Genomic DNA, 56,361 nt, shown 5'->3' with positions numbered 1-56,361 from the left:
CAATATCATCGCATACCAGATACGCCAGTCCTTTAAGCCGGGAGAAATCACCCCGGAAGAAGCGAACCAAGTCGGCTATGAAACAGCGATGCGATGGACAAAGGGAAAACACGCTTTCATCGTTGCGACCCACATCGACAAATCCCACATTCACAATCATATCATTTATAATTCGACCTCGCTGGATGCCACACGGAAATTCAAAAACTTCTTTCTTTCCGGTCTGGCGGTGCAAAGACTCAGTGATATGGTTTGCCTGGAACACGGGCTGTCCATTATTACACCGAAGCCGTATCGGGAGCGCCAGAAAAGAACTGTTTATCCCAAGAAGCGTACCCAGCGTGACGAATTATGTGATGCGATTGATGCGGTGCTGAAGCAGAAACCAAAGAGCTTTGATGGCTTTGTTCAGGCTCTGGCTGACATGGGATTTGAGTTCAAGGATGGAAAGCAGCCTGCGTTCAAGGGCGAGAATCAGAAGCGTTTCATTCGGCTGCGTTCCCTGGGCGAAGGATATAGCAAAGAGGAAATTCAAGCGGTTATCTCCGGCAAGAACCTGCACAAATCAAAAGGCGGCTCTGCCAAGGCTCCTGCCCCGAAGCAGTTCCAGATGCTGATTGATATTCAGGCAAAGATGGCCGAGGGCAAGACGGTCGGTTATGAAAAGTGGGCGAAGAAGTTCAACCGAAAAGAAGCTGCCCGAACGGTAATCCTACTGAAAGAAAAAGGCTTGGGCAACTACGACGATCTGACTGCTCATATTGAAAATCTGTCTGCCCGGTTCGATGCGCTTTCTGATTCTATCAAGGTCGCAGAGAAACGTATGGTTGAGGTTCAGGCGTTGCAGCAGCACATCAAAAATTATCGCAACACAAGGCAAATTTATATCGAGTACCGCAAGTCTGGATATAGCAAAAAATTCTTTGAAGAACACCGTCAGGAAATCACAATTCATAAAGCGGCGAAGCAAGCCTTTGATGAATTGCAGATTACAAAGCTCCCGTCCATGCAATCATTGTATGAGGAGTTTCATCAGCTGGCAGTCCAGAAAAAGCAGGACTACGCTGAGTACCGTCAGATCAGAAAAGAGAAAGAAGAACTGCTGATTGCCAAACGGACGGTTGAAACGATTTTGAATATCGACAGGCAGAAAGAGCAGGAAAAAGAGAAAGAGAAAGAGGAAAAGAAGAACTTCCGTTAAAGCAAAAAGCCACGGTCTGCACTCCCCAAAGGGTGCGGATCGTGGCTGCTTTTTTGCTTTTCGATTTCGGTGCTTTCAACCATGGGCAAATTTTTATTCTACTGTTCTTTGAGAAACGATTGAAAATCGTGTAGCCATCATCGGCAGATGATGTTCAAAGGGGATTGGGGATGCTTCCCCAACAAGCAAATTTGCGAAGATTGCACCGAAGGGAAAATCGAGAAAATGAGTGAACCTGTACAGGTTTACACTGCTTGCCAATTTGTGAGATTATGAATTTAGTATCGAGAATAGGGTACACCTAAATTTTGCAATGCTGCAACCCTATCATCGTTGCATGGATGAGTTGAGTATATTGCACTGAGAAAACCATCATGCGGAACATCTGAGATATGTTGGTCTAATACCGTCGCTAATTCAAGACCAAAACCAATTTTATAAGCAAATTCATCAGCCAGATACTCATTTTGTCTCATAGACCACATCAGAAAAAGCATACAGAACTTTACCCATAACCAAGAAAGTGCTGTTGATATTCCTGCGAAAACTGCGGTAATTATACCCATTACACCACTACGAGAGCATATTGCGAACAGCCCCATGATTGCAGAAAAAATCCAGTAGGATATTTTGATTAACAGGAGGCACCCGGATATAAATATATTGCCCCCGCCAATCAATAATTGGATAACAGTATGTCCGTATGAGAGATGTCCGATCTCATGGGCGAGAATTCCAAGTATCATATCATCGGAGAGTAAAAGCAATCCGTCAGTTATGCATAGTGTTTGCCTACCTAGAGCAAATGCATTTGGAGCAGGATCATGGATAATCTTCACTTTCACTTTTTTAGGACAGTATGATGTGTTCTCTTTTGCTTTATCTAAAACATATTGAACCAGCGGGACAACTCGAAGTTTTATATCTACTCTTTTTATATCGCTTGCTCCTGCGAAGGCAGCCAGGCACATTTCGCCTAATGGGGATAAGCTGATAGCTACTGTGAAAAAGTAAATACAAATCAGTTCAACAATGCTTCCTGACGAACCGAACACAGCAACAATCAGCAGAATATTAAGAGTAAAGAACAGAAGAGTTCCTAAGTTTGAGAAGCGAACAATTCTGCCTACACGATGCCAAATATCCATAATGCACCCCCCTTTTATCGTGTTGTTGGTTTGAGCTTGCATTGTTTAATTACTCAAATGTAAAGAAATCTTTGTTTCGCTCTTTGAACAGAGCAAAGACAGTCTCTAACACAAATTCGTTTTCAACACCAACATATTCTTCTGTTTCATCGTCAATTTCTTTCAGCTGCAAAATAACAACTTGCCCATCCGAATCTCCAATAGGAAGCAGGACAACATATTCGTTCTGGCGATACGGTATTAAGTCAAGAAATTCAAATTCAACTTCGTTCCCATTCTCATCATTCAAAGTTATAATGTTGTCTTCATCCATGTCGTCGTTCCTTTTCTTAATATAAATAATTATCGTTGATAATGATGCCTAATAGTTCAAAGAGATTATCCTTTTTGGAAAGAATGCATTTTTTCATGGCTTGTTTAATTTGTTCCGTTGAAATGCTATCAGGCAACATTTCCCTTGGGACACCATGACCGAATTGCCGAAAATACTGTTCTTCGATTTCATAATACTCATTATCAATTTTCGGTTCAGGTGTATTAAGGAAGCTATTCATAAAATCTGCAACGCTCTTGTTTTTGTCCATTGTATGCACCTACCTTTCTCTGCTCAAGACCCTAACATGATTATCTGGTCTAATAGAATCAATCATTGAAGAAAAAATACCAAACGCTGTAGGAAAGAAATTTGCTAATAGCTCTAATTTGCCTTGGTCTCCCATAGACGCTTCAAAAAAGTGGGCAAAGGCTTCTGCTTGTAGATTGCCCGGTCTCGTCCAATAGTTCCTTGAGTGACCATAATTTCCGTGCAATTGACCATTTGTTGTCGCATCAATTAAGTCCGAGAAGGAGTGAGCTGAATCCTGCCTAATACGGGTCAGAAAAGCAGTTTGCTTTTCCACTGGAAGATTGTTATATAAGCTCAGGATTCTTTGTCCGTCCTCAACCAGTGCCTCAGCAAATTCTGGAGTATTGGATAGATTGCTCCGATAGTTGCACGAAGCATGGTCGATCATGTGAGCAAGCTCGTGGAAATAAGTTGTTCCTGCACCTCTTGGATTTGTCATATCAGAAGCTGCATTGTAGTAGACTCCTCGTGAATGCCCTATATAATTTCCCGGTGAGTAATGTGCTGTCTGATCCGGTGGATATTCAGAATCTTGTATCATCAGTTTACCAGCGAAATGGTCAAACACTTCTCTGACATTCTGCTCTGCATTTTCATGGCGTTGTGATATAACAGCGATATATCCGTCTGGTGTGCTACCTTGGGTTAGCACGCCAAGGCAATACTGATAAGACGAATTACCAACATTAGGTGTTTGCAGACCCTGGAGGAAAGAATTTCGTGCAGAAGGAGTGTCCAAATTAACATTATCATATTCTTGTACACTTTTGGCAAGTGAAGCAACGTATTTTTCGGCCTGAAGCATAATCTGTAAAATATCATTCAGGGCTTTGTTGCAATCTTTTACGATAGTTCCCAGCTCATCGTACTTCTTGTCATTCCATCCAATTCCCAATTGCTGATATTTCATCTTCACAGAACTTCTTGTAGTTTCGATAGAAGAAATGGAGGTCCGCATATTTTTCAGTATTGTCAGTAATTGAGTTGCATCAGCATTTACGTTGCTCAAACACTCACCTCCTCATTTGTTAATCATTTCGAGTGTAGCTACCTGTTACTAAAACCGGGATATATGTATCAAGCGATTGAGCTGCAAGTGTTCGATGTCGCCCATCACTCTGAAATACATAATAAGAACCTACCTGCGCAACCTGGACAGGATTATTGTAATAGCTACGAATGGTATCATCTAACACTGGGTTTTGTGAAAGCTCATCCAAAGACATTCCTGACTCAGTATTTTGACGAACATCTTGGATGTGCGAAGCTCGCCTTAGAATGTTTTCTCTCGACCATCCCTCTCGACCATTCCGTGTCCAAAATCCTTCCGGGTTCCCAAGTTCTCGGTCACTGAGATAAACTCCTTCAATATCCCTTGCTCTAACGTATACGAGTTCTGGATTTTCATTTCGAGAAAAGGTATAGTTCCCGTTCTCCCAATAATCTCGATATTCTTCATAGTGATTTCCACGGGAAAAATATCGTTCAGCTGATAGTCTGTCTTGAACAAATGCAAGATTAGAACCAAAGGTATTTGACTCAAAGGTGGTTGTATCTGCACTTGATGGTGTAACAGCAAAACTACTGGTCTGAGGTGTGCTTGCAGATATTCCATTTGTAGATCCTAGTTGAACACTTTCGTATTCACTAAGGCTCTTGGCGAGTAAAGCCACATATTTTTCTGCTTGAAGCATAATTACCAATATGTCATTGAGAGCCTTGTTGCAGTCTCTTACAACCACGCCCAACTCGTTGTATTTTTTATCTTGCCATCCAGCACCTAACTGTTCATATTTCATCTTTACAGATTTTTTGGTAGTTTCGATGGAGGAAATGGAATCCTGCATTTTTTTCAGCATTGCGAATAGCTGAACGGAGTCAGCATTTACCATACTCATTTCATCACCTCCTGGCAGCGGATTTTGTGAAGTGCAAAGCGGCGATGTGTCAGGAAAGTCTGACACATCACTGCTTCGGCAAGATTTAATTTAGAGAGGAAAGAAATTGTTCCAACTCAGCAGCGGTCGGTGCAATGTACGGTTTCATCTGGTAAGTATCCTTAACACCGTCTGTGAAGTATACGCTCCTTTCTTTTTTCGTTTTGTTGGTTCATTTTCGCCAGTGTGTTCGTGTCGTTTGCTGTGACGAGAACGCAACATAGACACAAAGAAAACACAAGGGCGAGCTTGCTCGTTTATATACCCTTGTGTTTTCGACTGGATATGTTAAGGTAACAAACAGTAAATGACACGTTACAGACTGCAAAATGTACCAACTGAAAAAAGAAAGAATACCGTTGTGTGCTTTATTTCTCGATCAGCTTTTCAAACATGAGGAAAGGTTTTTATAAAAAAAGAGTAGTTACCGTTTTTTGGTAACTACTCTTTTCCTTTTTTAAGGTTTAAAGTCCTGGAAGTTTAGGTGTTTTGGGTATTGGTGGTGTAGGTAGCTGCAAGCTTTCCAATTTTTGTTGAATTGCTTTAAATTCAGGGGTTTCTTGGTGTTGATTTTGAACCATTTTTTGCTCTATTCTCTCCAAAGTCGGTTGAATTTCTTTCCCTGATACTTTACGATTTAATTCTCTTTCTAAGGTCTCTTTCGGACTAATGGAAGGCGTTTCTAAACTTGAATAGAAGTTTCACTCCTTCTCTATTATAAAGCCTTATATCGCTAAATAAGCCCGTTTTATGAAGGGTTTCTAAGCTGAAATGAACGGGTTTACACCCGGCCTTGACCTCCGCCCGCTGTCCCGCTGAATGGGTGGACAAGGCGGCCAATCCCTCAAAGTGCTTGGACGCTCTCTTTCTGATTTTGGAGCGTTTCTTTTCTAAAAATTGAAATGGGCGGGAAGCCATTTTAGGGCTTTCCCGCCTTGATTACTTTTTAGCAAAGACGGGCGTGACTGTCAACGGCGGCGCATGAAATGCGCCGTTCATCTTGACCGTTGACTGGCTCGGCTGGCTTTGCTATCTTCCTGACAAATGGGAATGTCTAAGATAGTAAAGACGTCCCACATGCAACTCTTTCTTTTATTGCGGAAACCGTATCTTTAATTGTGAATGTAGTTGTGTCTATGACATTTGATTCATATATCCCCAAACCGGAAAATTGCTCCCACATTGTTTCCACTAATTCAATATTTGTTTTTCTATCTAATTTTGAGCGTTCCACAGCTCGCTTCATAGTTTCTTTTTTACTCGCTCTTAATACAATATAGTGTACCTCGTAATCTTCTTGGGCAAGAGCTTTCCATGGCTCCAAAAACCATGGCCCGACAATCCCATCTACAATTACATCATATCCGCCACGAGCATATCGCTTTGCAGCTTCTAAAAAGGCTTCAATGACAACCAGATTTTGCTTGTTGGATTCTGGCAAATGTGGTGGTATTGCGCCTTTGCTTAAGTAATGAAAAAAGTCATCGGTGTGCATATGCACTGATTTATCCATATCTGATTCCTTTGCGACAATTGACGCAGTTGTTGTTTTTCCTGTCCCCGGTGAGCCTGTAATCACAATAATTCTTCCTTGATTCATCTGTATTTTCCCTCACAATTTGAATTTATCACTTTGTTCCTGCCTGCTCAATCATCTTCTTCGCAAACTGGTTTTCCCTGACCCTGATTGCCCACCAAGTAAAAAAGCGGTTGGCGATTCAACCGCTTTTTTACTTGAACCAATTCTTCTAAATTATCATTTAAGCGATTCTCAAACTGTTTGTCAGTAAAATTGACTATATTTGCCATATTAAGCCACTTTCTCTTTATTCAAAACTTGTTTTGAGTAACGATTCATTGACCGCCAATACTCATGAACGGCTTGTAATTCTTCTAAAGAATAATCAAAAAGATTTACACGTTTTGCAAGCTTTAATTGGTTTAATAAATTGACTTCCAATAATTGAGAGTCATTTTTATTTAATTCATGGTTCAAAACATAGTTTAATTATTTCCTCCCGTTAAATAATAGATAACTATTAAAAATAGACAATACTTGCTCATAAGTAACGGTACTTAAATTGTTTACTTTGGCGTGTTTCATTGCTTGATGAAACTGATTTTTAGTAAACAGTTGACGATATTCTCGATTGACCCATTTTGAAACAAAGTACGTATATAGCTTCCAATATTTATCTGGAACATCTGTGGTATGGCGGGTAAGTTTTATTAAGACACTGTTTACTTTTGGTTTAGGATGAAAGCATTCCGCTGGCAGCTTAAGCAATTGCTGAATCGAGACTTGAGTGTGCAAGAGCAACCCTAGTGTTCGGTGAATATCCAAGGTACGCTTGTAGAATCCTTCTTCAACAATCAGATAGATGTCAGACGCATGGCTTTCAAAAACCACTTTTTTAATAATTTGTGTGCTTAAATGGTAAGGAATACTCCCAACAATTTTATACCTCTGTTTGTTAGGGAATTGAAACTGTAGAATATCTTGGTGAATTAAAGTGACACGAGTATTCAGTTTTAATTTTTCTGACGATAAGTTGAATAGATGACTGTCTAATTCAATAGACGTTACCTGTTTACTTATTTTAGCCAGTTTCGTCGTTAAATGCCCTTTACCTGTTCCAATTTCGTAAACGGTATCGGTTTCTTTTAAATTCAATTGTTTTATTATTTGGTTGAGTACTTTTTCACTCGTTAAAAAGTTTTGAGAATATTTTATATTTTTGTTCATGTAATATCCCTTTTTATTTGCTGTGAATATTCGCTCATTTTTCTTCCTCAATAAAAACTCTACCAGCTAACCAACATTCGTCTAATTCATTTGGGAATAATTCAAGCTGGCGAATCATATAATGTGTACTTGGAATGTAATCAAAATAAAACAATAGTGCTAGATATAAACTCCATGGAATTGGGCGTGTCCGATTTTCGTAGGCACTATAAGTTTGTCGTGAAATACCAACAGCCGAAGCAATTTCTTCTTGTGATGCACCAACTTTTCCTCTGAGTGCGGGTAACTCAATCGCCAATTGAGTGGCCAAGTTCTCTTTCTCATCTTTACTAAAATTCCAAAACTGCTTATAAGCATCTCGCCCTACAAATTGAATCAATAAATCTCCTCCTGGGTATACTCTTTCGTAGAGTACATTACTCCACGAAAAAACACCGCCAAACACTGAAAACTCAGCATTATTTGACGGTGTTGACAATTTATTTGACGGCTAATAAATCAGAAAGCCGTTGCATATTTTCTCTTTTTAAATCCATGGATGGGTGTACATAGCGATTCATTGTAATATTCACGCTGGCATGACCCAATATTTCGCTGAGACTTTTTACATCGAATCCAAGCTCTATGCACCTTGTAGCAAATGTATGACGTAACGAGTGATAATTTGCGGAGGTGATTCCGCTGTTTTTCAATACCTTCTTAAAATGATTTTGCATGGTTCTTGGTTCTAATGGATTCTGATCGCTATTGGTTAGGATGTAGCCAGTAGAAGAAGCTTTGTGTGCTGTAAGAATAGTCATTAAGCCATGGGGTACTGGAATAGTACGGATGGAGCAAGCACTTTTTGGTGTGGTAACAACAATCCTTGTCTTGTATTCACTGTTGGTTCTATCTTGGATTCTCTGGAGCGTTTGATGCACGTGGATTGTGTAATCTGAGAATGAAACATCTTCCCATCGTAACGCACAAATTTCACCTACTCTGAGACCAGTGAATAAACATACTAATATACCAATATTGCAGGAATCAAGATTAGAATACAAGTATTGGCATAATTTTTCCTGTTCAGCACGACTCAAAACTCTCATTTCCTTCGTTTGACGTTTTATCTGTATAGATCGTGCGTCACAAGAAATGGCTTTCCCGTTTCGGGTGGCAAATTGTAAGACATTTCGAATTAGAGATAAAATATCTGAAACAGTTTTAGAGGAAAGTCCATTCTCCTTTAATCCACCAGAAACAAGGAAAAAATTACACTGCGTTTCAATAAACTCGTGTGTTATATCACGCAATTGTTTGCTTCCGAACACAGGAAGTATATACGAGCTGAGAAGATTCCTATATTTGTTGCTTGTAGATTCCTTCACTTTAGGACATATAGCTTGAAACCATTCCATAGCAACCTGTTCAAATTGATCTGAGCTAATTTCTGGATCGACAGTGACAGAATTACTCGTGCACGAACTTTGACTGATAAGTTTTGCCTTGACTTCTCGATATGACTTTGCATAAACATAACCGTAATTGGCTTTGCCTGTAGAAGATCGGGACTTAATGTATCTTCCTTCCCATCTGCCGTCTTTCCTTTTGTAAATATTTTCTCCTTTTCGTGCCATAAGGTACACCTCCTTCAATATGACTATAATTCTGACGGCAAATTGTGACTTTGGAACTTTCTAAGATGGATTTTTGTGCAAAACCTCGTGTTTTATGTCCCTAACATATTGACAAACAGTGCGACAATTTGTAAAATAAAGATATAAACTAAAAAAAACAGAGAAGAATGCGATTCGTGGAGTAATGTACTCTACGAATTTTTTATTTTAAAGAACCTCAAGATAGCTCATATTGTCGTCTTGGGGTTCTTTTCATTCTATCATTTAATGCAATCTGCCTATAAAATTTTATCATATTGCATTTATAAATGCAACTTGCACCCGATGTTGGTTGTTGAGATTTTTGGTACATTTTATAATGTATAGCAGAATCATACACAGCATGGAGGTGATTGAAACGCAACCGGAAATTGATTACGTTAAGATTGGTCAGCGCATTAGAGCTGCCCGACTGGAAAAGGGTTATAGTCAGGCTGATTTGGGTGCGTTGGTTGGTTGCTCGAACAATCATATGAGCCATGTTGAAGTTGGACAGACGAAAGTTTCTTTGGCAATGCTTCTAAAACTGGCATTCGTCTTGGAAAAGAACTTTGACTATTTTTTACTGGATACCCCATATGCAAAATGCGACAGCATCATTGATAATGAGATTGCTGCAAAACTGAAAAAGTGTAATGTAACAACATTGATAACCGTAGGAAAGTTGATTGATGTCTTGATTGACCAGCAAGAGATGATAAAAAAAGCGGAGCTTGATTGATATAATGAAAAAGAAGCCCATTGACGGTACAGAGTGAACTGCTATGGGGTTCTTTTTTGCAGCACAATATACTGATTCTTTAAGAAGCAAAAAGTCCACCAGTCATGATGCACTACGCATCGTACTGGTGGACTTTTTCTGTAAAGATATAAAAATAGATATTCATATATCGCCATAACCAATGTCGTTATCGTAGGCATGAAGATCTTCTTTCAGGAAATCTGCTTTACGAATATACATCGAATTTACCAGCTCTCCTTTTTCGTGGAGCAGGCTGAATTTGTAGTCTAATAATGCTGCCGGTACATAGAGCATTTTAGCCGTTTCAAAAAATGTGTGTTCCGAAAGGCATTCCAGGACTTTCCCATCTTCTAACAGAAGCTCCGCCGCAAAGAAGTTTGCTTCATTTTCTTCGATTGATCTATCATCAAAAACTTCCATTTCTTGAAAGCCGTGCATCATAGCGATTTTTGTATGCAGGACAGCGTGTCCTAATTCATGTGCGACTAATATACGCTCCAGGATACCGTTCACATTGTGATCTATCACGATATTCTTTTGTCTGGACTGGTAATAGAAGAAGCCCTTCAATTTCTTCTGTAAATCGTAATAGTGGATTTTGATACCTAACAGCTGACATAGCTCGTAAGGGTCTCTGGTGTGATATTTTCGCACAAGCTTATCGACAGTTTCAATGATATGCTCTGCCGTTTTCATTTGCTTCACCTCCGAATCGCACACAGAAAACATATTCTGTGCTTGAGGATTTTACTCTTTATCTTTATGCTTTCTGTATTTCTTCGGAGTGTACTTTTCCCGTGCTGTTTTCTTAGAGTCCATATAAACTGACATAATCGCCTGGAAGAATACATCTTTTGCGTCCTCGTCCAATTCTCCACCGGCAAACAGAGAATTTACACGACCCAACACTTCCTGAGCTTCTTTTGCTCCTTTTGAACCGAAGTTTTCCTTTGCCTCTAAAATAAACATATCCTGATCTATATGGCTCTGGCTATCCGTTTCAGATTCGTCCAAAAGATAGGACACAGAGATATGCAGTGCTTCAGCAAGTTTTCTGATGTTGCTTTTTCTGGGGAGTGTTCCGAGCTGCTCATAGGTGTAAAGGGATCTTTCGGAAATGCCGGTCATCTGGGCAAGCTCCGTTTGAGATAGGTTCATAGCCAAACGAGCTTCTTTAATTTTTTCTCCAAATGTCATGGTAGTATCCTTCCTTTCAAAAAATATTTATTCGTAACTTCCGATTATTTGTTGACAAACTTCTGGAAAATGCTATAATAAGAATCATAACAGAAGTTTTAATTCCACTTAATTATATATCGGAACTTTTATAAAGTCAAGAACTTCCGATTTCACTTCTGTTATTTTAATCAAATATCGGAAGTTATAGTCATTCTTGTCCCATGGTATTTGTTTCCCTTTAGCCAAGTGACAGGAGTTAGAAAGGAATTCTTATTTTATGGATTAGGCTGAAAGGAGATTCTGAATGAGCAGATATAATACACAGGTATTAAGCAGTATTCGAATGCTTTGCCGGATGCAGAACATTGACGAGAAGGTTCTGTATGAAAGAGCAAAGCTGATTTTATCCATATATCGAGAGGTGTGCTGGTCTACCATTGATCGTGCGAATGATGTATGTGATACCCTTATTTGTACTTACGGTGACAGCTTAGATGGTGCATTGATTTATCTGGAGAACTTTGCTCCGGATGAAGCGAGAGAACGATTTGAAGAACGCATTCGCAGCTTATTTGAGACAAAGTGGATCATTGAACTGGTAGATATGGCTATGTTGAAAATCAGAGAATATCCAGATAAAGGCGCTCTGTACTGTGAGATTATCTCAAAGGCATATCTCAACCGCTTCAAGTACAGGGAATCAGAAATGCTGGAGGTTTTGAATATGGAACGCAGCACCTACTATGACCGAAAGAAAGAAGCGATACTGTTATTTGGTCTGTCACTTTGGGGAACAGCCATTCCTAAATTGAAAGATTTCCTGGAAAGTGCCCGGGAGGAAGAAGCATTGTGTTATTGTGAATGCTAAGACAGGATTTTAGTCCGACTAAAATCCGATGAAAATACGACGGTTCCCCTACTGAAAGTCCGACTTGTCCAGTGTTAAAATGGCTATGCTGGGAGATAGCGGCATAAAATTGAATAGAGAGAGTTACGCCTCGTGCCTGTAATGGGTACGGGGCTTTTTTTATACCTGCCTATTTTCCCCCATAATTAACACAAAGGCATGAACGAGAGCTTGGAGTAATTTACTCCGGCTCTTTTTTTATGCCTGCAAGGAGGACAGGCAGATGGCAAAGGGTATTGAGAATCGGGCACGATCTCCTCCCGCTGTTTTTGATTTTGCAACTTCACAAATTCAAAAACACGGAGGAACGAAAATGTATTACGACTTGGTTGAAAGCGGAAAAAGAATTAAAGCCTTGAGAAAGGAACATGGGCTTACACAGGAACAGCTTGCGGAGCAGTTAGGTGTTGCCGCAAACACCATTGCACGAATTGAAACCGGCAACAGAGGTATCTCTATTGATTTGGCAATCGAACTGGTTGTGCGCTTTGAGACAACCCTTGATTACATATTTTTAGGTCGTGAATAACCTCAAAACTATACCTACGAGGCAATAAAAACTTGCATGAGGAACAGGTACAATTTAGATACAGCCAAAGAAAATCGGCTGCTTGATCCTTGAAAACTGAATACACAGTCATCGAATACGTTCCTGTTGCCGGTGCGAGAGCATCAGCCACATCAGCGGTACGCCGAGACGTATCGGATAGAGAAACAGAACGACTTTCTTCTATAAATTAAGCGCTTGTCTCTCTCCCGATGCCAGCGATCAATACTGGCTTGTAAATATTGGGTTGCTCCCAATACGGCCATGAAAGCAACAGGATTAAAGATACTTCTCTACGGAGCTGGCGGAGAACCCGGCAGAGGTTAGATTCCTATGGAACTGATTCGCAATCAGTCGTTCGGTGATTCCCTGAGGGCGTAAGCCCTCTTTCCCAGGGGTGCGTGGCAAATATGGGACACATAGACTTTTGGACTGACTGCCTGATTCCTTTCTGGCAGTCAGTTATTACATAGCCAACGAAAGGAGGTCATGGCACATGATGAAAGAAAATTGGGTATATTGCCGTGGTGATATTTATTGCGCCAAGCTGGACCCGGTAGTTGGGTCGGAACAAGGCGGCATCCGTCCGGTTATCGTCATTCAGAACGATACCGGTAATAAACACGCTCCCACATTGATTGTGGCAACGGTCACCACCAGAATCCATAAGAAAGCGAATATGCCGACGCACTTTGTTATTTACGACAATCCTGCATTCAAAGAAGCGTCCGTTGTTCAGCTGGAACAGATTCGTACCATTGATAAAAGCAGGATTGATAATTACTTAGGTAAGGTAACGCCCCGTGAAATGGTAGCGATTGAGAAAGCCTTATCTGTCAGCCTGGCAATGGAACAGCTGAAAAAGCGTTCCCCAAAACATAAAGCAAAGAGAGCGAAGGAGTGAACATAAATGTTTGAAGAAAGAATCGCTGCCATGAATCAGCGCACCGAAGAAGCGATGGCTGCTAACGCAGTTCAGTTTGATAAGAGAACCTATACGGTTGATGAGATTCAGGATATTCTGGGCATCAGCAGAACCAGCGCATACAACCTTGTGAAAAAGAAAGTTTTCCATAGCGTCCGCATCGGTGGCAGTATCAGAATCTCCAAAAAGAGTTTTGATGAGTGGTTGGATCATCAAATGTAAGATTTGTCAAGGGCGTCGTACAACCCGGCGACAAACTTCAAAACATATTGAGAGTTCGATAAAATGTAGCCATGACAAGAAACACATGGCTACATTTTTTACATAGGAGGTTGTACGATGGCGGAAATGAGAAAACGCACGAGTATGTCTGTTCTGGAAATGGGCAGGATGCTCGGTCTTGGTAAAACGGAGTCATACTGGCTCATTAAGAAGAATTACTTCAAAACCATTCTTGTCGGCAACACCATGAGGGTGATGATCGACAGCTTTGAAGAATGGTATGCCAATCAGTTCAAATACCAGAAGGTCGATGGAACCCCTCCCGGCGAGGAATTGAAGAAAACTACATATTCAATGGAGGAGCTTGGACAGCGCCTTGGGCTGAAAGAAGCGACTGCTTACGAACTGGTTGCCAAAGGGCATTTTGATGTGGTCGATGTCCTGGGCAAGCGCAGAGTGACAAAGGAGAGCTTTGAAAGATGGTATGCTTCTCAAACCGATTACCGCACGGTAGAGGATCAGGAACTGGATGCAGATATTATGGCATCCACCTACGGTCTGCCGGAAATGGCAAGAATGCTTGGGGTACATCGTCAGACCATTTACTATATCGTTGCCAATGAAGATTTTGAGCTTATCAAGGTTGGCAGGTATAAGCGAGCTACCAAAGAGAGCTTTGAAAAATGGTATCACAATCAGACCCGCTACCAGTTAGCGGAAGATAGACAGGAAAGGAGCTGATTACATGGCATCTATCGTTAAGAGAAAAAAGAAGTATTCTGTGGTTTATACATACACCGATGAGAACGGCAACAAGCGTCAGAAGTGGGAAACCTTTGAAACGAATGCCGAAGCAAAGAAAAGGAAGTTGCAGGTTGAATATGAGCAGGAGTCCGGAACCTTTATTCCCCCTTCTGCTAAAACCGTCAATGATCTTTTGGATGAGTATATGTCAATCTATGGTGTGAACACCTGGGCGATGTCTACCTATGAAAGCAGAAAGAGCCTGATTGCAAACTATATTCGTCCCCTCATCGGTGATATGAAGCTGGAGGATGTCACGCCGAGAATCATGGACAAGTATTACCGAGATTTGCTTTCTGTCAAAGCGGTTTCTTCTAAGTATGTAAAAGCCCGTACAGAATATCTGACTCCGCATACTGTCCGAGAGGTTCACAAGACATTGCGAAATGCTTTCAATCAAGCGGTCAAGTGGGAATTGATGACCAGAAACCCTGTGGAGCACGCTACGCTGCCGAAAGAAGAACACAAGACCAGGGATATCTGGACAGCAGAAGTGCTCCAGAAGGCTCTGGAAGCCTGTGACGATGATATTCTTCGTCTGGCTATTAACCTTGCCTTCTCCTGTTCCCTGCGAATGGGCGAGCTTCTGGGGCTTACCTGGGACTGTATTGACATTTCCCCCACCAGTATTGAACTTGGTCAGGCAAGCATCTTCGTTGAAAAGGAGTTGCAGAGAGTAAATCGTGAAGCGATGGCAGATCTGGACGGTAAGGACATCATGTTCAAGTTCCCACCGACCTTCGCCAGTACGCATACCGCATTGGTTCTCAAAACTCCTAAGACCAAAACAAGTGTCCGCAAGGTGTTCTTACCGAAAACCGTAGCGGAAATGTTGGTACAGCGAAAGGCTGACATCGAAGAACTGAAAGACCTTTTCGGTGACGAGTTCGTAGACTTCAATCTGGTTTTCTGTTCTTCCAATGGCAAGCCGATTGAGGGGCAGGTTATCAACCGTGCTTTCAATAAGCTGATTGAGGAGAAGGGACTGCCGAAAGTGGTTTTCCATAGTCTCCGACATTCCAGTATCACTTACAAGCTGAAGCTGAACGGCGGCGATATGAAATCCGTTCAAGGCGATTCCGGTCATGCACAGGTCAAGATGGTAGCGGATGTTTACTCCCATATCATCGACGATGACCGCAGACTGAACGCTGAAAGAATGGAAGCTGCGTTCTACTCAGGCAGACAGGCAACGCCTGAGCCGGTTCAACCAGCCGCAACGGAAAGCTCCGCTGATGATAAAGAACTTCTTCTGAAGCTTCTGCAAAATCCGGAAATGGCAGCACTCCTGAAGTCGCTGGCAAAAACATTATAGTAACTGCAAGGGCAGATCCTTTTACATAGCTACAATAGCTGTAAAAGGGTCTGCCCTTATTTTTTTGTTATGGAGGTCAACGAGTATGGATAGAATCTTTATGGACGAGTATTACGAGCATCTGAGAGCTGACAATATCGAGGCATTTTCCAAGGAAAGGAACGACGAATATGTTGGCAGAGCTGAGGAATACAAAGCAGCAAAGTCGGCATTGCTTGAAGGATTGGGACTTGAGCATTTGTTTGACCATAGCCATGAACTGACTCCGAAAGAGAAAGAAATATGGATGCTGTTCGATAGGGTTGATGTAGCAGAGCTTCTTGCAAGGGATGCTTTTGCCAAGGGTGCTTATATGCTCGGCGCTGAGGATAGAGAGATTATGCTGAAATAAAAAAAGACCTGCTTCGGCGGGTCTAAATTACATAGAATCATTGAGTCTGAAAAACCTTTGAAATTCTTAATAATTCTGGTTGAAAAATTCATTTTGAAATGATATATAAAACAGACTGAAATCTGTGTCTAAGGACACCCGCACCCTCACACGAGAATGAATAGGATTTCCTATCATTTCGCATCACGAGAAGTTACATAGTGACATTTACTTGCACTTGCAACGTCCACCAAAAATCGAAAGACTTGCTAATTTCGAGCCAATCGGACGGTGTAAAATCCCTCTGAATTAGCTATCACAGCGTAGTATCAGATGGGATTTGAAATGCTGAAAAACCTTGTATTTCCAAGCATTTTTAAGCATTAGATGCCACTTCCCGATGTCGTATCGGGTCTACTCCTAAGCGGTAGGTCGGAGGTTCGAATCCCCTCGGGCGCGCCAAATAAAAAGCCCGTCCGCCAATTGGCGGACGGGCTTTTCGTTTATCATTTTTGTACCGGCTGGCATTTGGGGCAGAAATAGACGTTTCCGCCGAGAAATGCTTTGCGCACGACCGGCGCGCCGCAGACTGGGCAGAACCCCGGATAATTTTTGGCGGACATTTTCGTATGATAGCAGCCCGGTTCACCAAACAGGCCGCGTTCGGTGTCGCGGCCGCCTGCTTCGGTCATCTCGCGCAGCACCTGCCGCACGCAGGAAAATAACCGGTCGCGGTCGGTTCTATCGAGCGCGCCGACATGGCTTTGCGGGTTGAGCCGCGCCGCGAACAGGATATCCTGTAAAACCCCGTTCCCAAGGCCCGGAATGCGCTGTTCGGCCGCGAGCAGCGCTTTGACGCTGAGGGTTGGCTTGGCCGCCTGCCAGATGCCCGCGAAGTAATCCGCGTCAAACGCTGCGGTGAGCGGGGAGGGTTTTTCCTTTGCGGCGAGATAATAAGGATTGTCGTTTTCCCCTTCGCGAAAAGCCCACAGGCCGCCGTACATCGAAACGGTGCCGTAAAAACCAAAGCCGTCTGAAAATTCGACCAGCAGCTGATGTTTGGCCGGACGGCGCTCACCGGGAGAAAGCATTCGCAGGTTGACCCCGTCGCCAAAGAGCAGCCGCATCTGCTCCAGGGCAAGCTCCACCTGTCCGGCCAGTGAAACCGTGCTGGTGACGGATCTGCCTTCGAGCAGGGCGGGATAATCCGCCGGGTCGCCGTTAAAAAAAGCGAACCGGTGCGGCGAGGCGCTCGCCCAAACCCTGACGATGGTTTTGCCGGTAAAGGTCTGTGCGAGCTGCTTTGCCAGACGGCGGCTCTCCGGAATTTCAAGCATGGTTCCCACCTCCATGAAAAATATATCACCATTTACCTGACAACAGCCTGTCATATTTCCCATGGTAGGGGAAAGCCGGAAGCTTGTCAAGGCACTTTCCCATGGAGCGCCGCATAAAATGGCCAGGGAAAGATTGCCTTTGAAGGAGATATGGATTTTTTATGATAACCATCAGCCTATGTATGATCGTAAAGAATGAGGAGGCGGTGCTTGGGCGGTGCCTGGAAAGCGTCGGGACGGCGGCAGATGAGATAATCGTCGTGGATACCGGCAGCACCGACCGGACCAGGGAGATTGCCAAAGCGCATGGCGCACGGATCTACGACTTCGAATGGATCGACGATTTTGCCGCGGCGCGCAATTTCGCCTTTGAGAAGGCGGGCATGCAGTACTGCATGTGGCTTGATGCGGACGATTTGCTTCTCCCTGGTGACCGCGACGCGCTGCTTCGCCTCAAGCAAACCCTTGACCCTGCGGTGGATGTGGTGATGCTGCGTTACAATACCGCTTTTGGCCAGGACGGGGAACCGACCTTTTCCTATTACCGGGAACGGATTTTGAAAAATCATGCGGACTTTCGTTGGGAAGGCGCGGTGCATGAGGCGATCGCTCCGCGCGGCAGGGTCGAATACGCTGAAATCGCGGTGACCCATAAAAAAGAGCGCGCGGGTGATCCGCTGCGCAACCTGCGCATCTACGAATCGATGCTTGCCAGGGGAAGATCGCTCGTCCCGCGTGAACGGTTCTACTACGCACGGGAGCTTTACTATAACGCCCGGTATGACGACGCGGTGCGGGAGCTGGAAGCCTTCCTCAGGCAGCCGGAGGGCTGGATCGAAAACCAGCTGGAGGCCTGCCGGTGTATCGCATGGTGCAAAAGCGCTCTGGGGGACGCGGACGGCGCGCTGCGGGCGCTGCTTGGCGCAATGGCTTACGCCGCGCCGCGCGCCGAACTCTGCTGCGAAATCGGCCGGTGCTTTTTCGAGCGGGGGGATTATCCCACAGCCGTCTTTTGGTATGAGCTCGCGCTCACGCGGGAACGGGACGACCGCACGGGCGGCTTTGTCAGCCCCGACTGTTACGGATACCTGCCGTGTATCCAGCTCTGCATCTGTTATGACCGTCTCGGGGACCGGGAAAAGGCAAAGGCGTATAACGAACGCGCTGGAAGCTATAAGCCGGATGACCCTTCGGTTCTTTATAACCGCGCCTACTTTGCAAAAAACTGAACCGCGCCATCAGAAAAAGAGGCCGCTGCTTTTTGCAGCGGCCTCTTTTTCTATTGCAGCACAAAATGTCCCGGCGAAATTTCCCGCAGGCCGCCGCCGTCCGGCGGCTGGCGGTCCGGCAGCGGCTTTATCGCGGAGCATCCGCAGGCGGACGCCGCGAGCAGCGCCATGGTGTAAGGGTGGCGCGGGTTGCCGCAGAGTTCGGCCGCGGGAGCCGCTTCGACCAGCCTTCCGTGCCAAAGTACGCCGATGCGGTCGCAGAGATGCCGCACCATCGAAAGGTCGTGCGAGATGAAAAGGCAGGCGAGTTTTCGTCTCCGGCGCAGTTCCATGAGCAGGTTTGCGATCTGCGCGGCCGCGGAAACATCGAGCGAGGCGACCGGCTCATCCGCCACGAGCAGCAGCGGATCGCAGGCCAAGGCCCGCGCGATGCAGACCCGTTGCTGCTGTCCTCCGGAAAGCTCGCCAGGATAGCGGGCAAGAAATCCCTCATCCAGCCCCACCTGCATGAGCAGGCCCGAAACCCGCGCGCGCAAGGCCGCGCCGGACGCGGCCTTTGCAATGCGCAGCGGTTCCGCAACGATCTCGAATACAGGCATGCGCGGATTCATTGCGGCGGCAGGGTCCTGGAAGATCATTCCGGCGGCCTGCCGCAGCCTTTTTTGGTCCGCGGCTGAGACCACAGGATGCCCCTGAAAGAGAAGCTCTCCCGCGTCTGGGCGGCGAAGCCCGAGAAAACACCGCCCAAGGGTGGATTTGCCCGCGCCGGATTCCCCCACAAGCCCGAAAACCTCGCCCGGCACAATCGCAAGAGAAACGTCGTCGAGCGCGCGGATTTTCCCGCCGCGCCCAAGCGGAAAGTCCTGGGTCAGCCCCCGGGCTTCCAGGATCGGCTCACTCACCCGCTTCACCCCCCGTGACTCCCGCATGGCAATGCAGCCGTATCGGAGCCGAAATTTCTGGCGCGCGCGGATCGCAAAGCCAGCTCGCCGCGTAATGTTCGCCGCCAAGGTGGAAAAGCGGGGGCTCCTCCTCGTAGTCGATCGCGAGCGCGTAGGGATTGCGCGGCGCGAAGGGGTCCCCCCTGGGCGGCTCGCGCAGATCAGGTGGCGCGCCGGGGATGCAGCGCAGCTGACCGCAGTTTTTTGCGAAGGCGGGTAGCGCGGACATCAGTCCCCAGGTGTAGGGATGGCGCGGATCTCCGAAAACTTCGGCCGCCGTACCGGTTTCCACCACCCGGCCCGCGTACATGACCGCTGTCCGATGGGCGAGCCGCGCCGCGGCCAAAAGGTCGTGGGTCACGAGCAGGATGGCCGCGCCGGTCTCCTTTTGCAGGGTTTTCAGGAGGGAAAGGATCTGCGCCTGCACGGTCGCGTCAAGCGCGGTGGTCGGTTCGTCCGCAAGCAGCAGCCGCGGCCTGCAGCAGAGGGCCATTGCGATGACCGCCCGCTGCCGCTGCCCGCCCGAGAGCTGATGCGGATACTGGCGCAGGCGCTCCCGCGGCGCATCAATCCCGGCCATCCGAAGCAGGCTTTCGGCGCGTTCGGCCGCCGCCTTGCGGCTTATGCGCTCATGCAGGCGGATGGTTTCGCAAATCTGCATTCCGATGGTGCGGGTCGGGTCCAGGCTGGTCGCGGGGTCCTGCAGAATCATCGCAATCTGGCCGCCGCGCAGCCCGCGCATCTCTTTTGCAGCAAGCGCGAGCAGATCCCGCCCGTCAAAACGGATGCTTCCGCCGGTGATGTGTCCCTTTGCGGGCAAAATACGCAGGATGCTTTTGCAGAGGGCGGATTTGCCCGCGCCGGATTCGCCCACAACGGCGAGCGTTTCTCCCGCCGCAAGGCGCAGCGAAACGCCCCGCACCGCATGGATGGGGGACGAATCGGTTTCAAATTCGATTTGCAGATCTTCGATTTCGAGCAGGGCGGACATCTCAAAACCCCTTTCGCCAGGCTGGTTTCATTTTTCAAAAATCCAGCTTGCCACATTCCAGAAGATGCCCACCCCGTGATGGCCGAGCACTGTGTCCGGCGTGATCCCCTGAAGGCGGCTGTCGCAGGCGTAAATTGCGTCGACATAAGCGATGAAGGTGTAGGCGGGGTCGGCCGCCAGCACTTCCTGGAATTCGTTGTAGAACGCTTTGCGCTTTGCATCGTCGTCTGTTTCACGCGCCTCGGTCAGCAGCCGGTCAACTTCGCCGTTGGAATAGGCGCTGAAGTTGGAACCTTTTTGAGTGCCGAACACCTTGTAGGTGTGGTCGTCCGGATCGAACGGGCTGCCCCATCCGATGAGATAGGCCTCCTGGTTCGCCCAGTCGGTCTGGGCGTTCACCGCCACGGTTACATCCGCTCCGATCTCCCGCAGCTGTTGCGCGCAGATCTTCGCCATATCGATGCGCACCTGGTCGCCTTCGCCGCAGTTGATTGCAAAGGCGAGGCGGATGCCGTTCTTTTCATAGATCCCGTCCGCGCCGGTTTCCCAGCCCGCTTGTTCGAGCTGTTCCTTTGCTTTTGTGGGATTGTAATCGTATTTTTCAATGCCCGGATTCAGATACGGACCGGCCTGCAGCGGCGAATAGGCGATCTGCCCGTAGCCCATGAGGACGCTGTCGATGATCGGCTGGCGGTCAATGGCGTAGCTGAGCGCGGCGGGCAGTTCCCGGTGATCCCGGAAAAGCGGGTTTGCGAAATTATAGAGGATGCCGCGGTAGTCGGCGGTTTTCATATCGTAGACGGTGAATTGATCATTGCCGTCGAATTGGGCCTTGTCATGCGGGACGATCTGCGCGAGGTCAAGCTCGCCGGACAGTAGTTGGAGCGCCCGGGCCTTGGTGTCCGGCACGATCTTAAAAATGATGGTGTCAATCTGCGGCTGCCCGCCGAAGTAATCCGGATTCTTTTCGAGCGTGATGCTCTGTCCCATGTCCCATGCGGTGAGCTTGTAGGGCCCGGTGCCGACCGGCGCCTGGTTGAACGGGTCGGTGATAAGGTCCCTGCCTTCGAGCAGGTGGGCCGGCAGGATGCCGATGGTCAGATAATCGAGCATCGCGACGTTCGGCGCTGTGAGCGAGATCTTTACCGTCCGGTCATCCGGCGTTTCGATCGAAGCGATTTCCTCATAGTTCGAGGCGATCTCCGAGGCATTCTGCGGGTCCATAATCGCTTCCAGAGTAAACTTTACATCGGCGGAGGTGAGCGGCTCGCCGTCGTGCCATTTGACCCCATCGCGCAGATGGAAAGTGTAGGTGCTGGAACTTTCGTCATAGTCCCAGCTTTCGGCCAGCGCGGGCACAATCTGATTATCCTGGCCGTGCGCGGTGAGCCCGGAGAAGAGAAGCAGGTTGATTTCACCGTGTTCATAGAGCGCGGGATTGATGGCGGTATAGTCGCCGCTGCCGTAGAGGAGGGTGGATGGCGCGGGCGCAGAAGCACCGGGATTTGAGGCCGCGGGGGCGGCGGAGCTGCCGGAAGCGGCCGGTGCGCAGCAGCCGCTCAGGATGAGCAGGCAGCCAAGGAGCAGGGCGAGCGGTTTATAGAGACGTTTCATTGAAGCGTACTTCCTTTCAAAATGTCAGTCGGGGGTGAGGTTGCTGCATCCGCGGCCCATTTCGCGGCGGATATGGTTGCCAAGGTCGGTGATGCAGACGAGCGTAACCACGAGGAAGATACCGGGGATCAGGATGAGCCACCACTGGTTCGAGAGAAGCGCCTGATCCGCCTGGGAGAGAAGGCTGCCCCACGAAACCGCTTCAGGTGGCAGGCCGATACCGAGAAACGACAGGGTTGATTCGGTGCCAATGGCGGAACCGATGGCGGTGACCGCCATGAACATGATCGACGGGATGAAATTTGGAACGAGATGCCGCCGCAGGACATGCCAGAAGCTGCCGTTCATGGCGCGCGCCGCGAGGATGTAGTCGCTCTGCGAGAGCTGGCGCACTTCGCTGCGCACCACCTTGGCCATATTCATCCAGCTGGTCGCGCCGATGACACAGGCGATCCGGACGGGGTTTGCCTGGCCCGCAATCGCCTGCAGAAAAATGACCAGCAGGATGGACGGCACGCTCAGCAGCAGTTCACAGGCCCGCATAAGCAGCGCGTCAAGTTTTTCGCCCGCAAGGCCGCTCACGCTTCCGTAGACGACTGCCAGTCCGGTTGCGATGGCGGCGGCCAGCAGCCCTACCGTCAGCGAAACCCGGCCTCCGTGCCAGATCATCGCGAACAGGTCGCGTCCGAGCAGGTCGGTGCCAAAGGGGAAGCCGGCGCAGGGCGCATGTCCCGCGTTCACAAGGTCAAGGTAGCCCGGGTCACCCGCGCGAAGCAGATCCGCAAAGACACAGCCGGACAGGATAAACCCGAGAAGCACTGCCGAAAGCCATGGGAAGCTTTTTTTGCGCGTGGGAGCGGCGGAAACCAAAACGGGCTGGCGCCATCCGGCGCCTACCACACGGAAAAGATCGTCCCTCATGCGTCAGCGTCCCCTTCCCGCACCATGCGCGCGTCGATCCGCTCGCTGAGCGCCTGCGCAAGCATCCCGGACGCGATCACCACCGCGCCGGTCATGAGGCTCAGGAGCATCAAAAGGTTATAGTCGTGATATTTTGCGCTTTCAAAGCAGAGGGTGCCAAGGCCCGGATAGGAAAAGACCTTTTCGACCACATAGGTCCCGCCCAGAATATGCGGCACCGAAACCGCCATGATGCTGAAGAGCGACGGCAGGATACCCCGCAGGCAGTGCGCCCAGACAATCCGCCGGTTGGTGAGCCCGCGCGCTTTGCAGAGCAGAACATAGCTTTTGCGCGCCTCGTCGAGCAGTTTGTTGCGCACCAGATAGGCGTAGTACCACAGATGCCCGAGTACCATGACGACAAGCGGCAGCACAAGATGCCGCAGCCGGCTGAAAAGATCATCCGGCTGTCCCATTGCGTAAGCGCCGCTCGAGGGCAGCAGCCTGAGGTTTACGCTGAAGATGAGAATCAGCACCAGCGCGATCCAAAAGGACGGGATGCAGCCGGTGATGGTTCCCACCTTGCAGATGATCCGGTCGGCAAGGGAATCCTCCCGCAGGCAGCAGAACACGCCGAGCGGCACCGCCAGCGCGAAGGTCAGCAGATAGGAGAGCCCGCCCAACAGCAGCGTGTTCGGCAGAAAACCCGCGATGACCGGCGCTGCCGGCTGCTTATATTTGAGCGAGATGCCGAACTCCCCATGCAGCGCGGCCGAAAGCCAACGTCCATACTGAACAGGCAGCGGCGCGTCGAGCCCCAGCCGTGTCCGGGCCGCGACCTGCTCGGAGAGGCTCATCCGCTCGACGCTCTCGCCGTAAAAGCTCTTGAGCGGGTCGCCGGGCGCGAGCCGGGAAAGAAAGAAGGTGAAGGCCGAAAGCGCCAGCAGCGCGAACAAAAAAACGGCAAGCCGCCTGCAAAGACGAAAAATGGTGCGGCGCATCGAGGGCCCCTCCTTTCCTGTGTGTTTTTGCGCATAAAAAAACACGGAAACTTCCGCGCGTCCATTCACGGACGCGCATGAAATCTTCGTGATTCCAAATATTCCAATATAGTACAGTCATGGTCGTGCGGATGGGAAAAACGAAAGCGGCAGGCATCCGATGCACAGGGACGCGCTTCTGCGCGTTTGCGGCACGCCTTCCTGGCCTGCCGCAGCCGGCCTTTTCAAAGGGATGGCCGCCGGTTTTTAGTATACCGGGCACGGACGGATTTGTCAACCGCGGGATGCAGCCAGGCAGGTTGCCCAAACCTTTTGGCGGACACAGTTTGTTTACAAATTTCGGTTGCTGTTGCGGTGCTGATTGTGTATAATAACTATTTAATGCAATGAAGAAAGTACTGCAAAACGCAGAAGGAGGTTTTATCCTTGGCCAGAAAGGATATGGACGCGCGCTTTGCCCATGAGAGCATCCCAAAACTGATTTTGTCGCTCTCCGCTCCGGCAATCGCCGCGCAGCTCATCAACGCACTCTATAATATGGTCGACCGCATGTACATCAGCCGCATGCCGGGCGACGGCACCATCGCCCTCACCGGCGTGGGCGTCACTTTCCCAATCATCATTATCGTTTCCGCGTTCGCGGCGCTCATCGGGTTCGGCGGCGCGCCGCTCGCATCGATCAAGATGGGGGAAGGCAACAAGGACAAGGCGGAGGAGATGATGGGCAACTGCTTTTTCATGCTTTGCCTGGCTGCGGTCGTGCTTACAGGCGTACTGCTGGTCGTCAAGGACCCGCTGCTCATCCTGTTCGGCGCAAGCCCCGACACGCTGCCGTATGCTTCCAGCTATCTGGGCATTTACCTGATCGGCACCATCAGCGTGCAGATCGCGCTCGGTATGAACCAGTTCATCTCGGCGCAGGGTTTCGCAAACACCTCGATGGCAACCGTCTGTATCGGTGCGGCGCTCAACATCATCCTCGACCCGATCTTCATCTTTGTGTTCGGCATGGGTGTGCGCGGCGCGGCGCTCGCCACGATTCTGTCGCAGACCGTTTCGGCGATCTGGGTCATCCGGTTCATCACCTCGAAACGTTCAAACCTGCGCCTTAAGAAAAAATATCTGCGTATCAACCCGCAGATCGCGGGGAGTGCGATCGCGCTGGGGATGTCGCCGTTTATCATGCAGAGTACCGAAAGCCTCATCCAGATTGCCTTCAACAAGTCGCTCGCCGCATACGGCGGCGACCTCTATGTGGGCGCGATGGTCATCATGAGCAGTATCATGCAGTTTTTCATGATGCCGGTGCAGGGCTTTGCACAGGGTACTCAGCCGATCATCAGCTATAACTACGGATCGGGCGATCATGAACGGGTCAAATCCGCCATCAAGTTTATGACCATCTTCTGCGTGGGATTTTCGGTTGTGCTTTGGACAGTCTGCATTTTTTTCCCGCAGTGGCCGATTGCGATTTTCACAGGCGAACCCGAACTCGCCGCGCTGACCGCATCCTGTATGCGGATCTTCTTCCTCGGCATGCTGATTTTCGGGTTCCAGCTCGCTTTCCAGCAGGTGTTCATCGCGCTTGGACAGGCAAAGGTTTCGATCTTTATCGCAGTGCTTCGCAAGCTGATTCTGCTTATACCGCTTGTGCTGCTGCTGCCGCAGTTTATTGAACCGAAGACCCTCGGCGTCATCATCGCAGAGCCGGTTTCGGACATTCTGGCCGCCTGTACCTGTATCGTGCTGTTCATCGCCAAATACCATCAGCTTTTGAACCACGGTCCCGCGCCCGAAGGCCCAAGAGAGCCGCAGGGCCCTGAACTGCCATAAAAAACCGCATAAAAAGAGGACCGCGAAGCGGTCCTCTTTTCTTATGGCGTGGCTTTGATCAGGGCAGTCCATGCGGACATGCGTTTTCGGCCCTGAAAGGAAACGCCTATATTCTCGTAGGTGGACTCATCGAGCTGCCGGAGCGTTTCGGTACCGCTGAAGATGCCGTCGTCCGAAACATAACTGGAAACAATGCACTCTCCGACGATCTCAAAAGTCCCGCGCAGGGTTCCGAGCGCGGGATTCACCGATTCCCACGCCAGGGTTCCCGCGCGTCCGGTTTCGCGGATGATGTAATCGTTTGTGAAGCGTACCGGCTTCGGAAAAGCCACCTCCAGGTAGCCGCCGAGCGTCCAGCCGTCTTCGTCCCGCCGGACCTGTACCTTCCCGGCCAGCGGGAATGCCGTCCCGTTTTCGTCATAGTAGGTACCGGTCGCGCTCCAGTGAAGCGGCCGGAAAAAATAGGTGTGTTCCATCGATGGCCTCCTTCCTTTTTACCATTCTATCATCTCAGGTGAGGCCTGTCCACGCGGGAAGTTCGGTAAAAAATGCCGCTAGGGGTTACCCGGCGGCATTTTTTCTAAGCTTGTTTCGGAGGCTGGGTGTCAATCTGTTTTTCCCGGCCTTTTTCGATGAGGTTGTGGTGAATGTTGAGCATCGTCTGGGAGGCCAGATCGAAGTCCTTGACTTCCTCATACTGATCGACCAGCGGGCTCGCAACCAGATCGCCGTAGGCGTCGGATTCCTTGCGATAGACAAGCTTCAGAAGGATCGGGGTAATCACGGTGGTCGCAACCACCATGATGATGACCGGGCCGAAGAATGCCTCCTTCATCATGCCGGAGGCAATCCCCTTCGACGCGACAATCAAGGCGACCTCTCCGCGGGAGATCATGCCTACGCCGATGCGCACGCAGTCATCTCTGCTGTAATGACAGAGCTTCGCGCCGAAACCGCAGCCCAGCACTTTGGTGAGCACGGCGATCGCCATCAGCAGCACCGAGAAAAGAACAATCGAACCGGACATCTGAGGCAGTACGACCTTGGTGCCGATGCTTGCGAAGAATACCGGCGAAAGCAGCATATAGGAAACGGTTTCAAATTTCGAGGCGATAAAGGTGACGCGGGTGGTGTTGGAAAGGATGAGCCCCGCGATATACGCGCCGGTGATATCCGCCACGCCGAAGACCGCCTCCGCGACATACGCGAAGAAAAGGCAGAAAGCGAACGAGATGATGACATAGCGGCGTTTGTCTCCGTAGGGATTGGTAGTCCACTTCTGGACGAGCTTGTGAAACAGGACGCCTGCCACAAGGCTCGCCGCAAAGAAGAGCAAAATCTTCAGACAGACAACGCCCAGGTTAATCGATTTGTCCGCCACGCTGGTGATAAGCGTGAGCGCGACGATGCCGAGGATATCATCGATGAGAGCCGCGCCGAGGATAGCGTTGCCCGAACGGGTGGAGAGCTTGCCCATCTCCTTGAGCGTTTCGACCGAGATGCTCACTGAGGTGGCGGTCAGGATGACGCCGATGAACAGGTTCTGCAAAAAGGCGTCGGGCCCGGCGTTGAAGAAATGTGCGAGCAGAAAGCCTCCGGCGAGCGGCACAAGCACACCGCACAGGGCGATGACAAAGGACGCCTTGCCGGATTTTTTGAGCTCGCGGATATCGGTTTCCAGACCGGCGGTGAACATCAGCACGATTACGCCGATTTCCGCCACCTGATCGAGAAACTCCGTTTCATGCAGGACCCCGAGAAAGGCGGGTCCAAGGATGAGTCCGGCGATGAGCGCCCCGACTACCTGGGGCATCGAAAACCGTTTGGTTAAAAGGCCAAGCAGCTTGGTGGACACCAGGATGAGTCCGATGTCAAATAAGAAGTGATAGGACTCCACAAAAATTACCTCCTTTTAGAAATGTCTTTTCCTTTTCATTTTCCAACTGAAAAGTATAGACTCATTTCTTTCAGGAAGCAAGAGGTGATTTGTTAAAATATACAAATAAAAGCGCGATTATTTTGTGAAATAATACATTGAATCCTGCATTTTCTGCAAGAAAATGTAAAAAATAGATCCAGGGAAGCGCTAAAAAGGACGGACGCCGCAGCGTCCGTTCCGGTTAAACGCGCGATTTGATCCGCGCGTATTTTTCCTTCGTGGCGATTCCGCCGCGGATATGACGTTCCGATTTGTTGCGCTCCAACACTTCCTTGACCTCGGCGTAGATCATGGGATTGATCTTTTTCAGCCGGTCGGTTACATCCTTGTGTACCGTGGATTTGCTGATATGGAATTCTTTTGCGGTGGCGCGGACCGTGGTGTTATTGTCAATGATATAATGCGCGAATGTGATGGCGCGTTCTTCCGGCAATCCTTTCAAGATGAAGCCTCCCCTGCATTTGTGTCTGCTTCATCTATATGCAGGCGTCCGGCTGTTCAGAACGCAGAGAATCAAGTTGCGCGCGGCTTTTGAAAGCCGCGCGCGGATCACTTTTTAAAATTTATAGCCAAGCTCGGTGGAAATTGCCGTCCGGGTCGCCAGGATTTCGGCGGAAAGCTCCTCAACCCGCGCGTCGGTCATCCGGGCGAGCGGAGCCGAGATGCTCAGCGCGGCCCGCCCGCGGCCGGTGTAGTCGAGGATCGCGGCGCCGATGCAGCGCACGCCGAGCTCGTTTTCCTCGTTGTCAAGCGCGTAGCCGCAGCGCCGGATGGTGTCGAGCTCCCGGAAGAGCGAACCCAAATCCACAATGGTGTGTTCGGTGTAGGGCTTCACGTCGCTCTTCTCCCAGATGCGGATGACCTCGTCGTCGGTCATGGTGGCCATGATGCTTTTGCCCACCGCGGTACAGTACATCGGGCGGCGCATGCCGATACGGGAGAACATGCGGATGGAGGACTGCTTGCTTTCCGCCTTGTGGATATAGACGATGTCGGCGCCCTCGCGCACCACGAGGTGGATGGCTTCCTGGGTGTGATTCCTGAGCTGCTCGATGTGGGGTTTGGCGATTTCGAGCACATCGATGTTGTCCACAACCCGGCCGGACAGCTCAAACAGTTTGAGCGTCAGCCGGTAACGGTTTGAGCTTTCGTCCTTGCGCACATAGCCGAGCGAGATGAGCGCGGAAAGCAGGCGGTGGACCGTGCTTTTATGCAAACCGGACGCGGTGGAGAGCTCCATGAGGAGCATGCCGTCCGGATTGAGGGAGAGCCGTTCGATGAGATCGAAGGCGCGGTCGAGGGATTGCACCGGGCTTTGATTTTCCATGGCGGTCCTTTCTGCCTGCGGGAAGGGGATCAATCCGAGGCGGTTTCATAATGTGGTACTCAGTTTCATGGTTTATCTTTAATTGTATCCATAACGCAAAAAAAAGCAAGGTTTTTTGGCGAAATTTTTAGCAGGAATTTTTTAAAAAACCCTTGCATTGCGGGACAGAATCGGTATAATAAAAGTATCGACCGCAATGCGGAACTGAGTTTCGTATTGTGAAACTAGCGACGTAATGATTTTATGAGGTGAAGAGTAATGAACGAAATCCTGAAGAAGCTTTCCCAGATCGGTATCGTTCCTGTCATCAAGATCGACGATGTCGAAAAAGCGGTTCCGCTTGCCAAAGCCCTCAAAGAGGGCGGCCTGCCCTGCGCCGAGGTCACTTTCCGCACCGCGCAGGGTGAGGAAGCAATCCGCCGCATCGCGAAGGAAGTCCCGGACGTCCTCGTCGGCGCCGGCACCGTCCTAACCACCGAGCAGGTTGATCGCGCGATCGCCGCCGGTGCGAAATTCATCGTTTCCCCGGGCCTCAACCCGAAGGTTGTCGCCTACTGCATCGAGAAGGGCATCCCGGTAACCCCCGGCTGCGCCAATCCTTCCGATATTGAAGCCGCCATCGAGCTCGGCCTTGACGTGGTCAAGTTCTTCCCGGCGGAGCAGGCGGGCGGCCTTGCCTACATCAAGGCGATTTCCGCCCCGTATCCGAACCTCAAGTTCATGCCGACCGGCGGTGTCAACGAGAAAAATCTCGGCGACTACCTCGGTTTTGAAAAGATCCTCTGCTGCGGCGGCAGCTGGATGGTTAAGGCCGACCTCATCAACGACGGAAAATTCGATGAGATCACCCGCCTCGCCAAACAGGCTGTCCATGTGATGCTCGGCTTTGAGCTGGCTCATATCGGCATCAACGCCGCCAACGAAGCGGAAGCGGTTGAGACCGCCAAACTTTTTGAGGCAATGTTTGGCTTTGCCGCCAAGGTTGGCAACTCCTCGGTATTTGCTGACAAATATGTCGAGGTCATGAAGACCCCATATCTCGGCAAAAACGGCCACATCGCAATTGCGACCAACCATATCTCCCGCGCTGTCGCCTATCTCGAAAGCCGCGGCTTTGCGTTCGATGAGAGCACCGCGAAGAAGGATGCGAAGGGCAACCTTGCCGCTATCTACTTCAAGAACGAAATCGCGGGCTTTGCGGTTCACCTTGTCCAGAAGAAGAAATAAGCAGATTGCAAGAGCAAGAATGATCATAGGAGGATTACAAAATGGGTAAAATTATTACATTTGGTGAAATCATGCTCCGGCTGGCTCCGGAAGGCTACTATAGATTCGTTCAGGCGCAGACCCTCGGCGCAACCTACGGCGGCGGCGAAGCAAACGTCGCGGTTTCTCTGGCAAACTTCGGCCTCGATGTGGCGTTTGTCACAAAGCTTCCGAAGCACGAGATTGGACAGGCGGCTGTCAACAAGCTGCGCGAGTTCGGCGTCGACACCTCGAAGATTGTCCGCGGCGGCAACCGTGTCGGCATCTACTTCCTTGAAAAGGGCGCTTCCCAGCGTCCGTCCAAAGTCGTCTACGACCGCGCCGGTTCCGCGATTGCGACCGCGTCCAAGGAGGACTTCAACTGGGATCAGATCTTTGAAGGCGTCGAGTGGTTCCACTTCACCGGCATCACCCCGGCGCTGGGTCAGAATGTCGCCGACATCTGCCTGGATGCCTGCAAAGCCGCGAAAGCGAAAGGCATCACCATCTCCTGCGACCTCAACTACCGCAAGAACCTCTGGACCCGCGAGCAGGCCGGCAAAACCATGGCCGAGCTGGTCAAATTCGTGGATGTCTGCATCGCGAACGAAGAGGATGCCAAAGACGTTTTCGGCATTGAAGCTGCCAACACCGATATCTATGGCGGCAAACTGAACCATGAAGGCTACAAGGACGTCGCTAAGAAGCTGGCTGATACCTTCGGTTTCCAGAAGGTCGCCATCACCCTGCGCACCTCCATCTCGGCCAGCGAGAACAACTGGGCCGGTATGCTGTTTGACGGCAAGGACTACTACTTCTCCAAAGAATACAACATGAAGATCGTCGACCGCGTCGGCGGCGGCGACAGCTTCGGCGCAGGCCTCATCTACAGCTGCCTGCAGGGCTTCGATTCCCAGAAGACCATCGAGTTCGCGGTTGCGGCTTCCTGCCTGAAGCACACGATCGAAGGCGACCTGAACATGGTTTCGGTCGACGAGGTTGCGAAGCTGGCTGGCGGCGACGGTTCCGGCCGTGTTCAGAGATAATTACCGTTTACCCTTCACCATTTTCTTATAACCCACTTTAAACCAATGGGAGCCGCTGCGTGGCCAAGCACGCGGCGGCTCCCATTGAATATTCCAGGCATTTGCTTCAGACAAAAAGTATGGCCGTCCCTTGGGGACGGCCATCTATAGAAAGCTTTACTTTTGGTCCCGCCGGTCAATCTCCGCCCAGACGAGGTATCCGCCCCCCCCCCCACAATGAGGCTAAGGGCGCTCAAGACGAGCAGCGGGGTTCCCACATATTCCAGTCCTGCCGCAAACAGGGCCGCATTCCAGGAGGAGACGCCCGACATAAAGATTGCCGCTGCAAGATATCGTGTCGAAAACAGGATTGCCGCAATCAGACAGAAAACAGAACCTGTCCCTCCCCATAACATGCCCCTTTCGTTTTAGCCAGCGCGTCCATTCACTCCCCACCGACTGGAGCCCCGGAAAGATCCGCCAAGTTGACGCGCAGGCCGGATCATCAAAATACCAGCTGCACAAGCAGCATATAACAGATCGTGCCGCCCGCGATCGAAAGCAGCATCTGCCTTTTCCACAGGTGCAATACGACCACTGCCGTGATGGAAATCAGCTCGGGCAGCCCATGGCTGCCTGTGAGGAAGCTGACATTTTTCAGGCAGTAGACCACCAGCATTCCAAAGATAGCGGAGGGCAGTGCTTTGCCGAGGTACTGCACATATTTGGGGGTGGGATGCTTAGGCGAGAAGATCAGGAACGGCAGAAAACGGGTCGCCATCGTCCCCAGCACGCAGAGCGCGACCGTTATGATTTCCTGTGTCAGCGTCACAACAGACCCCCCGCCTTTTCAACCGGCTTGCGCAGAACCGTTAGAAAGCACAGGATGCAGGCCATGGTTGGCAGCATGAAGGAGTCTGCCCCGAACAGCAATAGGCAGGCCGCCGAGGCCAGCACGCCGACCAGCGCGGTGTAGTGCTTTTTTTCTTTGAGCCACTGCTCCAGGAATATGACCACGAACATTGAGGTCATGACAAAATCCAGCCCTTCGGTGTTGAAGGTGATGAGCGAACCCAACAGGCCGCCGATTGTGGAACCAGAAAACCAGTAAAACTGGTTGAGCAGCGTGACAAAAAACATAAACCAGCCCTTGTCCACATCTTCGGGAATCTCGGCCGAATAGTTGATGGAAAAGCTCTCGTCGCACATTCCGAAGATCAGATAGGGTTTTTTCCAGCCGGTTCCCTTGAACTTTTCCAGCATGGAAATTCCGTAAAACAGGTGCCGTGCCTGGATCATCAGGGCCATGATCAGCGTCTGTACCGGCGCGAAGGGACTGAGCAGCATCGCCACCGCCACAAATTCCAGCGACCCGCCGAAAATCGTCAGGCTCATCAGCATGGGATACCAGAAGCTGAAGCCGGATACGTTCATATAGATCCCATAGGTCATCCCCAAAAACCAAAAGCCCGCAAAAATCGGTATGGTATAGGGAAACGCCGCTTTCAAAGCCTTTTTCATGACAGTTTTGTTCTGCATCGGATGGATTCTTCTCCCTCGAAAGTTTCCCCGCCGCGCGAGCGTGGGACCCGCTTTCAAAATTCAACATGTACTATATCATAGCACAGCATTTTTGCGCAGGCAAGCGTCAATTTAAACAGGAACCGCGCGAAAGCGGGATGGCTTTCGCGCGGTTCCTGTTTTGCCGCTATTCATCCACAAAGCGGTAACCCACCCCGACTTCGGTGAGGATATAGCGCGGGCGGGTGGTATCCTTTTCGATCTTGCGGCGGATGCCGGCCATAAAGACCCGCAGCGACTGGAAATCTTCGGTATATTCGTAGCCCCAGATTTCCTTGCTGATGAACCGGTGAGTAAGCACCTTGCCGCGGTTGCGGATCAGCAGGGTGAGCAGCCGGTATTCGATGGGGGTCAGATGGATTTCATTGCCTTCGACATAGACTTTGCGGCGTTCGAAATCGACCTTCAGGGTGTCGAGCACGAAGATTTCATCCTTTTCCGGCCGCGGGGCGTGCTTTCGCAGCGCCACCCGGATGCGTGCGAGCAGCTCGCCGACCGCGAACGGCTTGGTGACATAGTCGTCGGCGCCCATGTCGAGCGCGGCGACCTTTTCAGATTCCTGACCGCGCGCCGAGATCACGATGACCGGTACGCCGGAATGCTGACGGATCTGCTGAAGCACAGCGGTACCGTCGATGTCCGGGAGCCCCAGGTCAAGCAGGACGAGGCAGGGCGCGGCGGTATAGTAGGCGGAAAGCGCATCGAGCCCGGTGACAGCGGAGATGGATTCGTAACCATTCGTTTTAAGCAGTGCGGTGAGGACGTTCAGGATGCTCTTATCATCCTCGACAATGAGAATGGGGGACATTGTGTTCACTCCTTTGCGGCCGCCTGCAGCGGCAGGTCGAACTGGAAGGTGGCGCCGCCTTCGTTATTGTTGAACCCGCGGATTACACCGCCATGCGCCTCTACGATCGACTGGCAGATGGAGAGCCCCAGCCCAATCCCGCGGTGGGAATCCGACTGATCGGTCTGCGAGCCGACAAAACTTTCGAAGATGTGCCCGAGCAGTTCGGGCTTGATGCCGCCGCCGTTGTCACGCACTTCGAAACGGGCCTTGCCTTCCGGAAGGCGTGTGACCGAGACAAGGATTCTGCTGCCCTCCCGGGTGTGTTTGGCGGCGTTGTCCAAAAGGTTGGTCAGCACGCCGATGATGAGTTTTCCGTCCATCGGTACGAGCAGCACTTCGTCCGGCATGGTCATCTCGACGCTGCGCCCGCCGAGAAAATGTGAAATACGGTTATAGGCTTCGGTAAGTATGTCATCGACCACTTCGTTGTTTTTTTTGATGACCAGCTTTCCGTCCTGGATACGGGTCATGTTCAAAAGGTTCTCGACCAGGTTGTTGAGCCATCCGGCGTCGTTTACAATATCACCCAGGAAACCTAGGATGGTGCCCTTGTCGAGGCTGTCGAAACTGTTGATCATGAAGCTCGCGCTGCCGGCGATGCCGGTGAGCGGCGTGCGCAGGTCGTGGGAGATCGAACGCAGGAGGTTGCTGCGCAGCTTCTCCTTTTCGACCTCGAGCCGGGCGTGTTCCTTTTCGGTGGTGAGCAGTTCGCGTTCGAGTGCCAGCGCCATCTGGGAGATAATGGTGCCCACTGCCATCTGGCCCCGCGCGTCGAGCGATCCGCCGGAACAATCCACCTCCACCGTCCCAAAAACCCGCGCCCCACTTTTGATGGGAAGGTATTCACGTTTTTCCGGAAATTCGTGGTCGTTTTGCGGTTCGGGCTCGTCCAGATGGATGGTGCAGCGGTTGGGCAGCAGGCGGCGCATGCTTTCCTGGGTGTGGCGGACGATCTCCCCACGGGTGGAAAGGTTCAGATATCCGCTGCTGATTTCATAAAGGCACCGCGCCAGTTTTTCATTTTCGCTGGAAAGCCGCACCTCCCGCTGCAGCCGCAGAGTGAGGGTTCCCACAATGAGGCAGACCGCCAGAAAGATTGCGAAGGTGATCATATAATCCTTGTCGCTGACCCGGAGCGTATAAATGGGGTCGGTGAAGAGGAAATTACAGGTAAAGACGCCGAGCAGCGAGGCGACAAGCCCCCAGAGATATCCGCGCGTCAGGATAATGACCAGCACCACGCCGGTGAGATAGACCATCAGGATATTTTCCTGTTGGACTCCGAAATGGGAAAACAGACAGGAAATGAGGGTGGCGCCGGTCAAAATCAGAAACAGCTGCAACAGGCTGACCCAAATGGGCTGTTTTTTCAATCCATCACCTTCCTTATATATTGGACATCCCTATTATACTTGAAATTTGATGGAACGCACATTAAATTTATGTTAATACCTCCATGTGCATGGCTGTATGCGCGGAAAAGCCACTGCCAATGGCCGCGCCACGTTGGAGTGCCCCGCGCCGCGCGTGAAAATACCGGTCCGCGTCCAGTCTACCATATCGGGCGCTCCGCGGCAAGGCTGGGCATGCGACCGCGCGGCGGCTCTTTTCGGGGGGTGCCGCCGGGTGATTTTGCTTGTTTCGGACAGATAAATGTGGTATGATAAATTGGTCAAAAATGATAAATACAGTTGTGTGTTATCCGCGCACAACTTCTGAGGAGTTGGGAACCATGAATTACATCAGCACCAGGGACAGCGGCTATGCAGTCAGCTCCGCGCAGGCGATTGTCGCGGGGCTCGCGCCGGACGGCGGTCTGTTTTTGCCGGAAACGCTTCCCGAATATACGGCCGGGGAGCTTGAGACGCTCACCAAATCGGGTTATACCGCCCGTGCCACCAGCATCCTGAGCCGTTTTTTGCCGGACTTTACACGTGAGGAGCTTCACCAGTATGTCTGCCGCGCCTACGCGCCGGAAAAGTTCCCGCCCAAGGCGGTGGCGCCGGTGGTCCCGCTCGATGAAAACGCCAGCATCCTGGAACTTTTCCACGGCCCGACCTGCGCGTTCAAGGATTTCGCCCTGCAGCTTCTGCCTTTTTTGCTCACCGCGTCGCTTCAGAAGACCGGCGAGGATAAGACGGTTGTGATCCTGGTCGCAACCTCGGGTGATACCGGAAAGGCCGCGCTCGAAGGCTTTGCAGATGTGGAAGGCACAAAAATCTGCGTATTCTATCCGGACGGAGGCACCAGCAACATTCAGCGGCTGCAGATGACCACCCAGCAGGGCAATAATGTCATGGTGTTTGCGGCAAAGGGCAACTTTGACGATGCGCAAAACGGCGTCAAACGCATCTTCACCGACCAGGATTTTGCGTCCCTGCTCGCGGAAAAGGGCTTTGTGCTTTCCTCCGCCAATTCGATCAACTGGGGACGCCTCGTGCCGCAGGTTGCCTACTATTTTTCCGCCTACTGCGACCTGGTGAACGCGGGCCGCATCAAGCTCGGCGACAAGATCAACGTCGTCGTGCCGACCGGTAATTTTGGCAACATTCTGGCCGCCTATTTTGCGAAACACTGCGGATTGCCAGTTGGAAAGCTGATCTGTGCGTCAAACAAAAACAATGTGCTGACCGATTTCATCACGACCGGCACCTATGACCGCAATCGGGACTTTTATGTCACCAGCTCTCCATCGATGGATATTCTGATCTCTTCGAACCTGGAACGGCTTCTTTACCTGCTCTGCGACCGGGACGACGGGAAGCTGAAGGGTTACATGAACGAGCTTTCTGCCACCGGCAAATATACGGTGGACAAAACGATCCTCGAAAAACTTCAGTCAGAATTCGCGGCAGGCTGCGCGGATGACAAACAGACCGCCGAAACGATCGCTTCGGTCTATGAAAAAACCCATTACCTCTGCGACACCCATACCGCGGTTGCGGTGAAGGTCTATCAGGACTATGCCGCCAAAACCGGTGACACCACCCCGACGGTCATCGCTTCGACCGCCAGCCCCTTCAAGTTTGCGGGCAGCGTGCTTCCCGCGATCGGGAAGGCCCCGTCCGGCGGCGATTTCGAGCTTCTGAGGGAGCTGTCCGAGGCTACCGGCCTGCAGGCGCCCGCCGCGCTCGCGGGGCTGCGGGACCGGAAGGAGCGCTTTACCGATGTGGTTGAGCCCACGAAGATGAAGGACGCGGTCGCCGCCTGGCTCGGCGTGAAATAAGAAACTGCGCGGCAAAGGCCGCGCAGAAAAAAGGATGCGTGACAGAAGATGAAATATGTCGTGATGCTGGGCGACGGCATGGCCGACCGCCCAGTGCCGGAACTCGGGGGGAAGACCCCGTTGGAAGCTGCTGTGAAACCCAATATGGATTTTCTGGCGCAGCATGGGACGGTCGGGATGGTGAAGACCGTCCCGGAAGGGATGCCGCCCGGATCGGATACCGCGAACCTTTCGGTCATGGGCTACGATCCCAAGATTTACTACAGTGGCCGCAGTCCGCTCGAAGCGGTCAGCATGGGCATTCCTCTGGCAGCGGACGATGTGACCTTCCGCTGCAATCTCGTGACTCTTTCGGACGAAGAAAACTATGAGGACACGACCATGCTCGATTATTCGTCGGGGGAAATCAGCACCGCCGAATCGACAGAGCTGATCAATTTTTTGAATGAGCGCTTCAAATCCGAAACGATCAATCTCTATCCTGGTATCAGCTACCGGCATTGCCTGGTTTTAAAACATGCGGAAACAGGCAGCATCTGCACCCCTCCGCATGACATCTCTCTCAAGCCGGTGAAGGAATATCTTCCCCAGGGCCGGTATGGTCATCTGCTTTACGGCATGATGAAGCGTTCCCGCGAACTGCTCAAGGACCACCCGATCAACAAAGCACGTATCGCCGCCGGGAAAAATCCGGCGACGTCCTGCTGGTTCTGGGGCGAGGGAACCCGGCCAGCGCTTTCCTCCTTCGAAGAGAAGTTTGGCGTGAAAGGCGGGGTTATCTCCGCGGTTGACCTCATCAAGGGCATCGCCATCTGCGCGGGGCTCAAAAGCGTCGATGTAGAAGGCGCGACCGGTAATGTCGACACCAATTTTGCAGGGAAGGCACAGGCCGCGCTCGCCCTTTTGCATGATGGTTGTGATTTCGTCTATATTCATGTGGAAGCTCCGGATGAGTGCGGTCATCGGCATGAGGTGGAGAACAAGGTCAAATCGATCGAACTGATCGATCGGGACATCCTTGGACGGCTCATCCCGGCGCTGCAGAAAGAGGGGGAGGATTTTGCGGTTCTGCTTGCCCCGGATCATCCTACGCCGTTGGATATCCGTACTCATTCGAGCGATCCGGTACCTTTTGTACTTTACCGCAGCTATCGGGAATCGGTGCATACCACTCCGCGCTACACCGAAGCGCTGGCCGAAAAAACTGGTGTTTATATCCCGGAAGGCTGCCGTTTGATGGAAGCGCTCATTCAGGAAAAATACATCTAGAATTTTACAAAAACAGTTGACAAGCTATTTTCCCAATGATATAATAATCAAGCACGATTCGTTTGAGTCGTGCTGATATGCGGGTATGGCGGAATTGGCAGACGCGTTAGATTCAGGTTCTAATGGTCGCAAGGCTGTGCAGGTTCAAGTCCTGTTACCCGCACCACTTGTACAAAGTCTGCAAACTGGCTTATAATGCTGGTTTGTGGGCTTTTTCTTTGCCCTCGTAGCGGGCTGATTTCGGCATTTGGTGTTTATTTGGTGTTTACGGCCTGCTTTTTATGTAATTCGATGGTATCTGCGACCGCTTCAAGGGCTGCGGCCTGCGCCGCTGCGAAGCTGTGCGCGTAGATGTTCAGAGTCGTGGAGGTCTGCGCATGACCAAGGACAGCCGACACGGTCTTGACATCCGCGCCGCCGTTGATGAGCAGGGAGGCGTTCAGGTGCCTAAAGCTGTGGATATTGACCTTGCGCATTCCGGTGCGCTCGCAGAACCGGTCAAGCCAGTTTTTGGCGCTGCTGGGATAGATGGCAGTGCCATTCCACGAGACGAACAGCCGGTCAGTATCAACCCAGCGATCACCCAGCTGTAAGCGTTCCTCCGCCTGCGCCGCGCGAAACTGTCGGAGCAGGGACAGAACGGCGGCCGGAAGCTTCAAGCTGCGCCGGGAACCTTTTGTTTTTGGGGTGTCGGTGAATACGCCGCTCTTTACGGTGTAGTTGCTGGTGCGGTTGACAGTGATTACGCCGGTATCAAAGTTGATGTCTTTCCACTCGAATCCGAACAGCTCCCCGCGCCGAAAGCCGCCATATATGGCGAGCGTGAAGAATACCCGCCACTTTAACGGCTCGTTCTCCAACCGCTCCAAGAACAGCTCCGCCTCTTCCAGTGAATAGCAGTCCCGTTCGGTTTCTTCTGGTGCGGGCAGGGTCACGCATTGACAGGGGTTTTCTCTGACAATTCCTTGTGTGATGGCATAGGCGAAAACGCTTGAAATAAAGGAGAGGGTATTCTTGACGGTCTTAGGAGACAGCCTGCCGCCCGTGCGTAAATTAATCCCATCCTCACCGAGATTTATTATAAATTTCTGTATGGTGCGGGTGGTAATACTTCCCATCTTCAAATGCCCGATAGCAGCATAGACGCGCGGCTCGTATTGGTGGTATTGGTCGATGGTGCGACGCTTTAGCTTCGGTTCGGCGTATTCTTTGAACCACTGTTCCGCAAAGCTCTGAAATTTGATGTTTCCACACAGAATATGACCCGACCGGCATTCTTCCTCAAACAGCGTCGCCTGCCGGTTCAGCTCCTTCGCCTCCTGCTTTGCGGTCATGCCGGGGGCCGGTGTCCATGTCATAGTGCGCCGTACCTGCCGCCCGCTAGGGGTGTACCCACAGGAGGCACAGATGCGGTAACTGTCCCCGCGCTTCGTGATCGTCGCCATAATAAAAACACCTTTCCAAGCCCCCTTGCATGCGGGCCGGAAAGGCGGTATAATAAGCATGCAGAGGCTTTATAAATTTGGGGTTTATGGGCCTGCATCATCCGTTCTGTGGTTGTTACACAGGGCGGATTTTTTTATGCTTTAGCGGGCTATTCCCCATTTTCGGGGGATAGTCCTTATCCCGCATTCTCCAAGCGTTCAACACGGCGTTTCAGCGCTTCAAGCTCGCGCTCCAATTCCCACTGTTTTTCATGGTTGAGCTTGTATCCGTCGGTGAGAGCATCCAGCCGTTGAGTGACTTCACTTTCGATTTTGGTGTTGATGCGGGTCTCTGCGTCGTGGATATCTTCCTTTGTAGCCATTTTTCCCATCATGTCAATGATTGTTTGAAACTGTTCCAGTAATTCTTTGTCCACTACAATTCCTCCTGCTATCGTTTATTTTTAAACCCTATCCTTTACCCGGCTAATTCCTGTTCGCGGTAATACTCCATGCTCATTCCTGCCGTTCTTCCTTCTTTGTCAGAGCTTCAATTATTGCGATGGCGCGCATAACATCCTCTTTTGTGGCATTCTTCGCCAACGAGAAAAGCATCCGACCATCCTCGCGGCTTTTAAGATATTCCAAATATTCCTGGAGCTCGTTGTCCTCTGTGGAAGCTGAGGGCGGCACTTCGGATTCGGGCGATAGAATTGAATTGATGGAAACGCTATAAATATTACACAACTTGTTGAGCGTATCGCTATCTATGCGGTTTATACCACGCTCATAATTGCTGACGGCTTGATAAGAAATGCCCAACCGCTTTGCGGCATCTGACTGTGTAAAGCCTGCTGCAACCCGTGCGTTTTTTATTCTCTTGGCAATTTCTTCTTTTCCCATAAGAATACCCCCTGTGCCTGTATTATCGCATGCCATTGCTAATTTGTCAACGATTTATTTAGTTTTGCGTAATTTTTTTGCTTGACACTCAATGAAACATTTAGTATACTCAATACGGAAACTAAACAAATCATTGAGTTGTGGGAGGTGATATCTTGAAAAGAGCCTATGCCGTGAACAAAAGATTACGTAAAATGATCATTGAGAGCGATAAGAAACCAACAGCGATTGCCGATAAAGCAGGACTTCGCCGCGACGTTTTTTCTCGTGTTTTAAACTGCAAGCGCCCCATATACGCTGATGAAATTCCTTTTATTTGTAAGGCGCTGGGAGTTAGTCCATCCGATTTATTCAGCGAAGAACCAAAGGAGATAAAAACATGAAAGCCCACATTACAGGAATCTACATAAGCCCGGAGCCACGACTGACGCTCCCACAGATAGGGAGCAGTTCGAACAAACTGTTCACCGGCAGACAGGCGCAACAGGTTCACAGCATGGTGAAAAAGCAGTGTGCGAACTACATAGACGAATGGAATGAATGCGGTGTGACCGGCGACCTATGCGCACAGTTGCAAAGCAATCATTTGTGTTGTAATTATTTCCGGCGGGCAGTGCTTCCCGTTGATCCGGTGCTCGAGACAGAAATTATTGGCACGCCCGCAGAGAAAGATTTGATTAAAAAGTGTTCGGTCTGCGGAGAGAAATTTCGTGTCACTAGCAACCGGCAAAAATTCTGTAAAGATTGTGCCGAAACTCAAAGATTAAGAAGGAACGCCGCGAGACAAGCGAGATATAGAGAAAAAGTGACGCTTTAGAAACATAGCAATCCCGCATTCTAAGCCACTTTGCAGACCTACAAAATGGGCATGTAAGGCAATTTCACAGGAATCCATAAAACAAGGCTTTAAATTTCAACAGAAGGGAGCACACTTCATGATTTCATTACCGGGAGGTTTGGCAATCACCGCTGACCGCAACTGTTATCGTCTGGGCCGTTCCAGCAAGGGCGGAGAACGCCTCAGGGATGTTACATATCACAACGACATGCAAGAGACCGTTAGGGCCACCGTGCGCCGCCTAATGCGTAAGCAGGTGGAGGACGGCACAATCACCACCCTGCGCGGTTGGCTGGATGAGTACAAGAAGATCACGGACGAATTCACAAAGCGGTTGGAACCGCTGGAGGTAAAATCATGACCTTGACCGAGCTATACCAGGCACGAGCGGCGGTAGCGGGCCAGTTGGCCGCGCTAGACATGCAGATCAAAGAGGCCGAACAAGCCCCCTCACCGGCCGCACAGGGGCCCCACCTGCCACGCATGCGCACGCTTGATGAAACGATGGAGCTTTTGCGGGAGATCGACCCCGATACCTCCATCAGCAAGTATTACATAAGGCAACTGGCATTGTCCGGGAAGATCCCCACACGAGAGATTGGGCGGCGCCGTCTCATCAATGTGGACGCCCTCATAGAATACCTATCTAAGCCGGAGGGAGCGCTCGCCACGGGCAAAATCCGGCGGATAGAAGCATAAGGCGGGATATGATGCTATCACAAAATCAGATCAACAATATCCCGTTGCCGCTTCGGGCAATGCCTCAATGGGTGACATGGCGCTATGAGAAGCGCAAGGGGCAGGACAAGCCAACCAAGGTGCCGTATAACCCGGCAACCGGCAGGCGGGCCAGCGCGGGACAGCCTGACACATGGGTAGACTTTGACACGGCGGTAAAGGCGCAGGGCTATGACGGCGTGGGATATGAATTCAACGACATGGGGCTTGTCGGTGTGGACATTGACCATTGCATCAATCTTGAGACCGGCGAAGTGTCCCCGGCAGCGCTCCGGGTGGTGGGCCTGCTCAATTCCTATACGGAGTTCTCCCCCTCTGGCACGGGCTTACATATCTTTGTGTACGGAGACATTCCCGCTAAGGGCAGAAAAGACCCCGCCAGCGGGATTGAGATGTACCGGGATGTGCGATTCCTAACCATGACCGGCAACCCCTTCATGGGAGTAAAACCCATCGAGCGCCGCGACCGGGAGATCATGCAGCTATATGACGAGCTGTTCCCCGAAAAACCCAAGGAGAAGCCCATGCAGCAGCCCGCAGGCCTTACGCTGGACGATGGTAAGCTCATTGAAATAGCGGGCAAGGCCTCCAACGGTGAGAAGTTCCGGCGGCTCTACAGCGGCGACACGGGCGGATATCCCTCCCATAGCGAGGCAGACATGGCGCTGTGCAATTATCTTGCTTTCTATACCGGGAAAGACCCGGCGCAGATGGACAGGCTTTTCCGCGCGTCCGGCCTCATGCGTCCGAAGTGGGATGAGAAGCACGGCGGCAAGACCTATGGAGCTTCCACAATTGAGGACGCGATCGGGCACACTGTGGACACCTTCGGAAGTAAACCGACAGCGGCAGAGGACTTTGCCCCGGTGACGCTCCCGCAGGGATGGGAGCCGCCGATACCTTTTGACAGTATAGACACCCCAGACTTTCCAACCGAGAGTTTACCGGGCCCGTTAACCGCGTTCGTGGAGTGTTTGTCGGAGAGCACGCAGACCCCGGAGGAAATGCCCGGTATCTTGTCGCTGGGAGTGTTGGCCACGGCCTTTCAATCAAAATATGAGGTTGAGATAACAAGCGACTGGCGGGAACCGCTTTGCCTGTACACTGTTGCCGTCGCGCCGCCCGGTGAACGAAAAAGCGCTGTAATATCTGCTTTGAGCAAGCCGGTATATGAATATGAAGCTGAAAGGCGGGAGCTCGAAGCCGCAGAGATTGCCCAGAACCAGACCGAGAGGGCTTTGCTGGAAAAGGCTTTGCAGGCAGCACAGAACAATGCCGCCAAGAAAAAAGGTTCCTTTGAGGCATACAAAGCGGATGCGCTGGAACTCTCCGCACAACTCGCCCAATTTCAAGACAAGTACCCGTTCCGGCTCCTTGTGGACGATACGACCCAGGAGAAGCTGATTGACATTATGGACATGCAGGGCGGATGCATCACCGTAGCAAGCGCCGAGGGCGGCTTATTTGATGCTCTGGCCGGACGCTACGATAAAGGCGCAAACTTCGATATCTACCTGAAAGGACATGCGGGCGATCCGATCATGGTTGACCGCATAGGACGAAAATCCAACTACATCCCACAACCTAGATTGAGCATGATGCTAACCATTCAGCCGGAAGTATTGCAGGGGTTGATGGACAACGCAACTTTTCGTGGGCGCGGACTGTGCGGGCGCTTTCTGTATGCTATGTGTAAATCCAAGGTGGGGCGGCGCGATATATGCCCGGATACAATACCGGACAGCATCAAGGCCGATTACAGGCAGTTTGTTCGCCGTATCCTTTCGGATCGGGGGCAGGGGGTTATCTACCTGAGCCCGGAGGCCGACCATATCAGGCAGGAATATGCCGCCTACATAGAGCAAAGGCTGGGCGACGATTGGGAGTTTATGCGGGACTGGGGCGGAAAGCTTGTCGGCGCTATGGTGAGAATCGCCGCGCTGATGCACGCGGCAGAAGCAGCAGGAGACCCCACAGAGAGCCCCATAAGCCCGGAGGTTATGCAAGGGGCAGTTAAAATAGCTGAATTTCTGGGGGCACACGCAATGGCGGCGTATCAGGTCATGGGCGCGGACAATGACTATGAGGACGCTAAGTATCTGTGGCGACGTATTGAAAGCACTGGACGGGATGAAATTAGTAAGCGGGATCTATTTGCCATGTGTCAAGGGAAATTCAAAAGAGTGGAGGAAATGGAGCCTTCTCTGCAAGTATTGGTTGGAATGGGATATGTTCAGGAGGAAGATCGGAGTACGGGCGGCAGGCCAAGCAAAAAAATTATAGTAAACCCTCATACAAAAGCTACAAAATATGCAAAAGCTACTATGCTATAACACTTTTGTACCTTTTGTACCTTTTGCACTACCGTAACGAGAATAAAAAACAGGGATGAGCTCTCGCCGGGATTGACAATTCTTTTTTGACTGTGGGTATTCATGAGAAATCAACCCGGCGGGCTATGACGAAAATGACAAATAATTATGATGGGAGCAATGCAAAATGACCAAAACAAAAAAAGCGCCCCAAGCCGTAGCAGCGGCCCAGAGCGCAACCCATAAAGATCAACTACATAATACCGCGAGCAGAGAAGGAATGCAAGACCAATATGCAGACGAAATGCTGAATCATTTCCGGGATGCAAAAGAGACCGGTCGTAATGGTGAAACGTTAATCGCCTTCAAAAGTTTAACCGCTGAATCTACACTGGAAGAAATCAAGGCATGCGTTGAAATTGCCTTAGCATTATCGCCGGAGGCCGAACCGATGAAGAAAGATAATCCTGAACTGTTCAAACTCGCTCTGGAGTTGGGTGAAGTCATGGCGAGAAGTTATGTTCAGGGTATGCGTGAAGCGCGGGAGGCGGAACTATGACGGCGAATGACTACATGGAAATTGTGACCCCGCTTATCAAAGAGGCATGGAGCGACGGGAAGGCCGGGAAGCACCGGGATGTTTGGGAATCATGGGCGACAGACGGCGCAGACAGGATACAGAAGGCCATTGGTCATGTGCCCGGTGCAAATACAGTCGAGTTAATTCACATGATGGGCCGCGACTGTCTCGAAGCGTGGGGCAATGGACAGGCAAGCAATAGAGCAGTCCGCTGAATTGAAAGTTTATGTCAATGCCATTGGGCGCAAAATTGCGCTCAATGGTTCTTCTCATTGTGGGTATACCGTAAAGCGCAGGACACCTTATTGCAAGTCAATACGATTGACGCGCAAAGTCACTTATAGTGACCTCGTACACAGAGGGGGTGCGTCAAATTTCCGGCAGGGGGACGATTTTTCGTCCTCATTGTCTCCTGCCCCCCGTCAAGGCTCGGGAAATTTCCCTATACCTACCGACAGCTTGTCCGTACCTAAAAAAATTAAGTGCAGCGCTGCACCTAATTTTCAACCTTGTATCTCTGGCGTTACAAAGTCTATAAGGCATATACAAATTAACCGCAACGCTGCGGATAGGTTTGAACCTGGGTATAACGCTGAACCGAGGTTGATTATAGACAGCGGTGTCGCAGGCCAATCAGCACGACAACAATGTCGCATTGAAACTCCCGACAGCGGTGCCGCTAGTTTCGGTGCATGAAATTTCGTGCAGGGGGAGGGCTTGCCAAGCTAAGCCTTCTTTCAGTATCTTGCAAATTGCAAGGTACTGACGGAAAGCTTTACAGTACCCGCGTTTTCAATGAGGACGGCATTGTCGTGGGGTGGTGAAACACCACTTCACCTCATCCGCCACAAGTGGTGGGGCCGTACCAAAAAGTACAGGGATAGCGGGCGACACCGCGAGACCCACTTCTTCACAGTAAAATTTCCCCACGGGAATTTTAAATCTCATTTCGGGGATTTTTCATAAATGGAAGGGGCCTTGTGGTGTTGGCGATTATGGTTAGCCACTTGCCCGCTACCGGGGGGATGTCTCATTGTGGGTACTATTTGGCTATTTTGCCCCCCCAAAAAAAAGAAAGCATTTAGAGATTTTAGAGGCCCTAAAAAGACATTTGGTAACGGACCGGCAATGAAAAATACTTTCTACGGCAACGGGTAAAGCATGAGGCCGCAACGGGGATCATTGCAAAGGGGTAGTCAAGTTACCTATCCCTTTGTCGGTGTCCACAATGAGAGTCCCCGCGCCTGGTAACAGCGGGAGAACAGGAACAAAACAGGAGTTTTTTGAAGCTGGTACACGCGCGATAGTGGGTTAAGGCGAATTAGTTGACACGATACGCGCGCGCGCATTTCCCCACTGATGAATACTTTCCCACCACAAAAAGGACAAGGTTTACGCAAGGTATCTGAAAGAAGGTGTGCACGAGGCGCACACTGGAGGTGAACGCCATGAGCAATGAAGAACTGGCGATCAAGGCCAAGGGCGGCGACCGGGACGCGCTCACGGCCCTGTATCTGAATAACCAGAGGTTACTTTACAAGCTGGTGAGTAAGTATCAGGGCATAGCACAAGAGCGGCTATTAGAGCTAGAGGATTTGGAACAGTACGCCTATTTGGGACTTGTCCGAGCCCTGAAATACTTCGACCCGGCAAAGCCGTACCGGTTCACCACCTACCTTAGCCGCAATGTCATGAATACCGTTCGGGAAGCGTTGGGCCTGCGTTACTCCAAAGAACATCCTAAGCAGATAGACACGATTTCACTTGATGCACCTTTACCGGGCCGGGAGGATGACGAAATCACGTTGCTTGACGCGCTGGAAAGCCCGGAGCCGTCACCGGCTAAACGGATAGAAAACGGTGAATTGCAGGAGCAGTTGAGAGCGGCGATAGGCACATTATCCCCACGGCAACGGCAGGTGATCCGGCTGCGGTACATAGACGGGATGAAGCTGCGCGAGATAGCCGAGCGGATAGGGATATCCCATCAGGGAGTGCTCAGCGCGGAGCGGAATGCGTTGGAGAAGCTGAGAAAATCTCTGCGGACGGCGCAAAGGCCCCACTAATTTAACAACACACGAAGAACAGAATCACGCCATAACGCCTTGTGGGATAGGGAATTTTCCCGAACCTTCGCCATTTGTGGCGATTCGATGATATCGAAGTACCCAAAAATTATGCCCACTTGTGGGTATGCTCGCCAAATTTGGCGACCGTGAAAAAATTCGTAGTTACTCTCCGTCCTTCGGGGCGGCTTTTTATTCTCGTTATGGTGGAGCAAAAATAGCAAAAGTAGCAAAAATGGCGTTCCCCCCACTTGTGGGTAAAACTGAATCCAATTTTGGTGTCAGCTATAATTAGGACGGCGCAAAATTGCGCTCTCCTCCACTCGGCTGAAAATTCAGCCCGTTAACCTCCCCAAATTTGGGGGCGTAGAAATTTGGTGTTTATTTGGTGTTTATTTAGGCAAAAAAGGCCCCATAAACACCAAGAACCAGAGAAAGCAAAAACCCGTAAAGCCGCATGGAATGGGCGTTTACGGGAATTCGCGAAAGCTCATAAAATGCCTTTTTTCTGGTTCAAGTCCTGTTACCCGCACCAACGCACAAGAAATCCGAGCCTTTTAGGTTCGGATTTCTTTGCATTTTCTGACCTGGCGTATACAAAGCGTTTTTTCAAAAGGGGCGCTTTGAAAATGAAATGTCCGAGTCGTGCGGGCATTTTTTTGTTGAAAAAGCATATCCTTTAGGACGCTGCCGATCGGCCATTTTAACTGCGCAACATGGGCAAGCGTCTGAATATATCGGGTATTGCATGTAAATATGTGGCTTTGCAACGATGTATCCACTTGCGAAATATTTTTAACATGATATAATTATTATATTGTAATATAAGCATATAAATAAATTGTGGAAAGGCGGGTTCATCTTGCCAAAAGGATTGATTCGAAAAAACAGCTTGGCCGAACAATTAACGGAGATTCTGAGGCAAAACCTTGAAAATGGGGATTATCAGGACGGAGACAAGCTGCCCTCTGAGACGGAACTGATGAGGCAATATGATGTCAGCCGCTTGACGGTCCGTGCCGCCATCGCCCGTTTAAATGCGATTGGGTACATTGAAACTCGTGCAGGGGAAGGGTCCTATTTTAAAGCTTTCGACCGTAACCGGTTCATGCAGGAGGTCTCCACCAAAATGCTCGAACCGCGGATGCTCGACGACATCAATGACTTCCGGCGGTTGATTGATGTTGAATGCATCCGTCTGGCAATCCAGAATGCCGGCGACGCGGACATGGACCGACTGAAAGAGGCCTGCGATAATTTTAACAATTTCCTCTCATCCAACACCGACCTAGACGCGGACAATACCGCGCATTTGGTCGAGCTCGATTACAAGTTTCATCTGACCGTCTGCGAGCTGAGTGGGAACAGTTTGTATCCGTTAGCCTATATGACCGCGCAGGAAGCCTTGAAACAATATATCTGCGCAAACTTTCAGTCCCGCTGGCGGTTTAACGATTCCGAACACAACGCGAAGGCGATCGATGGCTTTACCCGTGGACATGTGGATCTTTATAACGCGATCTGCGAACGCAATTTTCCCAAGGCGAAGCGTTTTATCCTGGCGCACATTGATTACAATATTGTCGCGCTCCCTAAGAAAAATTAAACTGGATTTTATCAAAACCGCCCGAATGTCAGCTAAACATTCGGGCGGTTTTGGCGCTCTATATGATATTCATTGCTGTAAAATAGGCAGCCCGTGTGGCATCCTTGATTCGCTTCGCGCTGACACAGTCGCCAACCGTATAGAAATCCAAACAGGCGTCTCGCAATGCTTCCACCTGCGTCCGGTCCGGGACCAGACCGGCACAGAAGACGATACTGTCTGCGGCAAGCACTTGCTGTTTGCCATCCTGCTCGACGGTGATGTCTTGGCCGGTGGCTTCAACACACCTGGTGTTGACCATATAGCTGATATTGGGATCGGCGTCAAGCTTATCCATCATGGGCAGGTAATGGTACGAATAATTGGGGTCGCTGAGCACGCTGCGCATCTCCACGATTGTGACCTGATGGCCATGTTCACTGAGGAATATGGCGGTTTCGCAGCCGACGATTCCGCCGCCGACAAGAATCACCTTTTTCCCGATGCTGTTAGGCCGGTAGTAGGCGTCCATGAATGTCTTTGCAGTGGCGGGATCGACCCCGGGTACGGGTGGGATGAAGATGTTTGCCCCGACTGCGCAGATTACGGCATCCGGACGCAGGGCCTGGATCGTGGGACAGGTCGCTTCGGTATTCAGGCGGACATCCGCGTACTTGCAGACGGTGCGAATTAAATACTCTTTATACCGGGTCACTTCTATTTTATCCGGTTCGCAGTCCATCACTTTTAAGTAGCCGCCCAGGGCATCGCTTTTTTCGAGCAGTGTGACCTTATGGCCACGCTTTCCCGCGGTAATCGCGGCCACCATGCCGGCTGGGCCTCCACCGATCACAATGACCCGCCGGGAACCTTGCGGACTTGGTATGCGCGCAATCATCAGGTCGTGGGCGACCTCGGGGTTTGCGGCACAGCCGAACTGCTTACTCTGGCCGAACGGCAGCGGGTCAAAAGCAAGATCAGAAATACAGGCATTACAGCGCATGCAGGGAATCACTTGATCCAGTTGATTGTGGCGCACCTTGTTGGGCCAGTCCGGGTCGCAGATCAGCTGGCGGCCGATGCCAATGATATCCGCTTTTCCGTCCGCCAGAATTTTTTCCGCGTAGGCGGGGTCATGGATCCCGCCTACCACGATGACCGGGATGTGGACATGCCGCTTGACCTGTGCTGCAAGTTCCACGTTGATGCCGGGCTTTACAAAGCCAATCATGGGAATCATATGCGCGGCGGTGTGCCGGTCGTCGTGTACGCCGGAGGATACATGGATAAAATCAATATGCTCCTCGATCATCTCGGCAAACCTGCATACCTCGTCAATCTGCATGCCGCCTGCAACAATTTCATCGCCACTGACACGGTATTCGATCAGGAAATTGGGGCCGCAGATTTTGCGGATAGCTTTGCAGATCTCAATGCCGAAGCGGGCGCGGTTTTCAAGACTTCCACCCCAGTCGTCGGTGCGCTGGTTGGTCCGTGCCGACAGGAACTGGGCAGGAAGCCAGCCGTGACCGCCGTGCACCTGCACCATCTCGAAACCGCAGCGTTGCGCAAAGGCCGCTGCCATGGCATAATCGTTGATGGTTTTCCAGATCATCTGCTCGTCCATCGCCTGGACTTTCACGCCGTCCCGCTCTCGTATAAACCCCATCGGGCCAATGGGCATGGCGCCTGAAACGCTGCGATTGGGGCGCGCCAGCGCGCCGTGATGGTTTAGCTGGATGCTTGGGATGGCGCCGAGCGCTTTGACAATCATTGTGATGTCACCCATCCGGGATTTGTTATAGTCATTATGCCGGGCGACGCTCTGGCCAAAGCCGGGGTCCTGCACATCATATTCCGGACTGACCGCGCTTTCGCTGAGCGTTACGACAGCGGCACCGCCCCGGGCCTTATTGGATGCAAAGGCGACGTTTTCAGAATGCTCCCCAAAACAACAGTTCGGGGTGGCCCAGATGCGGTTGCGGAAGGTTGTTTTTTTCACAGTCAGTGGTTCAAACAAATGGGGATAATAGGGATTCAAATCAGTAGACCTCCTTTTTTGACGGCGCTTTGGCTTTTCTGCGCGCTGCCGTCATCCGATCTGGCCGATAATATAGTCATAGGCGCCCTGCGCGTCCCATCCTTCTGCGGAGGCTTCCTCGATCCAGTCCCGATTGACTTCTTCCGCATAAGGGGCAAAGGCCGCGAGTTCTTCGGCTGTCAGGGTGTAAATTTCAATGCCTTCATCCGTGATGCTTTGGCGGCTTTTGTCAAGCTGGTCCCGGTCATATTCCATGGCTTCGGTGCTGACCTGCTCGAAAACGGACCGCACAATCTGCTGATCTTCTGGGGAAAGGCTGTTCCATTTGTCGAGATTGATCAGGTAAGATTCCGAGGAAACCTCGATGCCGCCGCCAAACTCGACAAAGTATTTGGAGACCTCATTCAGGCCATAGTTGGTCATTGAGACCCAATGGTTGGTCAGCCCGCCGACCAGGCCGTTGCTCATGCTGGTATAATAATCGGAGTTGGCCAGGGTCACCGCGCCGGCGCCCATCTTGGTGAAGAAGAACGCGTCGTTCCCGTTCGCGCCGATATTCATACCCTTGAGGTCATCCGGGCGGGTCACCATTTTGTTGGTGGCAAGCTGCTTGCCGCCGTATGCGCGGACAGTTAGGCAATAGGTGTTGAATTTTGCCAGGTTTTCTTGGATTTGTGTTTTCTCAAGCGCCGAACGGTAGATATTGGTCATCGTCGAGATGTCGGTGGCGCCGTTCGGATAGAGCAGCTTGTAGATGCCGGCCATTTCCACGTCGGAAAGGTTCTGGGAGGGGACATATGCGATATCCACCATGCCCTGGCCGATCGAGGAGAAGGTGTCCGCCTGTTTTACCAGCGATTCGTTGTAATACTCATCCAACGTAATCCGCCCACCGGACGCCTCTTCCAAAAGGCCCTTTGCTTTGCTGACGATTTCTCCCAGTGGGATGGTGTTGGAGAAATGCGCGGCGAAGGTTAATGAGATTTTTTCACCGGACGCCGCGGGGAATGTGCTGGAAACCGGACCGGAGGCAGCCGGCGCGGACGAATCGGAACCACAGGCTGCAAAACCCAGAGCCAGAGCTGCTGCGAGAATGAGTGCCAATAACTTTTTCATATTGTTCCTCCTATGTAATTCTTGATTTTATTCCGGCATAGAACCACTCACCGGAAAATATACCATTATTTTACAAGGCACAATGCCACCTGCGGGAATGCGATCAGCATGGCGATATGCAGAGCGTCCGCAATTAGGAATGGGATGGAGCCCCGATACATCTTGTTTAGCGGGACGCCGGTTGCAGAAGACGTGACGAACAGATTGACGCCATAAGGCGGGCTGATCATGCCGACCTCCATCAGGCGGACCATCAGGACGCCGAACCAGATCGGGTTCATTCCGGCCGCGACGATGGTGGGATACAGGATCGGGATGGACAGGATGATGATGGCATAGATATCCAGGAACATCCCCAAGATAATATACAGCAGGCAGATGGCCAGAATCAGCACCAGCTCGCTGTGCGCATATTTCTGAGCCATTTCGCTCATGCGTTCCGGCAGGCGGGTTACGGTCAGGAAACGGGTGAAAATGTATGCGCCGGTCAGCATGAACACGACCATACCGGTCGTTTTTGCAGTGTCGATCGAAACGGACATAAAGTTCTTTTTGGTCAGCTTTTTGGAGAAAAGCGCCAGAAGAACCGAAGTGACCGCTCCTACCGCGCCGGCTTCCGTTGCGGTGAAGATGCCGCCGTACAGGCCGCCCATGATCACGATGATCAGGACGATCATCGACCAGGTCCCTTTCAGCGACCGGATCTTTTCTTTTAATGGGAGCTTCCGGTTGCTGTTGTCGGGCGCCCAGTCGGGATGGATCTTCAGTACGATCCAGACAGTCACCATATAAAACAGGACTTGTGTGATTCCCGGGACAAGGCCTGCCATGAAAAGTTTTGCAATGGAATTCTCCGTGATGAGGCCATACATGATGAAACCGATGCTCGGCGGTATCAGGATACCGATCGTACCTCCGGCAGAAATGGTTGCCGCCGAAAGGCGTTCGTCATAGTTCAGCTTCTTCATTTCCGGGAACGCAGCCTTGCTCATGGTCAAAGCGGATGCGGTGGAGGACCCGCAGACGGCTGCGAAAACGCCGCAGGCGGCCAGCGTTGCGATCGCGATACCGCCGCGGATGCTGCCAAGCCAGGCGTCGGCCGTTTTAAAGAGGTCGTCCGCCATCCCGGTCCCGGCCAGCACAGTCCCCATGAAGGTGAACAGCACGACAACCGCGAAGGAGTAGGAGCCCACCTGCGTATAGGATTCCATGCTCACCATGATGAGCGACTTGGTGAACCCGTTGATATACGCGTAGCCGAAAAAACCGACGAAAATCAGCGACGCGCCGACCCAGAGACGGTTAAATACCATGATCATCAGGATGATCATTCCGATCAGACCAAATAAGACATAATTCATTTGTCTCCCGCTCCTTCCTGCTTATCCGTTTCTTTGCCGAAATGCTTGAGCGTTGAGACCGCGACGCATAAATTGCTCAGCGCTGCCAGCGCGAGCAGGGCATAGCCGCAGCCCATCATTGCATAGAACGGCCAGGCCGGGATCTTGGTCAAAGTCCCCTTGGTGCCGAAATTCAACATCACGGCAGATTCATAAAATCCCGCGTGGCACATGAGTGAACCGATAAAGGCGACCAAGATAAAGTTGACGACATCATAATAGAGCTGAACCTTATGTGGGAAACGGTTGACGATGATATCGATTTTTAAATGGGACTTTTCCAGTGTGCACATCCCCATCCCCAGAAACCCCACACAGACCATCAGATAGCCGACGATTTCCGCACAGCCGGTAATCGGTTTCGAAAGCAGGTAGCGCATTGCCACATCAGCCACCACCAGGATGCTGATAGCGATAATGCACACGACCTGCATTCCCACCGTAATCCGGTTGATCAGGTAGTTGAACCTCTGGAAGGATGGGACAAAGCCTTTTTCTTTCATAGAACGACTCCTTTCTGCGGCGATGAGCCACGGACACCTTTTCTCAATAAGTTCTGGTGGTATTGGAGACAACGATATGCTCTGGCGCGCAGGCAATTGCTTCTTCGGTCAGTTCCTGGCCGATTCCCGGCCGTTCAGGGACTTCAAAATAGCCGTCTTTCGGCTGGTAATCGTATTTGCAGAGGGCGATGTTTTCCGGGACCAGCGCGCCTTGGTGGTGCTCATGGATTACGAAATTTGGAATGACTGCTTCAAGCTGGAGGGCTGCGGCCGTGGAAATCGGGCCGCCGCAGATATGTACCTGTACGCCAATATCATAGACATGCGCCATATCGCAGACTTTTTTGGCTTCGGTCAGGCCTCCAACATTGCAGATGTCCGGCTGAATGATCGAAAGGCTGCGATCCTCAAAAAACTGCCGGTATCCCCAACGGCTGTAAATCCGTTCGCCGCTTGCCAGCGGGATCGAGGTTTTATTGGAAATCTCCTTAAAAAGAGCGGGGTTCAGCGGCTGCGTAGGTTCCTCATAATAGAAAATCCGGTATTTTTCCAATGCCCGTGCGAGCTGAATCGATGTATTGGTGTCCGTGAAGGAATGCAGCTCGATGATAATGTCCATTTTTTCGCCACCGGTCTCACGGATCGCCGCGACACGTTCTTCGGCAATGCGCATCTGTTCGCTGCTGAGGATGCCAAATGTGTTCCACTGCTGGAACCCGCCGTTTGGGTCCCAAAGGAGCGGATCGACCTTTACGCAGTCATATCCGTCCGCCATCGCCTGCCTGGTTGCCATCGCATAGTCTTTCGCGCTGGTCAGGCATAAGCTTTTCGGACCCCATCCAAATTGAATCTGGCTGGCATACGCCCGGAGCTTCTGATTGGTTTTGCCGCCGAACAGTTTATAGACCGGGACGCCCAGCGCTTTTCCTTTGATATCCCACAGCGCGATATCAATCGCACTGATGCCGGCAAAGACCATGGTTCCGCCGCCCATTCCCCAAAAGGTCTTGCGCTGCAGCCTAAACCAAATGCTTTCATTGTCCATCGGATCCATACCAAGGATCAGTTCTGCAAGATCACGGATCATTCCAAATGCCGCGTCCGCACCGCAGCCATAGGCGACGCCCGCCTCCCCAAAGCCGCAGATTCCTTCGTCCGTATTGAGGCGCACGCAAATGGTGTAAAATGGGTCTGTTTCCACACAGCATTTGCCCACGCATTTCAATACGTCCACACTTGTGATCTTCATATTTTCTCTCTCTTTCCTCATGAATTTTGAAGCGGCTTTAACCAGCTTTGGCAAAAACCGCGTTTCGACGCTGGCCTTTTGCATCTTAACAATGCAGGAATCTTCTAAAAGGGAGGTGGTATTTTGCCCGCGAATCAAACGGGAAACGGTTGGTTTGTGCTGAAGGCCTTCTCACGTTCTCTGGAATAGCCGCAGCAAAGGGAAGGATTCTTTTCCGAAAGTGTGGTGACGAAGCGGTCAAACGTCGCTTCCCAGTTTTTGGAACGGGTGTGATACCGCAGTGCTGTAGCCTGATATCCACCGGGAATTCCCACACGCAATTCAGCGATTCCATTCAATAGCGTGACATCCTTTTCCCGCGAATTGTAAATCCAGGAAATCTCCCGATAAGGCAGGCAAATGCCGGATTTTGGGATGAACAGATAAACTTCTCCCCATAGCGCGCCGTTTTCATCCCGCTGCGCTGTTTCCATCCCCAGCGCAGCGTTCGTGAGCAGATTTTGCTGTTCCAGCCATCTGACACAGCGCCATATAGCGGCCATACGGGGCAACTTCACAGAGAGTATAAAGATCCACAACATGGACAGCAATACCGCATAAAAGAATGGGGTATACTGTGCGGTATGTGCCTGAATCTGTATTTGGAGATTTGAAACAGGCGTTTCCCACAGATTTGCAAAGAATTCTGTTTGGATGCCGGTTATGCCAAGCGCGCAGAGTGCGCACAGGCCCAAAAGGAGGCAAATGCCCAAATCTGCACCGAAACGATCTTTTGAAAACAGATTTGCATAGTATAATCGTTGTTTCATAGGCGCAACCTCGCTCTCCGGTATAACGTGGTGCTTATAAGCTTATTATATAAGTTTATGATATATATACTATACATCAAAGAAAAATCAAACGCAAGCCCTTGTTAATAGTTTGTTAACATTCACGAATTTCATTTTACATTTATGGCTATTTCGACAGAAGCAG

General features: G+C 50.9%; 59 protein-coding genes, 1 tRNA gene and 2 pseudogenes (1 of these 62 running past the window's edge). 25 read left to right on the top strand and 37 right to left on the bottom strand.

Annotated features, from left to right (window positions below; genetic code table 11):
- Window positions 1–1,201, top strand: partial view of a relaxase/mobilization nuclease domain-containing protein gene (locus tag DWV16_RS01855; RefSeq protein ID WP_002578945.1) — the 3' portion only. 212 nt of this gene lie to the left of the window's left edge; 1,201 of the gene's 1,413 nt are visible here — the last part of the coding sequence; its start codon lies off the left edge, out of view; its stop codon occupies window positions 1,199–1,201.
- Window positions 1,202–1,479: 278 nt separating this feature from the next.
- Here the strand turns inward: DWV16_RS01855 and DWV16_RS01850 are convergent, their stop codons facing one another.
- The 12 genes and pseudogenes from DWV16_RS01850 to DWV16_RS01785 form a co-directional block, all read right to left on the bottom strand.
- The gene (locus DWV16_RS01850) at window positions 1,480–2,349 is read right to left on the bottom strand and encodes a zinc metalloprotease HtpX (protein WP_002588966.1); all 870 of its coding nucleotides are present in this window, start codon (window positions 2,347–2,349) and stop codon (window positions 1,480–1,482) included.
- Between the two features lie 49 nt (window positions 2,350–2,398).
- Window positions 2,399–2,662, bottom strand: coding sequence for a DUF1292 domain-containing protein (locus DWV16_RS01845; protein WP_002304397.1), 264 nt, complete (start codon window positions 2,660–2,662; stop codon window positions 2,399–2,401).
- A gap of 16 nt (window positions 2,663–2,678) precedes the next feature.
- On the bottom strand, window positions 2,679–2,933 hold the full coding sequence (locus DWV16_RS01840) for a hypothetical protein (RefSeq protein ID WP_002588965.1): 255 nt from the start codon (window positions 2,931–2,933) through the stop codon (window positions 2,679–2,681).
- Window positions 2,934–2,942: 9 nt separating this feature from the next.
- Window positions 2,943–3,983, bottom strand: coding sequence for a hypothetical protein (locus DWV16_RS01835; RefSeq protein ID WP_002304399.1), 1,041 nt, complete (start codon window positions 3,981–3,983; stop codon window positions 2,943–2,945).
- A gap of 19 nt (window positions 3,984–4,002) precedes the next feature.
- Entirely contained in the window at window positions 4,003–4,872 is an 870-nt protein-coding gene (locus tag DWV16_RS01830; RefSeq protein ID WP_002578944.1) for a hypothetical protein, read from the bottom strand.
- 503 nt (window positions 4,873–5,375) lie between these two features.
- Window positions 5,376–5,679 (bottom strand): annotated as a pseudogene (locus DWV16_RS19825) (toxin zeta); the annotation flags it as partial.
- A gap of 286 nt (window positions 5,680–5,965) precedes the next feature.
- Complete coding sequence (locus tag DWV16_RS01810; protein ID WP_002304402.1) at window positions 5,966–6,511, bottom strand: AAA family ATPase; 546 nt, start codon at window positions 6,509–6,511, stop codon at window positions 5,966–5,968.
- 51 nt (window positions 6,512–6,562) lie between these two features.
- Window positions 6,563–6,655 carry a zeta toxin family protein gene (locus DWV16_RS19820; protein ID WP_231303533.1) on the bottom strand — a complete coding sequence of 31 codons (93 nt, stop codon included), beginning with the start codon at window positions 6,653–6,655 and terminating at the stop codon, window positions 6,563–6,565.
- Between the two features lie 66 nt (window positions 6,656–6,721).
- Window positions 6,722–6,919 (bottom strand): annotated as a pseudogene (locus tag DWV16_RS01800) (antitoxin); the annotation flags it as partial.
- Window positions 6,920–7,687, bottom strand: a complete 768-nt coding sequence (gene erm(B), locus DWV16_RS01795) for a 23S rRNA (adenine(2058)-N(6))-methyltransferase Erm(B) (RefSeq protein WP_255420040.1) — start codon at window positions 7,685–7,687, stop codon at window positions 6,920–6,922.
- A 4-nt stretch (window positions 7,688–7,691) separates the two neighbouring features.
- Window positions 7,692–8,036 carry a helix-turn-helix transcriptional regulator gene (locus DWV16_RS01790; protein WP_198957774.1) on the bottom strand — a complete coding sequence of 115 codons (345 nt, stop codon included), beginning with the start codon at window positions 8,034–8,036 and terminating at the stop codon, window positions 7,692–7,694.
- A 100-nt stretch (window positions 8,037–8,136) separates the two neighbouring features.
- Window positions 8,137–9,273 (bottom strand): site-specific integrase, encoded by a 1,137-nt coding sequence (locus DWV16_RS01785; protein ID WP_002304408.1) that lies wholly within the window; start codon window positions 9,271–9,273, stop codon window positions 8,137–8,139.
- A gap of 382 nt (window positions 9,274–9,655) precedes the next feature.
- Here DWV16_RS01785 and DWV16_RS01780 point away from each other — a divergent pair, with 382 nt between their 5' ends.
- On the top strand, window positions 9,656–10,033 hold the full coding sequence (locus DWV16_RS01780) for a helix-turn-helix domain-containing protein (RefSeq protein WP_002578940.1): 378 nt from the start codon (window positions 9,656–9,658) through the stop codon (window positions 10,031–10,033).
- A gap of 162 nt (window positions 10,034–10,195) precedes the next feature.
- Here DWV16_RS01780 and DWV16_RS01775 read toward each other — a convergent pair whose 3' ends face one another.
- Entirely contained in the window at window positions 10,196–10,750 is a 555-nt protein-coding gene (locus DWV16_RS01775; protein ID WP_002304410.1) for an ImmA/IrrE family metallo-endopeptidase, read from the bottom strand.
- Window positions 10,751–10,801: 51 nt separating this feature from the next.
- The gene (locus DWV16_RS01770; RefSeq protein WP_002304411.1) at window positions 10,802–11,251 is read right to left on the bottom strand and encodes a helix-turn-helix domain-containing protein; all 450 of its coding nucleotides are present in this window, start codon (window positions 11,249–11,251) and stop codon (window positions 10,802–10,804) included.
- Between the two features lie 286 nt (window positions 11,252–11,537).
- On the opposite strand from DWV16_RS01770, the gene DWV16_RS01765 reads away from it, so the two are divergent.
- The 7 genes from DWV16_RS01765 (at window position 11,538) to DWV16_RS01735 (ending at window position 16,344) form a co-directional block, all read left to right on the top strand.
- The gene (locus DWV16_RS01765; RefSeq protein WP_002304412.1) at window positions 11,538–12,101 is read left to right on the top strand and encodes a hypothetical protein; all 564 of its coding nucleotides are present in this window, start codon (window positions 11,538–11,540) and stop codon (window positions 12,099–12,101) included.
- A gap of 262 nt (window positions 12,102–12,363) precedes the next feature.
- Window positions 12,364–12,669: a helix-turn-helix transcriptional regulator gene (locus tag DWV16_RS01760; protein WP_002304413.1), complete on the top strand. Its 306-nt coding sequence runs from the start codon at window positions 12,364–12,366 to the stop codon at window positions 12,667–12,669.
- A gap of 514 nt (window positions 12,670–13,183) precedes the next feature.
- Window positions 13,184–13,591, top strand: a complete 408-nt coding sequence (locus DWV16_RS01755; RefSeq protein ID WP_002578938.1) for a type II toxin-antitoxin system PemK/MazF family toxin — start codon at window positions 13,184–13,186, stop codon at window positions 13,589–13,591.
- Window positions 13,592–13,597: 6 nt separating this feature from the next.
- Entirely contained in the window at window positions 13,598–13,834 is a 237-nt protein-coding gene (locus tag DWV16_RS01750; RefSeq protein WP_002304418.1) for a helix-turn-helix domain-containing protein, read from the top strand.
- Between the two features lie 144 nt (window positions 13,835–13,978).
- A complete protein-coding gene (locus DWV16_RS01745) occupies window positions 13,979–14,575 on the top strand; it encodes a helix-turn-helix domain-containing protein (protein WP_243007252.1) in 597 nt (198 codons plus the stop codon).
- Window positions 14,576–14,579: 4 nt separating this feature from the next.
- Entirely contained in the window at window positions 14,580–15,953 is a 1,374-nt protein-coding gene (gene xerC / locus DWV16_RS01740; RefSeq protein ID WP_002304423.1) for a tyrosine recombinase XerC, read from the top strand.
- Between the two features lie 85 nt (window positions 15,954–16,038).
- On the top strand, window positions 16,039–16,344 hold the full coding sequence (locus DWV16_RS01735; RefSeq protein WP_002304425.1) for a hypothetical protein: 306 nt from the start codon (window positions 16,039–16,041) through the stop codon (window positions 16,342–16,344).
- 485 nt (window positions 16,345–16,829) lie between these two features.
- Here the strand turns inward: DWV16_RS01735 and DWV16_RS01730 are convergent, their stop codons facing one another.
- Complete coding sequence (locus tag DWV16_RS01730) at window positions 16,830–17,660, bottom strand: zinc finger domain-containing protein (protein WP_118477661.1); 831 nt, start codon at window positions 17,658–17,660, stop codon at window positions 16,830–16,832.
- 161 nt (window positions 17,661–17,821) lie between these two features.
- On the opposite strand from DWV16_RS01730, the gene DWV16_RS01725 reads away from it, so the two are divergent.
- Window positions 17,822–18,889: a glycosyltransferase gene (locus DWV16_RS01725; RefSeq protein ID WP_118477660.1), complete on the top strand. Its 1,068-nt coding sequence runs from the start codon at window positions 17,822–17,824 to the stop codon at window positions 18,887–18,889.
- A 50-nt stretch (window positions 18,890–18,939) separates the two neighbouring features.
- On the opposite strand, the gene DWV16_RS01720 is transcribed toward DWV16_RS01725, so the two are convergent.
- From DWV16_RS01720 to DWV16_RS01700, 5 genes are read right to left on the bottom strand one after another with little or no spacing between them, the layout of a single operon-like run.
- Complete coding sequence (locus DWV16_RS01720; protein ID WP_243007251.1) at window positions 18,940–19,791, bottom strand: ATP-binding cassette domain-containing protein; 852 nt, start codon at window positions 19,789–19,791, stop codon at window positions 18,940–18,942.
- On the bottom strand, window positions 19,784–20,821 hold the full coding sequence (locus DWV16_RS01715) for an ABC transporter ATP-binding protein (RefSeq protein WP_066456942.1): 1,038 nt from the start codon (window positions 20,819–20,821) through the stop codon (window positions 19,784–19,786). The genes DWV16_RS01720 and DWV16_RS01715 overlap by 8 nt, the downstream gene beginning before the upstream one ends.
- 27 nt (window positions 20,822–20,848) lie before the next feature.
- Entirely contained in the window at window positions 20,849–22,435 is a 1,587-nt protein-coding gene (locus DWV16_RS01710; protein ID WP_118477658.1) for an ABC transporter substrate-binding protein, read from the bottom strand.
- A gap of 24 nt (window positions 22,436–22,459) precedes the next feature.
- Window positions 22,460–23,356: an ABC transporter permease gene (locus DWV16_RS01705; protein ID WP_118477657.1), complete on the bottom strand. Its 897-nt coding sequence runs from the start codon at window positions 23,354–23,356 to the stop codon at window positions 22,460–22,462.
- Entirely contained in the window at window positions 23,353–24,336 is a 984-nt protein-coding gene (locus DWV16_RS01700; RefSeq protein WP_066456953.1) for an ABC transporter permease, read from the bottom strand. The genes DWV16_RS01705 and DWV16_RS01700 overlap by 4 nt, the downstream gene beginning before the upstream one ends.
- 441 nt (window positions 24,337–24,777) lie before the next feature.
- Between DWV16_RS01700 and DWV16_RS01695 the strand changes: the two genes are divergently transcribed.
- Complete coding sequence (locus DWV16_RS01695; RefSeq protein WP_118477682.1) at window positions 24,778–26,169, top strand: MATE family efflux transporter; 1,392 nt, start codon at window positions 24,778–24,780, stop codon at window positions 26,167–26,169.
- A gap of 41 nt (window positions 26,170–26,210) precedes the next feature.
- Here the strand turns inward: DWV16_RS01695 and DWV16_RS19470 are convergent, their stop codons facing one another.
- From DWV16_RS19470 to DWV16_RS01675, 4 genes are all read right to left on the bottom strand, one after another.
- The gene (locus tag DWV16_RS19470; protein ID WP_118477656.1) at window positions 26,211–26,645 is read right to left on the bottom strand and encodes a hypothetical protein; all 435 of its coding nucleotides are present in this window, start codon (window positions 26,643–26,645) and stop codon (window positions 26,211–26,213) included.
- Between the two features lie 104 nt (window positions 26,646–26,749).
- Window positions 26,750–28,066, bottom strand: a complete 1,317-nt coding sequence (locus tag DWV16_RS01685; RefSeq protein WP_118477655.1) for a cation:proton antiporter — start codon at window positions 28,064–28,066, stop codon at window positions 26,750–26,752.
- Window positions 28,067–28,289: 223 nt separating this feature from the next.
- Complete coding sequence (gene spoIIID / locus DWV16_RS01680) at window positions 28,290–28,550, bottom strand: sporulation transcriptional regulator SpoIIID (RefSeq protein WP_066456960.1); 261 nt, start codon at window positions 28,548–28,550, stop codon at window positions 28,290–28,292.
- 114 nt (window positions 28,551–28,664) lie between these two features.
- Window positions 28,665–29,435, bottom strand: coding sequence for an IclR family transcriptional regulator (locus DWV16_RS01675; RefSeq protein ID WP_066456962.1), 771 nt, complete (start codon window positions 29,433–29,435; stop codon window positions 28,665–28,667).
- Window positions 29,436–29,693: 258 nt separating this feature from the next.
- Here DWV16_RS01675 and DWV16_RS01670 point away from each other — a divergent pair, with 258 nt between their 5' ends.
- A complete protein-coding gene (locus DWV16_RS01670) occupies window positions 29,694–30,662 on the top strand; it encodes a bifunctional 4-hydroxy-2-oxoglutarate aldolase/2-dehydro-3-deoxy-phosphogluconate aldolase (protein ID WP_066456965.1) in 969 nt (322 codons plus the stop codon).
- Between the two features lie 41 nt (window positions 30,663–30,703).
- Window positions 30,704–31,726, top strand: coding sequence for a sugar kinase (locus DWV16_RS01665; protein ID WP_066456975.1), 1,023 nt, complete (start codon window positions 30,704–30,706; stop codon window positions 31,724–31,726).
- A 484-nt stretch (window positions 31,727–32,210) separates the two neighbouring features.
- Here DWV16_RS01665 and DWV16_RS01655 read toward each other — a convergent pair whose 3' ends face one another.
- The 4 genes from DWV16_RS01655 to DWV16_RS01640 all read right to left on the bottom strand — a co-directional run bounded on the left by DWV16_RS01655 (window position 32,211) and on the right by DWV16_RS01640 (window position 35,509).
- The gene (locus tag DWV16_RS01655) at window positions 32,211–32,537 is read right to left on the bottom strand and encodes a branched-chain amino acid transporter permease (RefSeq protein WP_118477654.1); all 327 of its coding nucleotides are present in this window, start codon (window positions 32,535–32,537) and stop codon (window positions 32,211–32,213) included.
- Window positions 32,534–33,244 (bottom strand): AzlC family ABC transporter permease, encoded by a 711-nt coding sequence (locus DWV16_RS01650; RefSeq protein ID WP_199719750.1) that lies wholly within the window; start codon window positions 33,242–33,244, stop codon window positions 32,534–32,536. Before DWV16_RS01650 ends, DWV16_RS01655 begins: the two co-directional genes overlap by 4 nt.
- Before the next feature lie 169 nt (window positions 33,245–33,413).
- A complete protein-coding gene (locus DWV16_RS01645; protein ID WP_066456987.1) occupies window positions 33,414–34,094 on the bottom strand; it encodes a response regulator in 681 nt (226 codons plus the stop codon).
- A gap of 5 nt (window positions 34,095–34,099) precedes the next feature.
- A complete protein-coding gene (locus DWV16_RS01640) occupies window positions 34,100–35,509 on the bottom strand; it encodes a DUF4118 domain-containing protein (protein WP_066456989.1) in 1,410 nt (469 codons plus the stop codon).
- A gap of 359 nt (window positions 35,510–35,868) precedes the next feature.
- Between DWV16_RS01640 and thrC the strand changes: the two genes are divergently transcribed.
- The 3 genes from thrC (at window position 35,869) to DWV16_RS01625 (ending at window position 38,797) form a co-directional block, all read left to right on the top strand.
- On the top strand, window positions 35,869–37,362 hold the full coding sequence (thrC, locus tag DWV16_RS01635) for a threonine synthase (RefSeq protein WP_118477653.1): 1,494 nt from the start codon (window positions 35,869–35,871) through the stop codon (window positions 37,360–37,362).
- Window positions 37,363–37,410: 48 nt separating this feature from the next.
- Window positions 37,411–38,631 carry a cofactor-independent phosphoglycerate mutase gene (locus tag DWV16_RS01630; RefSeq protein WP_066456993.1) on the top strand — a complete coding sequence of 407 codons (1,221 nt, stop codon included), beginning with the start codon at window positions 37,411–37,413 and terminating at the stop codon, window positions 38,629–38,631.
- A gap of 79 nt (window positions 38,632–38,710) precedes the next feature.
- Window positions 38,711–38,797, top strand: a tRNA-Leu gene (locus tag DWV16_RS01625).
- 88 nt (window positions 38,798–38,885) lie between these two features.
- Here the strand turns inward: DWV16_RS01625 and xerC (DWV16_RS01620) are convergent.
- From xerC (DWV16_RS01620) to DWV16_RS01610, 3 genes are all read right to left on the bottom strand, one after another.
- Entirely contained in the window at window positions 38,886–40,076 is a 1,191-nt protein-coding gene (xerC, locus tag DWV16_RS01620; RefSeq protein WP_118477652.1) for a tyrosine recombinase XerC, read from the bottom strand.
- Between the two features lie 176 nt (window positions 40,077–40,252).
- On the bottom strand, window positions 40,253–40,492 hold the full coding sequence (locus DWV16_RS01615) for a hypothetical protein (RefSeq protein ID WP_118477651.1): 240 nt from the start codon (window positions 40,490–40,492) through the stop codon (window positions 40,253–40,255).
- Between the two features lie 79 nt (window positions 40,493–40,571).
- Complete coding sequence (locus tag DWV16_RS01610; RefSeq protein ID WP_158572754.1) at window positions 40,572–40,958, bottom strand: helix-turn-helix domain-containing protein; 387 nt, start codon at window positions 40,956–40,958, stop codon at window positions 40,572–40,574.
- 155 nt (window positions 40,959–41,113) lie between these two features.
- Here DWV16_RS01610 and DWV16_RS01605 point away from each other — a divergent pair, with 155 nt between their 5' ends.
- The 9 genes from DWV16_RS01605 (at window position 41,114) to DWV16_RS01565 (ending at window position 49,098) form a co-directional block, all read left to right on the top strand.
- On the top strand, window positions 41,114–41,341 hold the full coding sequence (locus tag DWV16_RS01605) for a helix-turn-helix transcriptional regulator (protein ID WP_118477649.1): 228 nt from the start codon (window positions 41,114–41,116) through the stop codon (window positions 41,339–41,341).
- Complete coding sequence (locus tag DWV16_RS01600; RefSeq protein ID WP_118477648.1) at window positions 41,338–41,775, top strand: cysteine-rich VLP protein; 438 nt, start codon at window positions 41,338–41,340, stop codon at window positions 41,773–41,775. Before DWV16_RS01605 ends, DWV16_RS01600 begins: the two co-directional genes overlap by 4 nt.
- Window positions 41,776–41,893: 118 nt before the next feature.
- Window positions 41,894–42,157 (top strand): hypothetical protein, encoded by a 264-nt coding sequence (locus tag DWV16_RS01595; protein WP_147349413.1) that lies wholly within the window; start codon window positions 41,894–41,896, stop codon window positions 42,155–42,157.
- A gap of 2 nt (window positions 42,158–42,159) precedes the next feature.
- Complete coding sequence (locus DWV16_RS01590; protein ID WP_147349412.1) at window positions 42,160–42,495, top strand: helix-turn-helix domain-containing protein; 336 nt, start codon at window positions 42,160–42,162, stop codon at window positions 42,493–42,495.
- Between the two features lie 11 nt (window positions 42,496–42,506).
- Window positions 42,507–44,867: a DUF3987 domain-containing protein gene (locus DWV16_RS01585; RefSeq protein WP_158572753.1), complete on the top strand. Its 2,361-nt coding sequence runs from the start codon at window positions 42,507–42,509 to the stop codon at window positions 44,865–44,867.
- Between the two features lie 166 nt (window positions 44,868–45,033).
- On the top strand, window positions 45,034–45,405 hold the full coding sequence (locus DWV16_RS01580; protein ID WP_118477644.1) for a hypothetical protein: 372 nt from the start codon (window positions 45,034–45,036) through the stop codon (window positions 45,403–45,405).
- A complete protein-coding gene (locus DWV16_RS01575) occupies window positions 45,402–45,641 on the top strand; it encodes a hypothetical protein (protein ID WP_118477643.1) in 240 nt (79 codons plus the stop codon). The genes DWV16_RS01580 and DWV16_RS01575 overlap by 4 nt, the downstream gene beginning before the upstream one ends.
- A gap of 1,233 nt (window positions 45,642–46,874) precedes the next feature.
- The gene (locus DWV16_RS01570) at window positions 46,875–47,492 is read left to right on the top strand and encodes a sigma-70 family RNA polymerase sigma factor (protein ID WP_118477642.1); all 618 of its coding nucleotides are present in this window, start codon (window positions 46,875–46,877) and stop codon (window positions 47,490–47,492) included.
- 862 nt (window positions 47,493–48,354) lie between these two features.
- Entirely contained in the window at window positions 48,355–49,098 is a 744-nt protein-coding gene (locus DWV16_RS01565; RefSeq protein ID WP_147349411.1) for a FadR/GntR family transcriptional regulator, read from the top strand.
- Window positions 49,099–49,156: 58 nt separating this feature from the next.
- On the opposite strand, the gene DWV16_RS01560 is transcribed toward DWV16_RS01565, so the two are convergent.
- From DWV16_RS01560 to DWV16_RS18810, 6 genes are all read right to left on the bottom strand, one after another.
- Window positions 49,157–51,118: an FAD-dependent oxidoreductase gene (locus DWV16_RS01560; RefSeq protein ID WP_118477640.1), complete on the bottom strand. Its 1,962-nt coding sequence runs from the start codon at window positions 51,116–51,118 to the stop codon at window positions 49,157–49,159.
- 51 nt (window positions 51,119–51,169) lie between these two features.
- Window positions 51,170–52,234 carry a TRAP transporter substrate-binding protein gene (locus tag DWV16_RS01555; protein ID WP_118477639.1) on the bottom strand — a complete coding sequence of 355 codons (1,065 nt, stop codon included), beginning with the start codon at window positions 52,232–52,234 and terminating at the stop codon, window positions 51,170–51,172.
- Window positions 52,235–52,299: 65 nt separating this feature from the next.
- Entirely contained in the window at window positions 52,300–53,595 is a 1,296-nt protein-coding gene (locus DWV16_RS01550) for a TRAP transporter large permease (RefSeq protein WP_118477638.1), read from the bottom strand.
- Entirely contained in the window at window positions 53,592–54,137 is a 546-nt protein-coding gene (locus DWV16_RS01545) for a TRAP transporter small permease (RefSeq protein ID WP_118477637.1), read from the bottom strand. The genes DWV16_RS01550 and DWV16_RS01545 overlap by 4 nt, the downstream gene beginning before the upstream one ends.
- A gap of 43 nt (window positions 54,138–54,180) precedes the next feature.
- Window positions 54,181–55,386 (bottom strand): mandelate racemase/muconate lactonizing enzyme family protein, encoded by a 1,206-nt coding sequence (locus DWV16_RS01540; protein ID WP_118477680.1) that lies wholly within the window; start codon window positions 55,384–55,386, stop codon window positions 54,181–54,183.
- 134 nt (window positions 55,387–55,520) lie between these two features.
- Window positions 55,521–55,928: a hypothetical protein gene (locus tag DWV16_RS18810; protein WP_147349410.1), complete on the bottom strand. Its 408-nt coding sequence runs from the start codon at window positions 55,926–55,928 to the stop codon at window positions 55,521–55,523.
- Window positions 55,929–56,361 lie beyond the last annotated feature (433 nt).

Source organism: Anaerotruncus sp. AF02-27 (assembly GCF_003465835.1).
In the GTDB taxonomy this organism is placed as follows: Bacteria; Bacillota; Clostridia; order Oscillospirales; family Ruminococcaceae; genus Anaerotruncus; species Anaerotruncus rubiinfantis.
This window is presented reverse-complemented; position numbering and strand designations above follow the sequence as displayed.

Excerpts from the sequence above, each read along its gene's own strand:
- DWV16_RS01730 (WP_118477661.1), bottom strand. The coding sequence starts at position 17,660 with ATGCTTGAAATTCCGGAGAGCCGCCGTCTGGCAAAGCAGCTCGCACAG.
- DWV16_RS01575 (WP_118477643.1), top strand. The coding sequence starts at position 45,402 with ATGACGGCGAATGACTACATGGAAATTGTGACCCCGCTTATCAAAGAG.
- DWV16_RS01710 (WP_118477658.1), bottom strand. The coding sequence starts at position 22,435 with ATGAAACGTCTCTATAAACCGCTCGCCCTGCTCCTTGGCTGCCTGCTC.
- xerC (WP_002304423.1), top strand. The coding sequence starts at position 14,580 with ATGGCATCTATCGTTAAGAGAAAAAAGAAGTATTCTGTGGTTTATACA.
- DWV16_RS01840 (WP_002588965.1), bottom strand. The coding sequence starts at position 2,933 with ATGGACAAAAACAAGAGCGTTGCAGATTTTATGAATAGCTTCCTTAAT.
- DWV16_RS01610 (WP_158572754.1), bottom strand. The coding sequence starts at position 40,958 with ATGGGAAAAGAAGAAATTGCCAAGAGAATAAAAAACGCACGGGTTGCA.
- DWV16_RS01755 (WP_002578938.1), top strand. The coding sequence starts at position 13,184 with ATGATGAAAGAAAATTGGGTATATTGCCGTGGTGATATTTATTGCGCC.
- DWV16_RS01675 (WP_066456962.1), bottom strand. The coding sequence starts at position 29,435 with ATGGAAAATCAAAGCCCGGTGCAATCCCTCGACCGCGCCTTCGATCTC.
- DWV16_RS01785 (WP_002304408.1), bottom strand. The coding sequence starts at position 9,273 with ATGGCACGAAAAGGAGAAAATATTTACAAAAGGAAAGACGGCAGATGG.
- DWV16_RS01735 (WP_002304425.1), top strand. The coding sequence starts at position 16,039 with ATGGATAGAATCTTTATGGACGAGTATTACGAGCATCTGAGAGCTGAC.
- DWV16_RS01695 (WP_118477682.1), top strand. The coding sequence starts at position 24,778 with ATGGACGCGCGCTTTGCCCATGAGAGCATCCCAAAACTGATTTTGTCG.
- DWV16_RS01725 (WP_118477660.1), top strand. The coding sequence starts at position 17,822 with ATGATAACCATCAGCCTATGTATGATCGTAAAGAATGAGGAGGCGGTG.
- DWV16_RS01780 (WP_002578940.1), top strand. The coding sequence starts at position 9,656 with ATGGAGGTGATTGAAACGCAACCGGAAATTGATTACGTTAAGATTGGT.
- DWV16_RS01630 (WP_066456993.1), top strand. The coding sequence starts at position 37,411 with ATGAAATATGTCGTGATGCTGGGCGACGGCATGGCCGACCGCCCAGTG.
- DWV16_RS01540 (WP_118477680.1), bottom strand. The coding sequence starts at position 55,386 with ATGAAGATCACAAGTGTGGACGTATTGAAATGCGTGGGCAAATGCTGT.
- DWV16_RS01555 (WP_118477639.1), bottom strand. The coding sequence starts at position 52,234 with ATGAAAAAGTTATTGGCACTCATTCTCGCAGCAGCTCTGGCTCTGGGT.
- DWV16_RS01600 (WP_118477648.1), top strand. The coding sequence starts at position 41,338 with ATGAAAGCCCACATTACAGGAATCTACATAAGCCCGGAGCCACGACTG.
- DWV16_RS01700 (WP_066456953.1), bottom strand. The coding sequence starts at position 24,336 with ATGCGCCGCACCATTTTTCGTCTTTGCAGGCGGCTTGCCGTTTTTTTG.
- DWV16_RS01770 (WP_002304411.1), bottom strand. The coding sequence starts at position 11,251 with ATGACATTTGGAGAAAAAATTAAAGAAGCTCGTTTGGCTATGAACCTA.
- xerC (WP_118477652.1), bottom strand. The coding sequence starts at position 40,076 with ATGGCGACGATCACGAAGCGCGGGGACAGTTACCGCATCTGTGCCTCC.
- DWV16_RS01715 (WP_066456942.1), bottom strand. The coding sequence starts at position 20,821 with ATGTCCGCCCTGCTCGAAATCGAAGATCTGCAAATCGAATTTGAAACC.
- DWV16_RS01585 (WP_158572753.1), top strand. The coding sequence starts at position 42,507 with ATGCTATCACAAAATCAGATCAACAATATCCCGTTGCCGCTTCGGGCA.
- DWV16_RS01645 (WP_066456987.1), bottom strand. The coding sequence starts at position 34,094 with ATGTCCCCCATTCTCATTGTCGAGGATGATAAGAGCATCCTGAACGTC.
- DWV16_RS01665 (WP_066456975.1), top strand. The coding sequence starts at position 30,704 with ATGGGTAAAATTATTACATTTGGTGAAATCATGCTCCGGCTGGCTCCG.
- DWV16_RS01705 (WP_118477657.1), bottom strand. The coding sequence starts at position 23,356 with ATGAGGGACGATCTTTTCCGTGTGGTAGGCGCCGGATGGCGCCAGCCC.
- DWV16_RS01670 (WP_066456965.1), top strand. The coding sequence starts at position 29,694 with ATGAACGAAATCCTGAAGAAGCTTTCCCAGATCGGTATCGTTCCTGTC.
- DWV16_RS01550 (WP_118477638.1), bottom strand. The coding sequence starts at position 53,595 with ATGAATTATGTCTTATTTGGTCTGATCGGAATGATCATCCTGATGATC.
- DWV16_RS19470 (WP_118477656.1), bottom strand. The coding sequence starts at position 26,645 with ATGGAACACACCTATTTTTTCCGGCCGCTTCACTGGAGCGCGACCGGT.
- DWV16_RS01650 (WP_199719750.1), bottom strand. The coding sequence starts at position 33,244 with ATGCAGAACAAAACTGTCATGAAAAAGGCTTTGAAAGCGGCGTTTCCC.
- DWV16_RS01850 (WP_002588966.1), bottom strand. The coding sequence starts at position 2,349 with ATGGATATTTGGCATCGTGTAGGCAGAATTGTTCGCTTCTCAAACTTA.
- DWV16_RS18810 (WP_147349410.1), bottom strand. The coding sequence starts at position 55,928 with ATGGCCGCTATATGGCGCTGTGTCAGATGGCTGGAACAGCAAAATCTG.
- DWV16_RS01810 (WP_002304402.1), bottom strand. The coding sequence starts at position 6,511 with ATGAATCAAGGAAGAATTATTGTGATTACAGGCTCACCGGGGACAGGA.
- DWV16_RS01760 (WP_002304413.1), top strand. The coding sequence starts at position 12,364 with ATGGCAAAGGGTATTGAGAATCGGGCACGATCTCCTCCCGCTGTTTTT.
- DWV16_RS01545 (WP_118477637.1), bottom strand. The coding sequence starts at position 54,137 with ATGAAAGAAAAAGGCTTTGTCCCATCCTTCCAGAGGTTCAACTACCTG.
- DWV16_RS01570 (WP_118477642.1), top strand. The coding sequence starts at position 46,875 with ATGAGCAATGAAGAACTGGCGATCAAGGCCAAGGGCGGCGACCGGGAC.
- thrC (WP_118477653.1), top strand. The coding sequence starts at position 35,869 with ATGAATTACATCAGCACCAGGGACAGCGGCTATGCAGTCAGCTCCGCG.
- DWV16_RS01830 (WP_002578944.1), bottom strand. The coding sequence starts at position 4,872 with ATGAGTATGGTAAATGCTGACTCCGTTCAGCTATTCGCAATGCTGAAA.
- DWV16_RS01750 (WP_002304418.1), top strand. The coding sequence starts at position 13,598 with ATGTTTGAAGAAAGAATCGCTGCCATGAATCAGCGCACCGAAGAAGCG.
- DWV16_RS01580 (WP_118477644.1), top strand. The coding sequence starts at position 45,034 with ATGACCAAAACAAAAAAAGCGCCCCAAGCCGTAGCAGCGGCCCAGAGC.
- DWV16_RS01595 (WP_147349413.1), top strand. The coding sequence starts at position 41,894 with ATGATTTCATTACCGGGAGGTTTGGCAATCACCGCTGACCGCAACTGT.
- DWV16_RS01745 (WP_243007252.1), top strand. The coding sequence starts at position 13,979 with ATGTCTGTTCTGGAAATGGGCAGGATGCTCGGTCTTGGTAAAACGGAG.
- DWV16_RS01775 (WP_002304410.1), bottom strand. The coding sequence starts at position 10,750 with ATGAAAACGGCAGAGCATATCATTGAAACTGTCGATAAGCTTGTGCGA.
- DWV16_RS01845 (WP_002304397.1), bottom strand. The coding sequence starts at position 2,662 with ATGGATGAAGACAACATTATAACTTTGAATGATGAGAATGGGAACGAA.
- DWV16_RS01765 (WP_002304412.1), top strand. The coding sequence starts at position 11,538 with ATGAGCAGATATAATACACAGGTATTAAGCAGTATTCGAATGCTTTGC.